This window comes from Sphaerospermopsis sp. LEGE 00249, assembly GCF_014299995.1.
Classification (GTDB): domain Bacteria; phylum Cyanobacteriota; class Cyanobacteriia; order Cyanobacteriales; family Nostocaceae; genus Sphaerospermopsis; species Sphaerospermopsis kisseleviana.
This window is the reverse complement of sequence record NZ_JACJUZ010000001.1, coordinates 1-57,671: the sequence shown is the minus strand read 5'-3', so window position 1 is coordinate 57,671 and position 57,671 is coordinate 1. Positions and strand designations below refer to the sequence as shown.

The 57,671-nt window shown below is 36.3% G+C and carries 51 protein-coding genes and 3 pseudogenes (1 of these 54 running past the window's edge); 19 read left to right on the top strand and 35 right to left on the bottom strand.

Annotation, left to right across the window (positions count from 1 at the left end):
• From argF to H5968_RS25000, 6 genes and pseudogenes are all read left to right on the top strand, one after another.
• Positions 1-264, top strand: partial view of an ornithine carbamoyltransferase gene (argF, locus tag H5968_RS00250; protein WP_096567943.1) — the 3' portion only. Its footprint begins 657 nt before the window's first position; 264 of the gene's 921 nt are visible here — the last part of the coding sequence; its start codon lies beyond the left edge, outside the window; its stop codon occupies positions 262-264.
• 308 nt (positions 265-572) lie between these two features.
• The gene (gene lexA / locus H5968_RS00245) at positions 573-1,184 is read left to right on the top strand and encodes a transcriptional repressor LexA (RefSeq protein WP_187038325.1); all 612 of its coding nucleotides are present in this window, start codon (positions 573-575) and stop codon (positions 1,182-1,184) included.
• Between the two features lie 100 nt (positions 1,185-1,284).
• On the top strand, positions 1,285-2,772 hold the full coding sequence (locus H5968_RS00240; RefSeq protein ID WP_187038324.1) for a DNA phosphorothioation system restriction enzyme: 1,488 nt from the start codon (positions 1,285-1,287) through the stop codon (positions 2,770-2,772).
• A 71-nt stretch (positions 2,773-2,843) separates the two neighbouring features.
• Positions 2,844-3,131: pseudogene (locus H5968_RS25980) on the top strand (hypothetical protein); the annotation flags it as partial.
• Positions 3,073-3,594 (top strand): DUF2887 domain-containing protein, encoded by a 522-nt coding sequence (locus tag H5968_RS25005; protein WP_222620508.1) that lies wholly within the window; start codon positions 3,073-3,075, stop codon positions 3,592-3,594. The pseudogene H5968_RS25980 and the gene H5968_RS25005, both read left to right, overlap by 59 nt.
• A 5-nt stretch (positions 3,595-3,599) precedes the next feature.
• A complete protein-coding gene (locus H5968_RS25000; RefSeq protein ID WP_222620507.1) occupies positions 3,600-4,037 on the top strand; it encodes a DUF2887 domain-containing protein in 438 nt (145 codons plus the stop codon).
• Positions 4,038-4,234: 197 nt separating this feature from the next.
• Here H5968_RS25000 and wecB read toward each other — a convergent pair whose 3' ends face one another.
• The 24 genes and pseudogenes from wecB to H5968_RS00125 form a co-directional block, all read right to left on the bottom strand.
• A complete protein-coding gene (gene wecB, locus H5968_RS00230) occupies positions 4,235-5,299 on the bottom strand; it encodes a non-hydrolyzing UDP-N-acetylglucosamine 2-epimerase (RefSeq protein WP_187038323.1) in 1,065 nt (354 codons plus the stop codon).
• A 107-nt stretch (positions 5,300-5,406) separates the two neighbouring features.
• On the bottom strand, positions 5,407-6,165 hold the full coding sequence (locus H5968_RS00225) for a bifunctional 2-polyprenyl-6-hydroxyphenol methylase/3-demethylubiquinol 3-O-methyltransferase UbiG (RefSeq protein WP_222620506.1): 759 nt from the start codon (positions 6,163-6,165) through the stop codon (positions 5,407-5,409).
• Between the two features lie 108 nt (positions 6,166-6,273).
• Complete coding sequence (locus tag H5968_RS00220) at positions 6,274-7,470, bottom strand: glycosyltransferase (protein ID WP_187038322.1); 1,197 nt, start codon at positions 7,468-7,470, stop codon at positions 6,274-6,276.
• Between the two features lie 27 nt (positions 7,471-7,497).
• Positions 7,498-9,411: an asparagine synthase (glutamine-hydrolyzing) gene (gene asnB / locus H5968_RS00215; protein ID WP_187038321.1), complete on the bottom strand. Its 1,914-nt coding sequence runs from the start codon at positions 9,409-9,411 to the stop codon at positions 7,498-7,500.
• Between the two features lie 19 nt (positions 9,412-9,430).
• Complete coding sequence (locus H5968_RS00210) at positions 9,431-10,693, bottom strand: hypothetical protein (RefSeq protein ID WP_222620505.1); 1,263 nt, start codon at positions 10,691-10,693, stop codon at positions 9,431-9,433.
• 36 nt (positions 10,694-10,729) lie between these two features.
• The gene (locus H5968_RS00205) at positions 10,730-11,770 is read right to left on the bottom strand and encodes an NAD-dependent epimerase/dehydratase family protein (RefSeq protein ID WP_187038319.1); all 1,041 of its coding nucleotides are present in this window, start codon (positions 11,768-11,770) and stop codon (positions 10,730-10,732) included.
• A 103-nt stretch (positions 11,771-11,873) separates the two neighbouring features.
• Entirely contained in the window at positions 11,874-12,818 is a 945-nt protein-coding gene (locus H5968_RS00200) for an NAD-dependent epimerase/dehydratase family protein (protein WP_187038318.1), read from the bottom strand.
• A gap of 12 nt (positions 12,819-12,830) precedes the next feature.
• The gene (asnB, locus tag H5968_RS00195; protein ID WP_187038317.1) at positions 12,831-14,738 is read right to left on the bottom strand and encodes an asparagine synthase (glutamine-hydrolyzing); all 1,908 of its coding nucleotides are present in this window, start codon (positions 14,736-14,738) and stop codon (positions 12,831-12,833) included.
• 52 nt (positions 14,739-14,790) lie between these two features.
• Positions 14,791-16,095, bottom strand: a complete 1,305-nt coding sequence (locus H5968_RS00190; protein WP_187038316.1) for a hypothetical protein — start codon at positions 16,093-16,095, stop codon at positions 14,791-14,793.
• A gap of 132 nt (positions 16,096-16,227) precedes the next feature.
• Positions 16,228-17,055 (bottom strand): class I SAM-dependent methyltransferase, encoded by an 828-nt coding sequence (locus H5968_RS00185; protein ID WP_187038315.1) that lies wholly within the window; start codon positions 17,053-17,055, stop codon positions 16,228-16,230.
• A gap of 49 nt (positions 17,056-17,104) precedes the next feature.
• Entirely contained in the window at positions 17,105-18,067 is a 963-nt protein-coding gene (locus H5968_RS00180) for a bifunctional 2-polyprenyl-6-hydroxyphenol methylase/3-demethylubiquinol 3-O-methyltransferase UbiG (protein WP_187038314.1), read from the bottom strand.
• Positions 18,055-19,806, bottom strand: coding sequence for an ABC transporter ATP-binding protein (locus tag H5968_RS00175; RefSeq protein WP_187038313.1), 1,752 nt, complete (start codon positions 19,804-19,806; stop codon positions 18,055-18,057). The genes H5968_RS00180 and H5968_RS00175 overlap by 13 nt, the downstream gene beginning before the upstream one ends.
• Before the next feature lie 81 nt (positions 19,807-19,887).
• Complete coding sequence (locus H5968_RS00170) at positions 19,888-20,751, bottom strand: ABC transporter permease (protein WP_187038312.1); 864 nt, start codon at positions 20,749-20,751, stop codon at positions 19,888-19,890.
• Between the two features lie 214 nt (positions 20,752-20,965).
• Positions 20,966-22,084, bottom strand: coding sequence for a DegT/DnrJ/EryC1/StrS aminotransferase family protein (locus H5968_RS00165; protein ID WP_187038311.1), 1,119 nt, complete (start codon positions 22,082-22,084; stop codon positions 20,966-20,968).
• The gene (locus H5968_RS00160) at positions 22,081-22,662 is read right to left on the bottom strand and encodes an acyltransferase (protein WP_187038310.1); all 582 of its coding nucleotides are present in this window, start codon (positions 22,660-22,662) and stop codon (positions 22,081-22,083) included. Before H5968_RS00160 ends, H5968_RS00165 begins: the two co-directional genes overlap by 4 nt.
• The gene (locus tag H5968_RS00155; protein WP_187038309.1) at positions 22,655-23,614 is read right to left on the bottom strand and encodes a Gfo/Idh/MocA family protein; all 960 of its coding nucleotides are present in this window, start codon (positions 23,612-23,614) and stop codon (positions 22,655-22,657) included. Before H5968_RS00155 ends, H5968_RS00160 begins: the two co-directional genes overlap by 8 nt.
• Positions 23,615-23,627: 13 nt before the next feature.
• Positions 23,628-24,896 carry a nucleotide sugar dehydrogenase gene (locus H5968_RS00150; RefSeq protein WP_370569736.1) on the bottom strand — a complete coding sequence of 423 codons (1,269 nt, stop codon included), beginning with the start codon at positions 24,894-24,896 and terminating at the stop codon, positions 23,628-23,630.
• Between the two features lie 275 nt (positions 24,897-25,171).
• The gene (locus H5968_RS00145) at positions 25,172-25,984 is read right to left on the bottom strand and encodes a Uma2 family endonuclease (RefSeq protein WP_187038308.1); all 813 of its coding nucleotides are present in this window, start codon (positions 25,982-25,984) and stop codon (positions 25,172-25,174) included.
• Positions 25,985-26,238: 254 nt separating this feature from the next.
• Positions 26,239-26,468: pseudogene (locus H5968_RS25325) on the bottom strand (ABC transporter permease); the annotation flags it as partial.
• Positions 26,469-26,630: 162 nt separating this feature from the next.
• Positions 26,631-27,356, bottom strand: a complete 726-nt coding sequence (locus tag H5968_RS00140; protein ID WP_187038307.1) for a Uma2 family endonuclease — start codon at positions 27,354-27,356, stop codon at positions 26,631-26,633.
• A 163-nt stretch (positions 27,357-27,519) separates the two neighbouring features.
• Positions 27,520-27,615: pseudogene (locus H5968_RS25320) on the bottom strand (Uma2 family endonuclease); the annotation flags it as partial.
• Entirely contained in the window at positions 27,606-28,283 is a 678-nt protein-coding gene (locus H5968_RS00135) for a Uma2 family endonuclease (RefSeq protein ID WP_187038306.1), read from the bottom strand. The gene H5968_RS00135 and the pseudogene H5968_RS25320, both read right to left, overlap by 10 nt.
• A gap of 9 nt (positions 28,284-28,292) precedes the next feature.
• The gene (locus H5968_RS00130; RefSeq protein ID WP_187038305.1) at positions 28,293-29,048 is read right to left on the bottom strand and encodes a Uma2 family endonuclease; all 756 of its coding nucleotides are present in this window, start codon (positions 29,046-29,048) and stop codon (positions 28,293-28,295) included.
• A 75-nt stretch (positions 29,049-29,123) separates the two neighbouring features.
• On the bottom strand, positions 29,124-29,921 hold the full coding sequence (locus H5968_RS00125; protein WP_187038304.1) for an Rpn family recombination-promoting nuclease/putative transposase: 798 nt from the start codon (positions 29,919-29,921) through the stop codon (positions 29,124-29,126).
• Between the two features lie 219 nt (positions 29,922-30,140).
• Between H5968_RS00125 and H5968_RS00120 the strand changes: the two genes are divergently transcribed.
• The 5 genes from H5968_RS00120 (at position 30,141) to H5968_RS00100 (ending at position 33,861) form a co-directional block, all read left to right on the top strand.
• Positions 30,141-30,332, top strand: a complete 192-nt coding sequence (locus tag H5968_RS00120; protein ID WP_096567904.1) for a DUF2862 domain-containing protein — start codon at positions 30,141-30,143, stop codon at positions 30,330-30,332.
• Between the two features lie 69 nt (positions 30,333-30,401).
• Positions 30,402-31,502, top strand: coding sequence for an ArsA family ATPase (locus H5968_RS00115; RefSeq protein WP_187038303.1), 1,101 nt, complete (start codon positions 30,402-30,404; stop codon positions 31,500-31,502).
• 121 nt (positions 31,503-31,623) lie between these two features.
• Entirely contained in the window at positions 31,624-32,658 is a 1,035-nt protein-coding gene (gene chlG, locus H5968_RS00110; protein WP_187038302.1) for a chlorophyll synthase ChlG, read from the top strand.
• A 149-nt stretch (positions 32,659-32,807) separates the two neighbouring features.
• Positions 32,808-33,077, top strand: a complete 270-nt coding sequence (locus H5968_RS00105) for a hypothetical protein (protein ID WP_187038442.1) — start codon at positions 32,808-32,810, stop codon at positions 33,075-33,077.
• Positions 33,078-33,306: 229 nt separating this feature from the next.
• Entirely contained in the window at positions 33,307-33,861 is a 555-nt protein-coding gene (locus tag H5968_RS00100; RefSeq protein WP_187038301.1) for a protoglobin domain-containing protein, read from the top strand.
• A gap of 107 nt (positions 33,862-33,968) precedes the next feature.
• Here H5968_RS00100 and H5968_RS00095 read toward each other — a convergent pair whose 3' ends face one another.
• The 4 genes from H5968_RS00095 to H5968_RS00080 all read right to left on the bottom strand — a co-directional run bounded on the left by H5968_RS00095 (position 33,969) and on the right by H5968_RS00080 (position 38,269).
• Positions 33,969-34,922, bottom strand: a complete 954-nt coding sequence (locus tag H5968_RS00095; protein ID WP_187038300.1) for an alcohol dehydrogenase catalytic domain-containing protein — start codon at positions 34,920-34,922, stop codon at positions 33,969-33,971.
• Between the two features lie 45 nt (positions 34,923-34,967).
• A complete protein-coding gene (locus H5968_RS00090; protein ID WP_187038299.1) occupies positions 34,968-35,585 on the bottom strand; it encodes a hypothetical protein in 618 nt (205 codons plus the stop codon).
• 181 nt (positions 35,586-35,766) lie between these two features.
• On the bottom strand, positions 35,767-36,573 hold the full coding sequence (locus H5968_RS00085; protein WP_096567894.1) for an inositol monophosphatase family protein: 807 nt from the start codon (positions 36,571-36,573) through the stop codon (positions 35,767-35,769).
• A 268-nt stretch (positions 36,574-36,841) separates the two neighbouring features.
• A complete protein-coding gene (locus tag H5968_RS00080; protein ID WP_187038298.1) occupies positions 36,842-38,269 on the bottom strand; it encodes a BCD family MFS transporter in 1,428 nt (475 codons plus the stop codon).
• A 150-nt stretch (positions 38,270-38,419) separates the two neighbouring features.
• On the opposite strand from H5968_RS00080, the gene H5968_RS00075 reads away from it, so the two are divergent.
• Entirely contained in the window at positions 38,420-39,364 is a 945-nt protein-coding gene (locus tag H5968_RS00075; protein ID WP_187038297.1) for an aldo/keto reductase, read from the top strand.
• 370 nt (positions 39,365-39,734) lie between these two features.
• On the opposite strand, the gene H5968_RS00070 is transcribed toward H5968_RS00075, so the two are convergent.
• The gene (locus H5968_RS00070; RefSeq protein WP_187038441.1) at positions 39,735-41,297 is read right to left on the bottom strand and encodes a DEAD/DEAH box helicase; all 1,563 of its coding nucleotides are present in this window, start codon (positions 41,295-41,297) and stop codon (positions 39,735-39,737) included.
• 290 nt (positions 41,298-41,587) lie between these two features.
• A complete protein-coding gene (gene rimO, locus H5968_RS00065) occupies positions 41,588-42,913 on the bottom strand; it encodes a 30S ribosomal protein S12 methylthiotransferase RimO (RefSeq protein ID WP_187038296.1) in 1,326 nt (441 codons plus the stop codon).
• Positions 42,914-43,735: 822 nt separating this feature from the next.
• Between rimO and btpA the strand changes: the two genes are divergently transcribed.
• Positions 43,736-44,584, top strand: a complete 849-nt coding sequence (btpA, locus tag H5968_RS00060) for a photosystem I biogenesis protein BtpA (protein WP_096567886.1) — start codon at positions 43,736-43,738, stop codon at positions 44,582-44,584.
• A 150-nt stretch (positions 44,585-44,734) separates the two neighbouring features.
• Entirely contained in the window at positions 44,735-45,727 is a 993-nt protein-coding gene (locus tag H5968_RS00055; RefSeq protein ID WP_187038440.1) for a vitamin K epoxide reductase family protein, read from the top strand.
• Between the two features lie 248 nt (positions 45,728-45,975).
• On the opposite strand, the gene nadB is transcribed toward H5968_RS00055, so the two are convergent.
• From nadB to H5968_RS00040, 3 genes are all read right to left on the bottom strand, one after another.
• Entirely contained in the window at positions 45,976-47,682 is a 1,707-nt protein-coding gene (nadB, locus tag H5968_RS00050; protein WP_187038439.1) for an L-aspartate oxidase, read from the bottom strand.
• A 117-nt stretch (positions 47,683-47,799) separates the two neighbouring features.
• Positions 47,800-48,228 (bottom strand): photosystem II complex extrinsic protein PsbU, encoded by a 429-nt coding sequence (gene psbU, locus H5968_RS00045; RefSeq protein WP_096572667.1) that lies wholly within the window; start codon positions 48,226-48,228, stop codon positions 47,800-47,802.
• 365 nt (positions 48,229-48,593) lie between these two features.
• Positions 48,594-49,373, bottom strand: coding sequence for a DUF3120 domain-containing protein (locus tag H5968_RS00040; RefSeq protein ID WP_187038294.1), 780 nt, complete (start codon positions 49,371-49,373; stop codon positions 48,594-48,596).
• 263 nt (positions 49,374-49,636) lie between these two features.
• Here H5968_RS00040 and H5968_RS00035 point away from each other — a divergent pair, with 263 nt between their 5' ends.
• From H5968_RS00035 to H5968_RS00015, 5 genes are all read left to right on the top strand, one after another.
• Complete coding sequence (locus tag H5968_RS00035) at positions 49,637-50,557, top strand: undecaprenyl-diphosphate phosphatase (RefSeq protein WP_187038293.1); 921 nt, start codon at positions 49,637-49,639, stop codon at positions 50,555-50,557.
• A 115-nt stretch (positions 50,558-50,672) separates the two neighbouring features.
• A complete protein-coding gene (locus H5968_RS00030) occupies positions 50,673-51,998 on the top strand; it encodes a TIGR03279 family radical SAM protein (protein WP_187038292.1) in 1,326 nt (441 codons plus the stop codon).
• A 123-nt stretch (positions 51,999-52,121) separates the two neighbouring features.
• Positions 52,122-55,013 (top strand): family 10 glycosylhydrolase, encoded by a 2,892-nt coding sequence (locus H5968_RS00025; protein ID WP_370569732.1) that lies wholly within the window; start codon positions 52,122-52,124, stop codon positions 55,011-55,013.
• 360 nt (positions 55,014-55,373) lie between these two features.
• The gene (locus tag H5968_RS00020) at positions 55,374-55,748 is read left to right on the top strand and encodes a phosphomannose isomerase type II C-terminal cupin domain (protein ID WP_187038291.1); all 375 of its coding nucleotides are present in this window, start codon (positions 55,374-55,376) and stop codon (positions 55,746-55,748) included.
• An 86-nt stretch (positions 55,749-55,834) separates the two neighbouring features.
• Positions 55,835-56,500: a uracil-DNA glycosylase gene (locus tag H5968_RS00015; protein ID WP_255426992.1), complete on the top strand. Its 666-nt coding sequence runs from the start codon at positions 55,835-55,837 to the stop codon at positions 56,498-56,500.
• A gap of 43 nt (positions 56,501-56,543) precedes the next feature.
• Here the strand turns inward: H5968_RS00015 and H5968_RS00010 are convergent, their stop codons facing one another.
• Both H5968_RS00010 and H5968_RS00005 read right to left on the bottom strand, forming a co-directional pair.
• Entirely contained in the window at positions 56,544-57,302 is a 759-nt protein-coding gene (locus H5968_RS00010; RefSeq protein WP_187038289.1) for a HEAT repeat domain-containing protein, read from the bottom strand.
• Positions 57,303-57,470: 168 nt separating this feature from the next.
• A partial coding sequence (locus tag H5968_RS00005) for an N-acetyltransferase (RefSeq protein WP_187038288.1) occupies positions 57,471-57,671 on the bottom strand: 201 nt, incomplete at its 5' end.

Sequence of the window (57,671 nt, the reverse complement as noted above, 5' to 3'; positions counted from 1 at the left end):
CTTTATACTGATGTTTGGGCAAGTATGGGACAAGAATCGGAAGCTGATAACCGTCTTCCTATCTTCCAACCTTATCAAATTTCTCAACAATTATTAAGTTTTGCCGATCCCGCAGCAATTGTTTTACACTGTCTACCAGCCCATCGTGGTGAAGAAATTACCGATGAAGTTATCGAAGGTTCTCAATCAAAAGTTTGGGATCAGGCAGAAAATAGATTACACGCCCAAAAAGCTTTACTTGCTAGTATTTTAGGGGCAAAGTGAAAGAATGGTGATTGGTGACAGGTGACAAGTGACAGGTGACAGGTGACAGTTGATAGTTGATAGTTGATAGTTAAGAGTTTTTTACCAATTACCAATTACCAATTACCAATTACCAATTACCAATCACCAATTTAAGGAAAAAATTGATAAATATAACTCTATTTCACTAAAATTACTGGTTAATAGTCGCAAGTGCTGAAGAAAGATATTGATTTATTCTTGAGAAATATTTAAATCAATCTTGTTAAGGGAAGATTTTTGTAGTACAAATGCTCTAGGGACATTTGTAATTACTTCCCGATAAAACAATGGAAAAACTAACAGCAGTCCAACAAGAATTGTATGAATGGTTGGTAGAATATATCCGTATTAATCAGTATTCGCCATCTATTCGCCAAATGATGCAAGCGATGAATCTCAAGTCACCTGCACCTATTCAAAGTCGTTTGGAACATTTACGTAATAAGGGATACATTGACTGGAATGAAGGGAAAGCGCGAACAATTAGAATTTTGCGGACGACTAAGCAAGGTGTACCCATTTTAGGAACTATAGCTGCTGGTGGTTTAATTGAACCTTTTACCGATGCGGTGGAACATGAATATTTAGACTTGGCTAATTTATCTCTACCTCCCCGCAGCTATGCTTTGCGGGTAACGGGTGATAGCATGATTGAAGATTTAATTGCTGATGGTGATGTGGTGTTTTTGCGTCCCGTACTCGAACCCAATCAGTTAAAAAATGGTACGATTGTTGCCGCTAGGGTGGAAGGTTACGGTACAACTTTAAAACGTTTTTATCTGGAAAAAGATACTGTCACTCTCAAACCTGCAAACCCAAAATATCAACCTATCGAAGTACCCGCTATGCAAGTACAGGTACAAGGTTCTTTGGTTGGTGTGTGGAGAAATTATAATTAGGGACTGGTGACTGGTGACTGGTGACTGGGAAAAATATTAATTCTTCTTCCTGAACTCCCAAACTACTGAACTACTGAACTACTGAACTACTGAACTCCTTATGTACCTCACGCGATCGCCAATAAAGAAACAAAAACCTCCTGCTTTCTCTCTGAAGTTGCCTTTTGTTAGGGAAAATCAGGGTAGTTATCATGTTCAGTCATCTTTACCAGGATGTCCAAAAATGCCTGTATCTTTGCAAATGCGGGGATATCAGCGTCAAGCTATTACTAGCTGGTTTGCTAATAATGGCAGAGGGACTTTAAAAATGGCTACTGGTAGTGGGAAAACGATTACTGCTTTGGCGATCGCCTGTGAATTATACCAACAAATAGGTTTACAAGTCTTGTTGGTGGTGTGTCCTTACCGTCATTTGGTTAGTCAATGGGGTAGAGAATGTGAGAAATTTAACTTACAACCGATTTTGGCTTTCGAGAATTTACGCACTTGGCAAAGTCAACTTTCAATGCAATTATATAATCTGCGTTCCGGTTCTCAAAATTTCGTCACAGTGATCACCACTAACTCGACTTTAATTAGTGAGGGGTTGCAATCTCAACTTAAATATTTTACACCTAAAACTTTAATTATTGGTGATGAAGCGCATAATTTAGGCGCACCCAGGTTAGAAGAAAGTTTACCTCGGAATATCGGTTTACGTCTTGCTTTGTCTGCTACCCCAGAAAGATATTTTGATGATGGAGGTACGGAGTCTTTATTTGATTATTTTGGTTCTGTTTTACAACCGGAGTTTAGTTTACAGAATGCCATAAATCAAGGTGCTTTAGTTCATTATCTATATTATCCTCTTCTAGTGGAATTAACGGAAATTGAAAGTATTAATTATTTGAAGTTGACTAAAAGAATAGGGCGATCGCTACAATATAGAGAACGAGAAGAAGGGGGTATCGACGATTTTGAAAATATTGAAGATATTAAATCCTTATTAATAAAACGTTCTAGGTTAGTAGGTGCAGCAGAAAATAAATTAACGGCTTTGAAAGAATTAATGTTAAATCGTCTGGATACCAGCCATACTTTATTTTATTGTAGCGATGGTTCACAGGAAAGCGGACACCGTTCATCTTTGCGTCAGTTGAAGGAAGTAGCGAGAATTTTAGGAGGAGAGTTAGGTTACAAAGTCAGCACCTACACCGCACATACTTCTTTACAAGAACGGGAAATTTTAAGAGAACAATTTGAAAGCGGAGAATTACAAGGTTTAGTTGCTATTCGTTGTTTAGATGAAGGTGTGGATATTCCCGCTATTCAAACTGCGGTGATTTTATCAAGTTCTGGGAATCCTCGTCAATTTATTCAGCGTCGTGGTAGGGTTTTACGTCCCCATCCTGGTAAAGACAGAGCGACGATTTTTGATATGATTGTTTTACCACCCGATTTGGATCGAGAAGCGATAGAGGTGGAACGCAATTTGTTAAGAAAAGAGTTAAGAAGGTTTGTGGAATTTGCGGATTTAGCGGATAATGCAGGAGAAGCAAGGATGAAATTATTAGATTTGCAAAAGCGTTACGGGTTATTGGATATTTAGGTGAATTGAGTTAATCCCAAATAAAGCCAAAAGCCTGATAAATAAAGAGTTTCAGGGTAAGAAAAAAGGAACAAGGTGCATTTAGCCTGGGTAGAGTCATGACTAAATTGCCTCATACTTCTTTAACTTCTATTGCTATTTCCTTTTTGGTTATGAATCTTTCTACCCTGTTATCATGGCTTTTTTGGGGATTTTTTTGTCAATTTTTGATAATTACGTCTTTTTTCCCTTGTCGGAAACGCTATAGAATTTATGATATTTTAATGATATTGATGTTTAGGCGAAAACTATTTGCCATTAATGAAAACAGACTCAATTTTTTATCAAATATTTCAAACTTTACCCACTGTTCTATTTGAATTATTAGGAGAATCTCCAGCAAATGCCAGTGGTTATAAGTTTGATTCAGTGGAGATTAAGGAGTTATCATTTCGTTTTGATGGTTTATTTCTCCCACCTGTTGATGAAGATAAACTGATTTATTTTGTAGAGGTGCAATTTCAGCAACGTGATAATTTTTACTGGGACTTGTTTGGGGAGATATTTCTGTATTTGAAGTTGTATCGTCCTCAACAAAATTGGTGTGCAGTGGCGATATTTCCCAATCGTAGCACTGATACAGCAGAACCGATTCAGTATCAAGAGTTATTTCATCCGGGAAGAATGTCACGGATATACTTAGATGAGTTAGGGGAAAAAACTGGTGATTCTGTTGGTTTAGGAATGCTAGAATTGATAGTAAGCTGTTATGCAGCTAAACTGTATAATCTTAATATTCTTAAGTCTTGTGGAACAGGCATCTTGCCTGTTAACCTTATATAAATTAAATGCACAACAGCTTAGCACAACAAGAACAAATCAGGGATAAAGTAGTTCAACTGAAAGAACAAGTACGGGTATCTTTAGCAGAACCAATGATCCAGGAAAAGGTTTTAGAATTGGTAGATAAGATACTGGTGTACAAGTTTCCCTATTTAAGTAGTCAGGAGTTAGAAGCTATGTTTGGACTAGATGAATTGAAGCAAACACGGTATTTTCAAGATGTGAAGGAAGAGGGTAAAGCGGAAGGTAAGTTAGAAGGTAAGTTAGAAGGTAAGTTAGAAGGTAAGTTAGAAGGTAAGTTAGAGATGATACCTTTGTTGTTACGTTTGGGTTTAAGTGTGGAGGCGATCGCTTCTGAGTTGAGTTTAGATATAGAGTTAATTAAGTCGAGGATAGCTGAGAATAATCAATCAATGGATGTTAAAGAAGTAAAAGATTCATGAGATATTTGATTTTTAGTTTAGGGTATTTAACATAAAATTATATGTGGATAAATACCCGATCTTTTCAAGAAGTCGTGTATCTGGATGTAAAGTTGTTTAATTCAGAAATTGCTTGAGTTGCTATTCAGATCATGGAGCTATAATTTCTAAAGTTGGGAAAATTGATTCGTAAATAAATGGTTAGTCAACAGATTGAATCAAAAAATAGTCAAAAAAGTATTAGCTATTTCTAAAGCAGCATCACCATTACCATAAAGAGATTTCCATTCTAGTGGTTGAATAAAATTAGATATTGCTTGTGTTACTTCTTCTGGTGTTACCAGTTGATTCCATCCTGATTCTACAGTTTCTTTCCATTCAGTTTCATTTCGCAAAGTATAACAAGGACGTTGTAAAATATATGCTTCTTTTTGAATACCACCTGAATCAGTAACTACCCCTTTAGAAGCAGTTTGTAAAACTAACATATCCAAATAACTCACAGGAGGAATTGCTTGAATAGAAGGGTGATTTAAGTAATTATTCAAGCTCATTTTTTCAATACAACTGAGTGTACGCGGATGTACAGGAAAAACTACTGGATAATCTAAATTGATAAAACTCTCCAGAATAGCATGCAACCGTACAAAGTCATCCGTATTGCTGGGACGATGAATTGTTGCTAGGTAAAATTTTCCTTCTTGCAAGTTATATCTACTTAAAATATCAGAGGTTTTTTGGGCTTTTTCCTGATATTTTAAAACAGAATCCATCATCACATCTCCAACCAAGTGTACACCTTGATTAATACCTTCTTGTTGTAAGCAATTAACCGCTAAAGGTGTGGGGGCAAATAATAATTGAGATAGATGATCTGTCACAATACGATTAATTTCTTCTGGCATTTGACGGTTATAACTTCTTAATCCTGCCTCTATATGGGCAATGGGAATATGTAATTTTGCTGCTACTAATGCTCCTGCTATGGTGGAATTTGTATCACCATAAACACATACATAATCTGGTTTTTCTGAAATTAATAGTTCTTCGATTTTTTCCATCATTCTTCCTGTCATTGCCCCATGTTGAAGGCTATGAATATTCAAATGATATTGTGGTGTAGGTAGTTCTAAGTCTTGAAAAAAGACATCAGACATTTTTGGATCAAAATGCTGTCCTGTATGAATAATTATTTCATTAATTCCAGCATTTTTGAAAGCGTCACTGACAACAGATGCTTTAATAAATTGTGGTCTTGCACCGAGAATAGTAGCAATTTTCATATTCAATATGACTCCTTTAAATTTCAAGTTGCAGTAGCACAAGCATCTTGCTTGTACTAATTATTCAAGTTAAAGACACAACAGCTTAGTTGTGTGATTTCTGATTTCTAAAAAGATGAATTATTGTTTTCTCCTGTGAAAAAGTTAGTCTCAAGAGGTGTTTTTATTAACCAATCAATAAACTCCGCTTTATAATCTTCAGTTTTTCTGATGAGGAAGAAAATCGAGAATGCCAATGAAGGTAATACATTTGATAAGGAACGAGCGATTTTTTTAGGAAAAGGATAAAATTGGGAACCTGAGAATTTTTCTATATGTGTAAACCTACCAGCAATATTTTTGTAAAAACTAATTGTATCATTTTTAGAAAATACTCTTACATGAGCAGAAATTAATTTTGCAGAGGTCGGATGAACTCCAAATAATCCCAGAAGACGATTATGAAATGATAGTACATTTGGCACACCCAAATATAAATAACCACCAATTCGTAGAGTTCTAAAAATTTCGTGATTGATCCAAAATATTTCCTTAGTATGCTCTAAAACTTGGTTAGCTATAATAAAATCTATGGATTCATCATTAAAAGGAAGTGATTGATTCTCTATATTCACTGAGATAGGATTAATTCCCATTTGTATTAATTTTTCAAAATTCCAACTCCCATAATCTATACCAATACATTGTGCGTTTGTATGATGCTGTTTAACGATTAACAAATCTTCTCCATCACCACATCCTAAGTCTAGGCATTTTAATATATCTATTTTTTGAATATGTCTTTGTAAAATATGTCTCCCATAGGTTTCATGATGATCAACAATTGTCAGTCTACTTGCAGTACCTGGTGTAATATTTCTTAACATATACGCCCCCTAACTATATTTTTGCTGTGTATAGTGAGAAATTCCTCTACTTACTATACAGATAAGTGGTTAAAAGTAACTAATAATTCCTAAAAAACTATCTGTAAATTACTTTGATTCATTGCTTAATTGCTTCTGCAAATCATAATTCTCAATTGCTTGAATAATTTTGTCTGTGACTAATTGCCATGAAAAATGTTTTTCGGCATATTCACGTGCTATAATACCCATCTGAGATAATTTTTCTCGGTTGGATATCATTTCTATTGCTTTTGCGGCTAAATCTTGAGAATTACCGGGTTGATGTAATACTAAAAACTTACTCGGTTCTAATTCTTTAATTCCTCTAATATCTGAAGCTAATATTGCTCTACCAGCAGCAGCATAAGCGTAAAGTTTAATTGGAGAATAACCAATCTCATCTAAACCTTGTTTTGGCAATAAGGCTATATCAAAACAGTTAATATAATCGTTAGATTCTTGATAGGGAACTGCTCCCATGAATTTAATATATTCTAAATGACCATATGTTTCTTTCAAATAGTTAAGTTGTCTTCCTCCTCCTATTAATAATAAACAAGTTTCTGGATATTTATCATAAATTTTAGACATGGCATTAATGGCAACTTCTACACCTTGCCAAGGTTCAAGATCACCAATAAATCCTAAGTAAAAACATTCTGGATTTAAGTTGAGTTTATTAAGTATTTCTTGTCGGTTTTTAGGCTGAAATAAGTTAATATCTGTGCCATTACCAGCGACAAATATTTTTTGAGTATCTATGCCATTTTCTATCAGTTTTTGTTTAATATTAGGAACTACTGTTCTTACTAATGTTGCTAATTTAGCATCTCTAATCTGTAGATACTTAATAATAATTTGTTGCCAATTAGAAACTCCCATCATGGTAAGTTCATCAACAAACCAACCATTATGTTCGCTGACAATTTTTTTAAATCCTCTCAATTTTAAAGCTAATAATACAAAGAATGATAATAAATTACTTCGCAAATATACCCAATCATAATCATTAGGATTTTGCTGTAATACTGTAAATATTTGTAATAAGCTATTAATACTAGTTTTACTGATGGGTAATAATTTACTTAATTTATTACTAGAGAAAGTGACTTTATCAAAATATTTGGCAGTTATTTGCTGATCAATTGCTTGGTTATTGGTGCTAGGAATAATGGCATCTAAAATATGTCCAGCACGGCGAAATTCTTGATAAATAGATGTAAAATGTACTGTACCACCATTAGAATGAGATAAGTTGAGTGTGGAAATAATAAGAATTTTCATAAATTATGATATGGTATTTGAATGAATTTAGAGAACTTTAACCTTAAAAACTTTTACCCAACGGCTAAAGTTAATTACCCGCCAAATAATAGGATTAAATAACCGTTTACCTGCAATTATATCTACAAATATTTGGTTAATTAATTGGGGATGTAACCAAAGTTCAAGGGTGCTAATAGCTTCTTGAAGTTCTGACTCGAAGGTATTATACAATGTTTCGCGCATCCAATGATATTCGGGGGTAACAAAACCCATTTTGTCTTTTCTGTTTCTGACAGAATCAGGAATTATGCCTGTCATGGCGGATCTCAATACAGTTTTGGTTTCACCATTTTTAATTTTCAGACTGTCATCTAATCCATAGACAAATTCTACTATACGATAGTCTAAAAAAGGTACTCTTGCTTCAATTGAATGCGCCATTGAGTTGCGATCTTCCCAATGTAATAGCATTGGTAAGCTAGTATTTGCGAGTTGTAAAGCAGATAAATTTTGAATGGGTGTATTTGTTTTATCTAATATTTTAAAAGGATCTTGGGGGTTAATGTCTAGCGATCGCATTTTATCTGAATTAATCCAAAAGGGAAAGTTGGTTGCTGATGGATAGCCTAAAATTTGTCTAATTACTTGACGGATGGTTTGAGGTAAAATCGATTCTACACTTTTGAGAAACTTAGTAGAACCTTGATAACGATAAGAAAATAGGACTTCTTTTGATAAATTTATTAACTGCTTTTTCTGTAACAGATATTTAAATAAAGCCCCATAAAATCCATGATAACCTGCAAAATATTCATCTGATCCTTGTCCATCTAACATGACTGTAACCCCTGATTTTTTAGCCTCCTGAAAAAGACACCATTGGGCAAATATACTAGTAGAACAAAATGGTTCATCTTGATGCCAGGTAATTTTATCAAGTAAATTGAATAATTCAAATGGGTCAGGAAATATGTAATGGGGTTGAATATTTCTACTTTCTACAACTGAATTAATATAGGGACGTTCATCGCATTGAGGAATATCAAAACAAGAGGAAAAAGTTTGGAAAGGATAGGATGTATTTTGCTTTCTGCGAATTTGATCAGCTAAACAAACTATAGAGGAAGAGTCTAGTCCACCGGAAAGACATGAACCAATGGTAACGTCTGCTTGTAATCGCAGTTTTACAGAATCATTTAATAGGTTTTGCACTGTATTTGTAGCTTGATCAAGAGTTAATCCTAATGATTGATTTGGCAATTGATACCAAGATTTTACTTGTATTTTCCCAAAATAATCATCATTTTTATCTAAACAAAGTGTGAGATATTCCCCTCCCCTTAGTTGCCAAACTGATTGAAATAATGTTTGTTGGGTATGATCAAATATTCCATAGGCAAGAAAATCGTATGCTGTTTGGGGGTTGATTTCTGCTTGCCATTGGGGTAGGGTGGTAAATTGTTTAATTTCGGAAGCAAAGGCAATTAATTGATTCGGTTTTTGATATATATATAAAGGTTTAATACCAAAGCGATCGCGTACTGCCCAAAGTAATTTTTTCCTGTCATCCCACAGCAAAAAAGCAAACATTCCATTAAACCGATTTAAACAATCAAAACCCCAAGTTTGGTAAGCTGCAATAATGATTTCTGTATCACAGTGACTTTGAAAAGAGAAACCATGATTTGTTAATTCTGCTGCTAGTTCTAGGTAATTATAAATTTCACCATTAAATACTAACCAGATTTTTCTATCTTTACTAGCCATTGGTTGATGTCCAGCTACAGATAAGTCTAAAATGGCAAGACGACGATGGCCTAAACCCAAGCCAACATCATCGGCAAAGTAAAAACCGCTATCGTCTGGTCCGCGATGAGAGATGATATCAGTAAAGGATTTGAGGATATCCCTATTGATGGGTTGAAGATTTTGATTCCAAATGCCTGTAATGCCACACATTGGTTATTTTAAATATTGCTTAATTTCTGATGTAGTTGTAACCTTTTTTTATTAACTCGATTGTTATAAAATAAATAAATCTTTCTAATAAATTATTCATTCTTATTAGAAACAAATATATCTTTAATAAGTACATATTATGAACATTTCTTTTATTAATCTGTTTTACTTGATGACTAAAAATAGCATTGTCAATTAATAGAGAAAAAGTTTTATAACTATATTGTCCACTCAAGTAAATTTCATTATAAGCTAATTCAGTGATTTCAGTTAAATATTCATCATCTTTTATTTTGCTAATGACTTCATCAAGATTTGAAAAATCTTTTTTTATAGGAATATAATGTCGGTTAGGTTCTAAAACATTATTATAATTCCCCTCTACTAGAATCTGACAAGTTTTAGTGATTATTGCCTCAAAATGCCGGGGACTGATCGCAAAAAATTGATAATTATCCCAATCGCTAGGAAGAAAATCAGTAATTTCCTGGAAAGAAATAGTCTTATTATGCTGGAGGATAGCGTCAATTTTTCTTTTTATTTCACCACATCTATCTAATGCACTTGAACCACTTTCACAACCTATAACTGTTTTTCCAGAAGCTAAAAAATCAAACCATTTATCCCCTAATATAGTATCTTTATCTAAAGTTGATATATTGGAATTTAATCCCAATCTCTCTGCACTATCATATACAATTTTTGCGATTTCATGTTTAAGTTGACCATGTTTACCAAATTTATAAGGTAAATGACTTGCACGGTAAACAATATCATATTTTCTATCTTTAACTGGTATTAATTTATGGGCATACTGTTCAGCAAGTGTATCATCTATATATCCTGTCAAGCACTGATAGAATACAGCCTTATTAGACATTTTTGGATAGAGAATTTTTTGTTGATCATGATCAAAATTAGTAAAAATTACTGAAATATTCCACTCATACAGCCAATCATCTAATATTTCTGCATAATCATATTCATCTTGAGGAATAGCCATTTTCAAACAATTTAGATTTTTAATCCATTTCATTCGGGATTTCCAAACCTCAAATAAACGAGAATGGCGTAAGCACAAAAAAGTATTATGCAAAATCAGCACATCAATATCTAAATAGATTAACCAAGAAGGAACACCAAGCAAGGCATTATAATAAATGACATCATGTCTCAAGCCAGAATATTTTAATGCTTTTAAATGGTGTTCAACAGCCGCACGCATCTTACTAAGACCAGGATACCAATATAAAATTAGTATTCTTTGGGGATTTCTTGACATCAGATTCATTTAGTTTGTATAGTCTTCAATGCTTCATTAATTCATATAATTATGATGCTTTTGGATACATTTTTCAATAAAGCTGAAATTATTTTTTGTCCAGTTGATAGTATTTATTAATCCTTTGGGTAAATCAATTTCAGATTCAAAACCTAATTGAGTTCGAGATTTTTCACTACTACCAAAGCGTTTTCCTGAATTATCCCATTCTCGTTTAGGACGAAAATCTAGTGGTGTAGGATTAGATGTTAGTTCATTAATTAAATTTGCGAGTTCTAAAATAGAAGTTTCTACTCCGCTAGCTAAGTTATAAGTTTCTCCTGCAATTCCTTTTGTTGCACATAATATTAATCCCTGGACAATATCATCCACATATATAAAATCTCGTGTAGCAATTCCACCATTTTCTACAGTTAAAGGCATTTGTCTAAGAGCGCGATATATAAATGTAGGTATGACATTGCGCCATACTGTAGCTGGTGTTCCCCGCCATTGTCCAGCCCCTAAAACTTCTCCTGGTCCATAGACGTTTTGAAAACGAGCCTTAACAACAGGTAAATTATGACGTTTGAAATAGTAATTGGAGTAAAATTCTCCAATGATTTTAGAGATTTGATATGGACTATCTAAGTATAATGATACAGGCGCATCTTCTGTAGTTGCTTCTGCTTGTTCAAAAGTTTTTTCAGCAACAGTACAACCAGCAGAAGAATACACGACTTTCTTGATATTAATCAAATCCTTTATTGCTTCATATAACTTTAAGGTTGTCAACGTATTATTTTCGTGATCAGCTAAGGGATCATGAATAGAACTTTGATTACCATGATAAGTAGCTAAATGGAATACATAATCTAAATCAGAATTTAGTTGAGCTAAAATGTTATTATCAGTAATTGAACCCTCTATAAATATAACTCTTGAATCCTTGGGTAAATTTTCCTTTTCTGCTGATAATAAATTATCAACAACAATAATTTCTTGAGGCTCTGACAGTAATAAGGTTTTAACTAAGTTACTACCAACAAAACCAGCACCACCAACGACTAATATTTTTTGATTTGTAAATTCTTGCATGGGACTTTAAAGATAAAATGTGAACAATAACAGACTGTCTATTTACTTAAGAGTCTTGTAGGAACATAGATATGTTCCTACAAATTAACTCAATTTTACATTCTTATTTCTTTTCTTCACCAAGTTTCAAATGAGTATAAGTTTGAGTTATTCCATATTCCTTATACCATTCAATTGCTGCCTTAACTCCTGTTTCTAAAGGAGTAGTAATTTGCCAATTGAAATCTTGATTTGTTTGCGATGGATCTAACAAAATTGTATAAGCATCATCCACATTACGAGGACGAACTTCTACTTCTTCTTTTAGGTTAATATCTAATGCTTTAACTGTAGCATCAAAAAGTTCTTTAATGGAATAATCAGACCCAGAAGAAATATGATAAGCCCCAGCATTTCCTTGACCATCTAAAGCTTTGATAACCACATCAACCAGATCTTGAATATAGATAAAATCTCGTCTTGTATCCATCACAAAACAGGGTTTATCATTAGTTAACCGATGATAAAAAGTAGGTAATGGTCCGCTTAAATTACGTGGACCATAAGCATTAGCTAACCGAAAAGAAATGTAATCTAAACCGCTGAGTTGAATATATTGTTCTCCAGCAGTTTTACTAATAGCATAACTACTACCACCTGATAAAATCGGATGATTCAAAGTGATAGGTTGTTCTAAAGGTTTTAACCCATAACAAAGGGCTGTTTGAAAATAAATTAACTTTTGGACATTTAACCTTTGGGATGCCTGGGTAATGTTGGCTGTTCCTAACACATTAGTTAAACTATCTTCTAACCAGTTATTAGGATCTTTGTAAGAAGCTGCTGCATGAACAACCTGTTCGGGTTGAAAATCATCAAATACTTTATTAACTAATTCCTGATCAGCGATCGTACCTTCAACCACTGTGAGATTAGTATCAGATTTTAAGTTATCTCTTCTTCCTGTAGAATAGTTATCTATGACTAGAACTTGATCGCCTTTTGCTAATAAACGATCAGCTAAATGAGAGCCAATAAACCCCGCACCACCTGTAATTAAGATCTTCACTTTGAATAAACCTCACACTTGAATTAACTTTTGATAGGTACTTTGTTGATCATGAAAAGTTTGTTGCCATAATTCTAGGGATAGTAAGCCCCAAATTTTACGACCGAATTTAGGTTCATTTTCTAGTTGCCTTAAAACCTTTTGATTATTAATCAGTTGGCGATTTAAAGCGTTACTAGAAGATAATATATCATAAATGAACTCTTTTGCTTCACCTTTGATCCATTCTGATAAAGGCACAGGAAACCCCATTTTATTTTGTCTTTCCAGGATAGTAGGAGGTAAAACTGACGACATAGCATTTTTCAAAACCTGTTTCATTGTACCATCTTTAAACTTAATATTAGAGGGAATTGTTGCTGCTAATTCAACTAAAGGATGATCAAGGAAAGGAACACGAGATTCTAATCCATGCGCCATACTAACTCGATCTTCTACTTGTAGTAAAGCTGGAAGTAAGGTTTTAAAGTCAAAATGCGTCATACTATCAAAATAAGATTCTTTCTGGACATTTTTTCCCTTAAAAATACTTCGGAAAGTTTCGTAAGGCGAGTAATCATTTAATTCACCCCAATTAATCTCATCATTGAAACCATCTCTACGATTAATTAACTCAAAATATCTTTTATCTAGGTCTTCAAATAATCCTTGACTCCAGAATTTTTTGAGGAGAGGTTTGTAATTCTTAAGTGCAACTAAATTAGGAATAATTGATTCATAGGTGACAATAAAATTACCTGAGTGCATTGTCCCCTCAATTGCTCCTTTAATACACTGTTCAAAATAAGCGATTAAATAACGAGTATAACCGCCAAAAATTTCATCCCCTCCTTGTCCTCCTAGTACAACTTTACGATATTTACTAGCAAGTTGTGACACCATATACTGAGCAAAAGAACCCGGACCAGCAGTGGGATAATCTAAATGATAAATAACTTTTTGAATATTATGAATAAAATCATTAACATTAATATCAGCTTCATATAGTTGAAAACCTCGCCAATTAGCTACTTCACGGGCATAAGGACTTTCATCGTAATCAGAACTTATCGAAAATTTGCCGATAAAACCAACCAACTCATCAGGTTTTTTTTCGGAAGCAATAGAAGCAACAATACTAGAATCTAAACCCCCACTAACATAAGCACCAACAGGAACATCACTGCGTAAATGAATATTAGCTGATTCTCTAATTAGATATTGAATTTTTTCATGAAAATATTGTTCGGTATGATTAAAATCTAACTTATAGTAAACTTCCCAATAGCGTTTGATTTTCAGAGAACTATTTTGAATAGTTAAATCATGTCCAGCTTGTAATTCATTAATATCTTTAAACAGAGTTTTTCCAGCTAAACAAAACTGAAAAGTCAGATAATCTTGGAAACCTTCTATATCGGTTTCTATGCTATCTATAAAGGGTAAAATAGCTTTGACTTCACTAGCAAAATAAAAAATATTATTAACAATAGTATAATAAAATGGTTTAATACCAAATCTATCTCTGGCACAAAATAATCTTTGATTAGCTTCATCCCATAGAGCAAAAGCGAACATTCCTCGAAAATGATTAACACAATCTGTTCCCCATTTTCTATAAGCTTGTAAAATAACTTCTGTGTCAGAATGGGTGACGAAATTTTGTTCCCCTAATTCTTGGCGTAATTCAATATAGTTATAAATTTCACCATTATATGTTACCCAATTACCCAAATTGTCAGTCATCGGTTGTTTACCGGCTTCAAGGTCAATAATACTTAAGCGGCGATGAGCAAAGCCGACAATTTGTCTCGGATGTTGCCATATTCCCTGACCATCAGGACCACGATGATGCTGTAGTTTAGAAGTTACTTCCAGATTATACTTCAAGTTAGGTAGCTGTTCACCAGCCAGACTAATAATTCCGCCAATACCACACATAAGTTATCTATTTAAACATCAATCTATATTATCACAAAAATACAATGCAGAACTATAATTTTGACAATCCCCAATCCTTAATTTTCTTGACTCGACTCCATATTTTTGGAAAGTGCGTTTTGATCTTTATTTTGAGCTTTTCTTTACTTATTCTGATTAATATTTCTATAATTTCACTCACTGAATATTGAATTTCATCTTCTGGAATATTTTTAATTTCATGAATTATAAAAGATGAGACTCCTGAGGTGGTGGTAACTTTTTCTGATACAAATTTATCAAATTCATTTATAAATTTTCTATAACTATACTTACCAGATTTAATAATATCTTTGTATGCTCTATTTGTTATTTCCGTTATGTAGATATCATCATTTAATTTACTAATAACATCATCTATATTACTAAAGTCTTTTTTGAGGGATAGATAGTGAATGTCTGGTTGAATAACTCCAGAATAATTTCCTTCAAACAGAATCAAAGCTGTTTTTAAAGCAATAGCTTCAAAAACACGAGGTGAAATTTGATTCATGATGATTTTTCCATCATGTTCTGCTATATATTTTCTATGAATTTCTTCATAAGTTATTGATTCCTTAGTTTTCAGGGCAATCTGAATCTTTTTACGAATATTTCCATAATCATCAAACACATTTGATCCACTTTCTGTTCCTAATGTAGCTCGACAATTTTCCATAAATTCATACCATTGTTCTCCATAAATACGTTTTTTCTCTTCCCATTCAATATTATGTTTTATACCTCTTGCTTCACAAATTTGACGCATTTTTTGTGCAATCAATAATTTCTCTCTAGCTAGATTACCATACCAGTAAGCTAATTCCCTACCTCTATATCCAATGGTAATATTTCGATCTGACAGAGGTTTAAAATGCATTCTATTTTCTAGATGAATAGGAACATAACCTGTTATTATTGTCTTGAATTCTGTATTAATAAATCGAGATGATGGATAGACTAAATTCAAGTACTCTTGAGGAACACAACTAAAAACAGCATTAATACCTAAATGCTCAATCCACATTCTAGCTGTTTCAGTATAATCATATTCATCTTGAATAAAAAGTATTTTCAATCCATCAAACTTACTAATCGTGCTTACATAATCTGGTGATAGAATATCATAACATAAACGTACTGAATAATGAATAACAATGACATCAAATAACTTCAAGTCCCATTTAAGTGTAGCAGTATGTGTACCATGAGCATAGTATATGTGATGGAAAGAGAATAAAGAAAAACTTTCTAAATACTCTTTGACCGTGTTAGTAAAAATAGAGTTTTTATCATATAAAACTAGAATATTTAATTTGTTCTTTTCTTGGTAATTCATCGACAATATAACCTGGTTAACTAATGTGAAATATCAACTTTGTGCTTTTACGATCTGTTATGATCTGTTAAGTAAATAACTTATAATTATCATATTGTCATTTTCAACAATATTGAAGTAAATATTTGATAATCATTTTCTGGCTATAATATATAAGTCTAATCCCATGATTCTAGCAAGATTGTCCAATAATTTTTCTCGATAAATAATTATTTTTCCTTTACCTAAAACGTAGGTGTCAAAATTCTGAACATCTATTCCAATCTCAGAAAAATTCTTAAATATTTGATAAACTTGCTTTTTTGAGACATAATCAGTATGAGGTGCTGCTTGACCCTGAGAGTTAAGATCATATAAAGAACGAACAAATTCTGAAAAATTACGATAAGTTTTGTCTGCTTTTGAAAGAGATAACATAGATTTTAAACGAGCAAGTGGAATATATATCATTTGACGAAATGAGTTTTTATTATAAAGCATAATAATAGCTTTACCACCAGGTAACAAAACTCGATGAACTTCTTGGATGCTTTTAGCTAAATCACCTGTATGATGTAAACAACCGATAGAATAGACATAGTGAAAAGTTTCATTTTCATAAGGAATATTAAGAGCAGAACCAACTTTTACGTGATCTGGATTTTTATCCATTAAAGATAGCCTATAACGCATTATTTCCACAGGATTTTCAGCTATGTCTAAGCCAAAGTAATCACAATTACAAGATGCTAGTAATTTTCCTAGCGTTCCGTATCCTAATCCTATTTCTAGGACTTTTTTACCTTTGATGTTTTCGTTATTTATATATTCGCTTAAATAAGGATAAATATTCAAATATGCTTCATCAAAACGAGCAAGACTATCAGGGGTAATTTCTGTTATACTAAGAGACTTAGCTAAACCTGTTCCACAAAGCTCATTCCAAAAATTAGCATTTTGCTGATTAATATTTTTTTCCATTATCTTTCTTGTCCTATGTAAAATTTTGTTGTTCTCCACTATTGTAATTCTACTTGGTTTTCTGGGCGATTGCTACACATTCAATAGGTTCAAAAAAAATACAACCTAAATAATTAGGAAGTTGATTGAAACCAGCATCTATATCAATAATATTTCTACCTTTGATATAAATTTCTCTGTTGACATATTCATCAATCTTTTTGATTGCCCATCTCACTAATGGATTATTAATATTTCTACGTAATCTACTCCAAGCAAAGCCATCATAATGAATCTTGTTGAGTTTTAATCCTGAATTTTGGACTAACTGTGTTAAATTACTTTTATCGAAAGTTCTTAAATGAACAAATTCATATTTACAACCATTTTCAGGTAAGTAGATACTTATGTCTTCTTTATAAGGAACTCGAATAACTGCTATACCTTCATCTTTCAACGCTTTGAAGACTTGTTGTAAAACTTTTTCTGGATTAAATACGTGTTCTAGAATATCATTCAGAACAATCACATCAAAACATTTTTTAAAAGGCAGGCTTTCTGCATTAACTAATGCACATTCAACTCCCTGGTTACGCAAAACTTTTAAATACTCTAATGATATATCTATTCCCAGTTTTTGGTTATGAGATATGCGCTTTAAAAAGAAACCTTTACCAGAACCAATATCTAAAATATTCTGCTGAATTTTTGCTCCACAATATTTAATCAATTTATCTGCCTGAATATTTTTATAAGTTACAGGCATAATATCCTCAACAATATCATCAGAAGCAATTTTAGAATAATTATCAAAGTATTTTTGAAAAATCTCTGAAGTTTCGTCTTTACTAGATAAAAAACAAGGTATTCCGTCAACTTCCCGATAGACTTTTTGGCAGCAACTACACTGATAAGTATAGTCAGAAAATTTTGTACTAGCTACCTCCAGAGGTGAACTACAATCACAGTTGACGCAATAAAATTCAATTTTTTGGCGAAAGCTGATAGTGTTAGACATAATTAAATTATCCAATTTGCAGGATGGTGGAAAATGCTTGAATCTATAGGATCATTACCAATCACTTTAAATTCATAACTCCAAGCAATCAAATCATAATATTCACTCACTCCTACCGCTTGACGATCAAGAGTTTTATAAATTGCTAAAGATAAACAATAGGTGCCATCTCCTAATTTCAGACTAGGAAATGATAAACAAGCATCTATCTTTTGATGAGCTAACATCGGAAATATTTTCTCTTCACTAAGATGACAAGAAACACGTATACCATCACTTCTAAATATTACCACACAAAACGTAATTGGGTACTGCCCATCATATTGACTTTCTACAGTGATATTAATATTTAGGCACTGTCCCACAGAAAATACTGCTAATTCTTTATCATCAGATAACAAAGAAACTTTACTAATGCGTAGTTCACCCGTACCAGGCCATGAATTTTTAAGTTTCTCTATTTCTGCTGCCTCACGTAAAACAGGAATCTTAACTGACAAAGTATTCCAATCTTGTAGGCTGGGAATTATTTCAGCAATTTGGAAATATTCTTGACCATTGAATACTTCTAATAAAGCTGTACTTAAACCTTTATAGGTATAACATAATTCTAATTCATAGTTAGTTTCAGGTTCATAAAGGTAGAGGTGAAAAATTGCTGCCCCATAAACTTCTTTGTAGGAATCATTGGCTACAAGAGATCGAAAATTAACTTGCTCTTCCTGTTGAGGATTAGACCAAGATTGAGAATCCATCATTATGTAAGATGAGTGACCTGTATAATTAGCATCTTGGGGTTCACCTACCAAAATTTCATCAAATAATTCACCATTTTGCCAAAGACGTATAGATTTTACTTTAAATGGATATTGATTATCTTTACATACCAAGCGGATCAGGAAAGAATCAGAATAAGATTCTAGTTCGTGGTTTTTGTACTGAGAGCTTGAGGCTTTAATATTTTTAGCCACCAATCTTCTATTTTCTATTACTCTATTATATCTCTCGTAAGCTTTTACTACTTCCATGCTAGAATCATCTTTAACAATTCTACCTCGATCAATCCAAATAGCCCGATCACAAAATTGCAAAACTTGTCCCATTGAATGAGATACCAGTAGAAGTGTTGTTCCAGATTCAGTAAGTTTTTTCATTCGTTCGGTACACCTATTGATAAAATAGGCATCACCAACCCCTAAAATTTCATCAATAATTAAGATATCTGGATCAATCGCTGTTGCTGTAGAAAATGCCAATCGTGCATACATTCCAGCAGAATAAGTTTTAACTGGCTGATCAATAAAGTTTTCTAATTCCGAAAATTGAATTATATCTTGTTCTAATACAAAAATTTTCTCTTGATTAATTCCTTGATAAGCTAAAGATGCGCGAATATTCTGTCGTCCAGTGAACTCTGGGTGAAAACCTGTTCCTAACTCCATGAGGGCTTGTATTCTTCCTTTTATATTTACTGTTCCTTCAGTTGGCTCTACATTACCTATAATTATTTTTAATAATGTACTTTTACCAGCACCATTACTACCAATAATACCTACTTTCGACCCTTTTGTGATGTTTAAATTAATGGATCTCAAAGCCCAAAATATTTGTTTATTTCTATTTTCAAAAAACAAGATTTTATCTAGCCCAAAAACATTTAATACTTTATGTAGGGGATTTGAGAAAAGCTCATACATTTTACCAACGTTGTTAATTTCTATAGCAGAAATATCATTAAAAGATGTATTATTCATATTTTATTAACTTTGCAAGTTTTCAATTAATTATTTGCGTTTACATATCACTTTATTAGTATTTAAAGATTTTAATGATAATTATAAGTTATCTGTAAATAATTTTTTCATCTTTGAAAAAAACCAAAATCCTATCATAAACAACATAGGAGAAAAAATTGCTAAAGGTATAATAATTTTTAAATTAGGCAAATGACCAAACATAAAAAGTGATTGGTATGAAATAATCAAATAATAAAGAGGATTAATAGACAAAAATAATTTAAAATTTTCAGGAATCATTTGTTCTGTATAAGCTATGGGACTTAACATCATTAAGATTAATGTTAAAATAGGAATGATATTTTGTATATCTCTTAAATAAACATTTAAACTTGATAGTATCCATATTAAACCTATAGAAAATAAAAGTTGCAATATCCACACCAGGAAAACTAATGGAGTATAGATAGTAATTTTTCCTAAAAAAGCTAATACAATTAGGAGTAAAGCCATACCTACACATTGGGTTGCTTGACCTACTAATACAGCTTTAACAGGCACTAGATCAATAGGAAAAAGAGTATTTTTAATCAGATTAGAACTACTCACGATTGAAGATACTCCTAAGGATAAGCCTTCTGAAAATCCCAAAAAAGGAATCAACCCACAAAATATCAAAGTTACATATTCTTTTGAACTTAGTTCAGGAAAACGAATTTTAAAAATAAATATATAAACAATGGCATAACTTCCTAAAAATAGTAAAGGATAAATTACTAACCAAAACAGTCCTAATACTGATCCTGCATGACGGGTTTTAACTTCATGTATACTAGTTTGATACAACATAGAACGATATTTCCAGATTGTTTCAAATGGAGGAGCAATCAGTCCACAATAAAGTAACTTAAAAGATATAAGTAGTTTTTTGAGAAAATTGGGGCGAATTTTGCGAATATTCATTACTTAATGAGTTCTAAAAATACGAAAATATTTTAGAGGGTTTAGGGTGAATTTTAAGACTTGTGTGTACACCGTAGCCTTTGAGTGTTAAGGGTTGCAAGCGATCGCTTTCATGAATGTTAAGAAAGATATGGGTAATGGATAGTTTATAAGGGAGGACTAAGAGGGTAAAAATGTGATGGAAATTACGGGATACGACTTTTAAAACATCCTCTTAAGCAAATTGTTGTAAAAATTGAACAATATGCTCTATGTCCTTTTCCTCTAACTCCGTCCAAATTGGTAAACTTAAAACCTGAGTAGCTAATAGATCACTAACAGAATTAACTGGATATTTACCCTGATAAACTGGTAACTGATCTTGAGGAACTGGATAATAAATCATTGAACCAATACCCTGTTGAGTTAAGTAATTCTGCACTGCATCACGCTTACCATCTAAAACTCGGATGGTATATTGATGAAATACATGACCGTTAGTCATCTCCGGAGTTACTATACCATGAACATCGCCCAATAGCTGATTATAAATTTTAGCTACCCTACGTCTACCTTCATTCCACTGATCAATGTGAGGTAATTTAACTCGTAAAATAGCAGCTTGCAAAGTATCCAACCGAGAATTATAACCTAAAACTTCGTTGTGATATTTTTTCTTAGATCCGTGTACTCTGAGCATTCTCGACAGATCAGCAATTTGGTCATTATCAGTTACAATTAAACCACCATCTCCATAAGCACCTAAGTTTTTAGATGGGAAAAATGAATAAGCTCCCACATCACCAATAGTACCAGTATGTTTACCGTTAGTATTATTCTGGCTGTAGTATTTAGCACCGAAAGACTGAGCGCAATCTTCAATGACTTTTAAATTATGTTTTTGGGCAATTTCCATAATTTCTAGCATTGCTGCCGGGTTGCCATAAAGATGAACTGGCATAATGGCTTTGGTTTGAGGTGTAATTTTTTCTTGTATTTTTTCTGGATCAATATTAAAAGTTTCGGGGTCAATATCTACAAATACGGGGGTAGCACCAACATTACTGATTGATTCTGCGGTGGCAAAAAAAGAGAACGGTGTAGTAATTACTTCATCACCTACACTAATACCCAAAGCCCTTAACCCAATTACTAGAGCATCTGTACCAGAATTGACAGCGATCGCGTGTTTAACTCCTAAATATTCAGATACTTCCTGCTCAAATAATTTTACATCTGATCCCATAATAAACTGACCAGATTCGAGAACACGATTAATAGCGGCTTGAATCTCCGTTTTCAAAGATTCATATTGTGGGTTTAAATCAAGAACAGGAATTTTATTTTGGCTCATGAGATTCTAATTACTTCTGTATCTGATATTTGTTGATATTTACTACCTGTGGAATCAATGGCATACCCATCAGTATCAAACTCTAACACATCACCGTAAGCACTCATCCAACCAATTATTTTTGCCGGTACTCCTGCTACCATAGCATAAGGTGGGACATCTTTTGTTACTACTGCTCCAGCAGCAACAAAAGCACATTCATGTAAGGTTACTCCACAAACAATAGTAGCATTTGCACCAATGCTTGCACCACGTTTGACTAATGTTCTGTGATAATCATTACTTGTATTACGGAGAAACTCGCAACGGGGTGTTTTCACATTGGTAAATACCATACTCGGTCCACAAAAAACGTAGTCTTCTAATATCACTCCTTCATATAAAGAGACGTTGTTTTGAATTTTGCAGTTGTTACCAATAACAACGTTATTAGCCACTAAAACATTTTGTCCAAATACACAGTTTTCTCCTATTTTCGCTTTACCGAAAATATGACAAAAGTGCCAAATTTTTGTGCCTTGACCAATTTCTGCACCTTCATCAACATAGCTAGATTCATGTACAAAGTAGTTACTCATGTAAGTGTTTTTCAGCCTCTTCTAAAATCTCTATAACTGCTACCCCATTTGCACCATCAGAACGAGGTTTTTGCCTACTTTTTAGACAATCTAAAAAGTGCTGACATTCCAGTTTTAATGGTTCTGAAGCAGCTACTTCAACTATTTCCGTTCCTTCGTCGTAATGTTGTAAGTTGGGATCAATATGTTTGTTGTGAATAGTAACAGTTTGTTGTACCTCTTCATAAACGATCATTTGCTTTTCAGCAATTACTACTGTACTACGCTCAATTAAAGGCCAATACCAAGAACAAGTAATTTGGGCAGACTGCCCTGTTTGAAAACTCAAATCAACTTGGACAAAATCAGCTATCTTTGGTTGTAGAATAGCCCTACCTTGCGCTTTAACTTGTTTTAATTTAGGGTTACCCAATAAGTCTAAAACTACGGATACATCATGGGGTGCAAAAGACCACCAAACATTTTCTTCTCTACGTACTTTACCTAACTTTAACCTTTGGGTAGCTACGTGCCTAACTTGACCAGCTTTACCAGTGGCTAAATAATCTCGCATCCAAGCGATCGCAGGTTGATACAATAACAGATGTCCAACCATCAACACTCTACCTTGTTGATCTGCATATTCACTTAATTTTCTTGCCTCATTCGTTTGTAGAGTCATTGGCTTTTCTACAAACACATCTTTACCAGCAATTAAAGCTGACATAGCCAGTTGATAATGGGTGGGTGCTGGAGTGGCTAGAACAATTGCTGATACATCTGTTTTTAAAGCATCTGAAAAATCAGTATATATTTGAATATCATGGTAATTTTTAGCCACTGCTTCTCTCAGTTGAGGGTCAGTTTCCGCTACACCATACAAAGCTCCCAAACAGTGAAAATTACGTATTAGGTTTTTACCCCAGTTTCCAGCACCAACTACAATTACTGATTTTTCCTTCACACCTGTCATCTTTAGTCGATCCTCACAACAGAGTTACTTTATCATGGAGACAATCAAGATGACGAGTTATACCCCGTGTATCTAATACTGCTTTGGATTTGGCTACTAAATTCCTGTAATCTATGTGACTGTGATCCGTTGTGATAATCACTAAATCAGCCCCACTAATTGTTTCTTCTGTTAACTCTACATGAGAGTATATTCTATCTTGCACCTCAATCTGTGATACATAAGGATCATGGTAGCTGATTGTAATTTTATCTTGTAAAAGGTAATCAATAACCATCAAAGCCGGAGATTCCCGCCAGTCACCTAAATCTTTTTTATAGGCTACACCAATAATTAGCACTTTTGATTTAGCTGGGGCAATGCCTAAATCATTTAACACCCTCCGGGCTTTTTCTCTGACAAATAGGGGCATAGAACGGTTAATTTCCCCAGCCAAAGCTATAAAATGGGTATTAAAATTAACTTCCTTGGCTTTCCATTCTAAATAATGGGGGTCAATGGGAATACAGTGACCACCAACCCCAGGACCCGGATAAAAAGGCATAATTCCAAAGGGTTTAGTATTGGCTGCATCTAACACTTCCCAAACATTGAGGTTAAGGCGATCGCACAACAAAGCCAATTCATTTACCAATGCAATATTTACTGCTCGAAAAGTATTTTCAAACACCTTCACCAGTTCCGCAGCTTTTGCACTGCTCACAGGCACTACATGATCAATGGTTTGTTCATAAAACAATTGAGCTACTTCCAGAGAATTTTGATCTGACGCTCCTACTACCTTACTGGTATTTTTTGTAGTGTAACGTTGATTACCCGGGTCTACTCTTTCTGGGGAATGCGCTAAAAAGAAATCTTCTCCTTGCTTTAAACCACTAACTTGTTCTAAAACAGGGCGCATCACTTCATCCGTTGTGCCTGGGTAAGTTGTTGATTCTAATGTTACTAACTGTCCAGAACGCAATCGTTTAGATATCTCATGAGTAACATTTTCAACATAACTGAGATTGGGAGTCAAATTTTTAGTGAGGGGAGTGGGAACACAGATAACGATAACATCACTTTCTAAAACTTTTTCAAAATCTGTCACTGCCAGTAGTTTACCGCTACTGACAACTTTTTTTAAATCCTCATCTTTAACATCTGTAATGTAATTATCTGCCATGTTGATCCGTTCAACCCTCACTGGGTTTTGTTCTATACCCAGAACTTGATAGCCAACTTTAGCTTTTTCCACAGCAAATGGTAAGCCTACATATCCTAGACCTACTACCCCAACAATGGCTTGATGGTCAATAATTTTTTGTGGCGTTGCTGAATCATGGGATGATTTCGCCCAATTTAGAACGAATTTTCAACGGTTTCAAACGCCAATTCATCCCGCATTTATGCAACGCGTTTTTTGTTTTAGTTTATTCAAGTTTTCAAGGGCATTATTCATTTTGCTATGATTTCTTTTTTAAGCAGGTTTAGTTGTGATTTGACAACACAGCATGATACTGTCAAAGCGTAATCCGCTGAGTAATTCCGAGATTATACCCTATTTTTAGCATTAGTTTAACTTAAACTATCAGGTTCAATACCTAATTCTCGCAATTTTTGAGCTAAAATAGCGGCTTTATTCTCTGCTTCATCAGCACGTTGCCGTTCAGTTTCAGCCTTTTGCCGTTCAGACTCAGCCTTTTGCCGTTCAGACTCAGCCTTTTGGCGTTCAGCTTCAGCTTTTCGTTCTTCAATTTCTACTCTTTGGAGGGCAATTTCAGCTTTTCTAATTTCTTCTAAAATAGCTTCTTCTGGTGTAGGTACTAACTTTCCTTCAACTGTAAAATATCTTAACTTCTCTTTCCAAACGCCTAAGTATAAACCTAACTCCTGACTCCAATACCAGTCCTTTTCTGATGGTGTAATAGCTTTATATTCACTGTCTGTTAGTCGCCATCCTATTAATTCTAAGGTATTTGGGGAAAACCAAAAATACTCAGGAGTGCGGAATTGATTTTGATACAATTGTTTTTTCAATCCCTTATCTACTTTCGCTGTAGAATCAGAAAGTAATTCAATGATCACATTGGGATATTTACCATCCTCTTCCCATATTACCCAAGACAGGCGCGGACGTTTTTCCGTATCTTTGACTAGAAAAAAGTCTGGACCTCTGAAGTCTCGGTTTTTTAATTGTTGACGACTATAGTAAATACTAAGATTTGCACCAATGAAAAAATCCTCTCTATCACGCCATAACCATTCTAAACAAGTTACTAATATTAATAATTGTGTATAATGTAATGAGCTTTCCATTTCTGGCTCGTCGCTTAGTAGTTGAGTGCAATCTGGCATTAATGCTTCTATTTCTTGTGCGGTTAAAGCCATAGATTTTCTTAGGATAAATTACTATGTTTAAGTTAATTATAAACTATCCGTATCTAATGGTCTGCAATTATAGCATATTCCATCTACACGATGTAGATTATGAACAGGCAAGACTTGTACTGAGCGGTTAGTGAGCGCAGTCGAACTATGTCGAAGTATGCCTGTGCTACAAGGGTTTTATCATTAATATTTGTGCCTGATAATCATGGAAACTGCTGTATCAAATAATAGTTATATCAACAAAACAAGTCTATTTACAATAAATCCATAAACTGATGTCGCCACAGATGAAAACAAGTCCATCCTAAGGACAAAATAATTATGCCACTCAGTAACGCCCCCATATTAAACCTAAATCTGGTGCAGAACCTGATAATGTAATCTGCCGCAGACTCTCAATTATAGGCGATAGGGGATTGAAACTCAGAAAAGGCTTGACTTGAGGTGGTACGATCGCTGCTGGATAAAAGATAGGGTTTTGAACGTTAAAATAGATCAAGACTTACGCAAAAGGGAACGAAAGTAGGGGTAATTCATGAATTACCCCTAGGCAAGAATAAGGTTTTCAGTCACATCTTGCGTAAGTCCTATAGATCCCTAACTTCTCTCAAAAGAAAAAGTCGGGATCTATTGAATGACAAATTATTTACAAACTATCAAGATTAATACCTAAATCTCTTAACCTCTGAGCTAAAATAGCTGCTTTAGCTTCTGCGTCTTCAGCCCTTTGCTTTTCTGCTTCTGCTTTTTTATAAGCAATTTCAGCTTTTCTGATTTCTTCTAAATTTGCTTCTTCAGGTGTGGGTATTAATCGCCCCTCAACACTGAAATACCTTAATCTACTTTCAAACACTCCTAAATACAACCCTAATTCCTGACTCCAATACCAGCCATTTTCCGAAGGAGTAATACTTTTATATTCACTGTCTGTTAATCGCCACCCTACCAATTCTAAGGTATTAGGCGAAAACCAAAAATATTCAGGAGTTCTAAATCGGTTTTGGTACAACTCTTTTTTTAATCCCCGATCTACTTTAGCAGTAGAATCGGAAAGTAATTCAATAATTAAATTGGGATATCTACCGTCTTCTTCCCATACTACCCAAGAAGCACGAGGGCGTTTTTCTGTGTCTTTGACTAGGAAAAAGTCAGGTCCTCTAAAGTCTCGATTTTTTAACTGTTGCCGGCTATAGTAGATGCTAAGATTTGCGCCGATAAAGAAATCTTCTCTATCTCTCCACAACCATTCCAAACAAGTTACTAATATTAATAGTTGTGTATAATGTAAAGAGCTTTCCATTTCTGGTTCGTCGCTAAGTAGTTCGGTGCAATCTGGCATTAATGCTTCTATTTCTTGTGCGGTTAAAGCCATAGATTTTACTTGGATAAGTTACAATCTTTGATCCATGATAAACTAATATGATTCTTGTTAAGAATTTTCTCATTATTTCCGTAATGCCAAGCAAGACCAGCACTCCAAGCCACACGCACACCTTTAAAAGCTTGTTTGATATATTGCCATAAAATCCCATTTCAGAAAGTAATTCAATGATTAAATTGGGATATTTGCCGTTTTCTTCCCATATTACCCAGGAAGCACGAGGATGTTTTTCAGTATTTTTTACAAGAAAAAGGTATCAGGCTCTATTCCCAAAGAGCGCAATTTTTCTGCTAATTTATCTGCCCGTTGGCGTTCACTTTCTGCCCGTTTACGTTCATTTTCTGCCTGTTCAGCAAGTTCTGTTGGTATCAGTAATTTATCCCCTGTATCTAAACGGTAAAATCTTAAAAGTTTCCCTTCTACTTCTAAACGCAAACCCAAAGGTTGACATAAATTATCTGTAATGGGTTGATAAATCTCATCCTGTAAACGATAACCTTGTAATTTTTGATTTATCCATTCTCCTTTGGGATCAAATAACCAATATTCTAAAATTCCTAATTGTTCATACAATAATTTCTTGTATTCTTGATCTTGTTTTTGAGTTCCTGCACTTGTCATTTCAAAAACTACTTGAGGAACTTGTCCTTCTTCCCAAATTTTATAGTTATCTCTACCACCAGAAGGCACATCAAAAATAACCATGACATCTGGTGCTATTCTTAATTTGGGAAAACCTTGGGCATAATATAAAAATTGATTTGCCAGTACCGTTGCTTGTCTACCTGTAAGGTATTGTTTGAGAACTTCTAAGGTTGTTAAAATTGCATAGAGATGTATATAAGTTTCTGCCACTGGTTCACCATCACTACTAGGATATTCAATCTTGAAATCAGTTAATTTTACAGTTGTAGTCATAGTTTTTTCCTAATTTACTAAACTATCAGGATCTATTCCTAAATCACGCAATTTTGCTGCTAGTTTATCTGCCCTTAAACGTTCACTTTCTGCCCGTTGACGTTCGTTTTCTGCTTTTTCTGCTAATGTTGGCAACCAACCATTATTGTTATACCAACGTAACCATAAACCCTCTGTGTTTTGATAATTTCCTCGCCATAAACCTAAACCCATTTTTATTTCTTCTAACCAAAAACGGTTATCTGATAAATCGACAGGTTCATATCGAGTACCATTGAGTTTAAAACTACGGAAATTATTTTCATACCTGTCATAAATCACATAGTAAGGGATACGCAAAATTTGCTGATATACTTCCCATTTTGTGGGCGGTTTATTCACTTCTCTGAGAGTTTGTCCTAAGTCTTCTTGTTCTGTTCCTGGTGAGAGTAATTCTACTACCAAAAACGGATCAATTCCTTCTTGCCAAACTACATAACTTAAACGTAAATCTTCCTGTTGGTTAGTATTGGTAACTCCCAGTACCATATACCAATCAGGGCGTTTATACCAACTAGGATGACGTGGATCATAATATAGATTTAAGTCACTAGCTAGTAAAATTTCTGAGGTTTGATAATTGGTCGGTTGACAAGTTTCTGTCAGTAAATCCGCTTGTATACAATGAAATTCGTCCGGCAACCCTGATTCTCCTATTAATTCACCAGGTAAATCATACATTGTGGGCATGGTTTCTTTGGGTGAAGGTGGATGATTTTGATACATTTTTTATTACCTCATCAGGGCGTATTCATTGAATACACCCTCAGAAAATTAATTATTTAGTAAGCAGTAAAACTCTTAAAGTTCTCGTTGTAAATCTTGAACTTGTGCCAAAGATAATTCTGTAACTTCAGCAATTTGCTCTAAACTCATACCAATTCTTAATAACTTTAAAGCTAATTTTTTGGTTGCTTCCGTTATCCCTTCTTGTTTACCTTCCTGTCTTCCCTCTGCTAATGCTTCTTGATAAACTCTGGTTTGTTTTAAATCACTTAACCCTAACATGGCTTCTATCTCCTCGCGGCTTTTTTGGGGTAATTTATAGACGATAATTGTCTCAATTAGTTTGATCAGATCCCGTTTACTGGTGGTATCATTAATTTGTTGGTTGGCTTGGGCAATTAACTGTTTTGCTAATTCTGGTGCTGTCTGTTCTGTTTCTATTACTAGTTTAACAACTCCTACCCCTAAAGAAGTTTCTCCTAACTCATCTAAGTAAATGCGTTTGACTCGCTCCAATAGCAAGATTTCACCAAATTGTACAGGCTGTTCTCTTTCTATGGTACGACTAGGATAGATAATGACAACCTGCCAAGGATGGGGCGGTTTGTATTGTTTTAAGTAGAGGCAAAGTTCTGCAAATAGCCGATAATATAAATCATCGTCTGGTTGAAATTGTACTTCCACTACATAAAATGGTTTTTTGGCATCTTTGGTAGTTGGTAAAAATAATCCATCCAAGCGAAAAGCTAGTTGTTTGACTTCACGGGATGTAAATTCATAAGCAACTGCTTCTGTGGGAGATTTGTTAATTAATTCAAAGAAAATGCTCGGAAATTCTTGAAATAAGCTATAGAAAATGGTATCTGTTTTCACGGTAATTGGGTAATTTTATTGTCACTCATTTTAGGATTTATCTAGAATTTATAACATGATTATATATATATGGTTGAAGTATAAAATAAATAAATATATTTAAACATACACAAATGTTAAATCAGATAACTATCAAAGTAACATTTCTGAAAGCTTAACTGCCAACTAAGTCGCAGATTCCGGTACACTGAGATTTGGATTATTGGATTCTAACTAGACATGGAAATCGGACAAAAGGTTAAAGTAGTTCGTTTGCGCGATCGCGTATCTGCTCCTATCGCTCAAAAACTAGGTAAAGTAGGTGTGATAGAAGGTTACAAAGTTACAGATGGTGCTGGTATTGGTGTTGTAGTCAAATTTGATGACAATACCTCCACTTGGTTCTTTGAGGATGAAATTAAAGCCATATAGGTAGATTAGCTGTTTTATTTAAGTGCTAAGTTGGAGTTGAACAAATAGGCGGTAATTGGAAATCACGTAATGGCCTTGATACTGACATTTTTAGGCAAAAACGGCATCGCTCGCAGTAAAATTGCGATCGCCGCAGCCAAGCTATTGGCAAGCCAAGGCAAACGGGTACTTTTAGCAGGATTAGCAGAACCAACGTTGCCAATTTTACTGGAAACTACTCTCTCTCCTGACCCCCAAGAAATCGCTCCCAACTTGCAAGCAGTACAGATGCTTGAAACTGTACTGCTAGAACGCAACTGGGAAGAAGTAAAAAAATTAGGAGCACAATATCTCCGTACACCGATTTTAAAAGAGGTCTATGGACAAGAACTGGTAGTGTTACCAGGCATGGATAACGCCCTTGCTCTCAATGCGATTCGTGAATATGATGCCAGTGGCAAATATGACGCGATTATCTATGATGGTGCTGGAGACGCTGCCACCTTGCGGATGTTGGGAATGCCCGAATCTCTTAGCTGGTACGTGCGAAGATTTAGACAATTGTTTGCCAACTCCGATCTAGATAAAGCAATTTCTGAATCACCCCTCATTCAACCCCTGATTACCAGTTTATTTAATGTTAACTGGACGGCTGATAACTTCTCCCTACCCACTAACCAAGTTAATAATTTTCTTGATCAAGGTAAAGCAGCTTTAGCTGATCCTAATCGTGTCGCAGCATTTTTAGTCACAACCCCAGATCCCATAGATGTGGTCATTTCCCGTTATCTTTGGGGTACTGCCCAACAAGTTGGTTTAACTATTGGTGGCGCAATTTTAGTATCTGCTGATCAAAGCACCAATCTATCAGCAGAATTTTCACCCCTACCTATCAGCATAGTTCCTGATGTATCCAACAGTGAATGGCAACCTTTGATAGATGCTTTACCTAACTTTGTCGAGCAAGCATTAAAAGCACCCAAACCAATTGAAATAGACGTACATAATCGCCAAGTACGGCTATTTTTACCAGGTTTTGACAAAAAACAAGTCAAACTCACTCAATCGGGTCCAGAAGTCACAATAGAAGCCGGAGATCATCGCCGTAATATCTTCTTACCCCCTGCCCTCAGTGGTAAACCTGTTACCGGGGCAAAGTTTCAAAATAGTTATTTGATAATTTCTTTTTAGGTAATGGGTAATGGGTAATGGGTAATGGGTAATGGGTAAAAGTTTTTCCAATTACCAATTACCAATTACCAATTACCAATCACCAATGCCCAGTTTCCCATAGAGAGATGAAATAAATATTATGTCTGAATCAACTCCCATAAATCAAAATCCTCAACCAACTGAGATTGTAGAAACAAAAATTCAGGAAGTAACAAACTCAGAAGATCGCAGTGCGAAAACTCGCCAACTTCTGGGAATGAAAGGTGCAGCACCAGGTGAAACATCAATTTGGAAAATTCGTTTACAGTTGATGAAACCTATTACCTGGATTCCCTTAATTTGGGGTGTTGTTTGTGGTGCAGCGTCTTCCGGTAACTATACTTGGACTTTGGAAAATGTCTTAAAAGCAGCCCTTTGTATGTTGCTTTCTGGTCCATTATTAACTGGTTATACCCAAACCATTAATGATTATTATGATCGGGAAATAGACGCTATTAATGAACCTTACCGCCCTATTCCATCGGGGGCAATTTCCGAAAAACAAGTAGTTACCCAATTTGTGCTTTTACTATTATTAGGATATGGTGTAGCCTATACTTTAGATTTATGGGCTGGTCATTCATTTCCTAATATTTTAGGACTGTCTGTTTTTGGTTCTTTTATTGCCTACATTTATTCAGCACCACCATTAAAATTAAAACAAAATGGTTGGTTAGGAAATTATGCTTTAGGTGCAAGTTATATTGCATTACCTTGGTGGGCGGGTCATGCTTTATTTGGTGAGTTAAATTGGAAAATTGTAGTTCTCACCTTATTTTATAGTTTGGCAGGTTTGGGAATTGCTGTTGTTAATGATTTCAAGAGTGTAGAAGGCGATCGCCAACTTGGTTTAAAATCATTACCAGTCATGTTTGGTGTACAAACTGCCGCGTTAATTTGTGTAATCATGATTGACTTATTCCAAGGTTTAGTTGCAGGTTATCTTGTCAGCATCCATGAGAACTTGTACGCCGCAATTTTGGTATTATTAATCATTCCCCAAATCACCTTCCAGGATATGTATTTCTTACGTGATCCTATAGCAAATGATGTCAAATACCAAGCCAGCGCCCAACCTTTCCTAGTATTCGGAATGCTAGTAACAGGTTTAGCATTAGGACACGCGGGAATTTAACGGTTAGCAGGGAACAGAAGGCAAAAAAAGGCAAGAGTTAATATTATGCCCAGTCCCCAGTCACTTTAATATATCTTCAGAAAGAAGTGATCAATGAGGAGTTAGGAGTTATATTAGTTCCTAACTCCTCACTTGTATTGACTATTGCCATGTTAAATTTTGTATCTTTTCTCATTCATGGGATACAGCCATTTTTAATTCCCATTTGTTTTGTCGTCGCTTGGACAACCATAATTATAGTGTTTCTCAATTTATGGACAGCGACAAAAGACACCGTGAAAACTGCTAAAAAAATGCACCAAATTCCCTGTCATAATTGCCAATTTTTTACTAATAATTATCGTCTTAAATGTACAGTAAATCCTTATATTGCGAATACAGAAGAAGCAATAGATTGTAAGGATTATCAAGCACATTAAAATTTTGATTCTGAAAAATATTAGACAATCAGCAGGTTATTTTCCCCAGATACACTACAAATATTTGTAACAATTTTTGCCATTTTCAGAACTTCCTCAACTTTGTCAGTTAAATTACAACCAGATAAATTACAACCAGACAGTAAAGGCTACTTAAAAACCTATCTGTTTGTAAAGTACGTATTTGTGCGTATTTATTGGATAACTTGATAAAGTTGAAAGGATGAATATGAGTATAGAACCTTCTGCTTTCATGAAAACCTTAGTCAAAAGGTTTGATTTCCATGAAAATGATCAATCAACCTTAAAAGCAAACGCAGACTGGGGATTAGAAATTGCCGCAGAAATGGCAGATCATTTCTATGCTTACTTAGGTCGTGATGAAGAAATGAATGCAGTTTTAAACGAAACTGAAGGAAGAGTTCATAGATTAAAACAAACCTTCGTTACATGGTTTCATGAAATGTTCACAGGAATTGATCATTGGGGTGATGATTATGCTGAAAGAAGGTGGAAAATTGGTCTAGTTCATGTCAAAGTCGGGATTCAACCCCAACATATAGTACCCGCAATGGCCACAGTAGTCAACGAAGTAGGAAAAAAACTCAAAGCACAAGAAAAATCCGAGGAATTAAAAGATGCTTTAGGTAAAATTTGCATGATTGACCTAGCATTTATTGAACAATCATATATAGATGTTGCAACAACTGCTGTATTAAGAGAAACTGGTTGGTCAGCAGCTTTATTTAAACGTTTAGTTACCAAAGGTGCAGAATCAATGTGAGATTTTCCTTCAACAATTGAAAATTAACATTGGATAATTGACGATTTAAAACTAGAATAAAATAATTATCAATTGTCAATTATCAATTATCAATTGTCAATTATCAACTAATTCATCTCTAACAACACCTTTAAAACTCCCTTAGTTTGTGCTTTTGCAAAAGCAGCTAAACCTTCACTCAATGGATAATTTGCTTGAATCAAATATGTAACATCTATCTGATTTTTTGCTAATAATTCCAATGCTGGAGAAAAGGGACCACAACGAGAACCGATCAGGGTGATTTCATCTACCACTAATGAAGACATATCCACACTTAAATCACCAGCGTAGGTACTTTTTAAAACTAGCGTACCTCTAGGACGTAAAGCGCGACGTGCAGTAGCAAAACCTTCAGGATTTCCTGTACAATCTACAGAAATATCAAAACTTCTATCTTTTATATCATCAACTAAACCTGTTTTTATTCCTCTATTTTCCAAGTTTGCTAATTTATCTTTGTGTCTTCCTACTACTAATACATCACAACCAGTTAACGCTAAAGTTTGCGCTATTAATTGTCCTAATTTTCCATCTCCTACAACTAAAACTCTATCATCTGGAATGATTTTTACCTGTTCTTGAATTTCTAAAGCTGCTGCAATAGGTTCAGTAAAAGTTGCTGCATCTGTAGAAACATTTTCTGGGACAAGATGCAGGTTTTTTTCAGGTAAACACAGATATTCAGCAAAAGCACCATTACGATTAACAATACCTAAAACCGTGCGATTTTCACAGTGGGTAGGTTCTCCCCGCAGACAAAACCGACAATAACCACAAGCAGCGTTTATTTCACCAACAACTCTTTTATTTATTAAATGTTCTGAACCTTTTTCTACAATTCCTACAAATTCATGACCTAAAATACCTGTATAGGGATAATAACCTTTGAGTAATTCTAAATCAGTATTACAAATACCTGCACGTAAAACCTTTACTACAGCTTCTCCCTTTGGGGGTTGGGGAATGGGAATATCCGTTTTTAATTGTAATTCTTTATTTTCTAACCAAAGTGCTTTCATAATTTGGTAATAGGTAATTGGTAATGGGTGATTGGTAAATGGTGATTAGTTATTTATTTCTTGTAAAATACCGATAATTGAACTAACCAAAATATCTACATCTCCAGGAACTTTAAACAAATTAATATCTTGGGTTATTTGTTGTTGACTACTATCAATCTTACCAAATTGCCAAACATTACCAATAGTAACAGCACCATACAAAATACTCTTTTCCTGAATTTGAGATAATGCAATTAATTCTACAGCTAATTGTGTAAAACCTCTAGTCAAATCATCATTTTTAGCTTCGATAACCAAGAAATTATTATTTAACCGTAAAAGATAATCAAGATTACCCTTGAGTTGATTATTAATAGCAAGAGGGTATTCAATTCGCATTTGACAATGACAATAACGAATTACCTCCAACAAAATTGGAGATACTAAAGTTTCCCTTCTTGCAGTTTCATTACTCAAACTAACAAAAGGTAAAATATCCTCTATTCTTTGTTTGAGTGCTGGTAATTCTTGAAATTCCTGCTTGGTTTGTGGTAAAGATAGGTGCGTTTTAATTAGAGAGTAATTAAATTCAGCTAAAATATCATCTGCTTCATAAGGTAACTCAAAATAAGACCGAAAAGTATAAGATTGATCTTCTTGCAGAATTTTCATTTTAGCCATAGCACCTACCTTTTTTATTTTATTATTTCAAATCTTCATTTCTCTGTGTTGTCTGTGTCTCTGTGGTTCGTTATTTCTGATTAGAACTTAGGTAAAATTTAACTAAAAATCTGATTCTTATGTAGGGGTAATTCATGAATTACCCCTACTTTCGTTTTGTGTTGCGTAAGTCCTGCTAATACTACAATTTAACACCTTTAAGAAATGGTGTAAACACAGATTCCACCCTTGGATCACTGACAACCATTGTCGGAAAAGAAATATTACTATAATCAACACCTGCTATTAATGGAAAAGGTTGATCTTTTAAAGATATCCAACAACCACCAGCAGCTTGTAAAATTACCCAAGCACCTGCAATATCCCAAACTTTTGGAGTCGCTTCCACACCTCCCAAAACCGCACCAGTCGCAACAGTTAAAAAGTTATAACTTGCAACTCCTAACATCCGCAACTTACAAGGAAAACCCGGTTGAATAATTCCCGTACTGCGAGAACAAAGATTAAAAAAATGATTTCCACTCGGATCATCCTTACTGGTGTGGATAGGATGGTTATTTAAAAATGCTCCTGTTGGCGTTTGCAAGCCTGATGAACCAGCCCAAAAACCATGAAAGGTTTGATTTAATGGTGGTACATGAACATAACCGAAAATGGGCGTACCTTGATAAAGTAAACCTAAAGAAATTGCCCAGATAGGAATACCCCTGGTAAAATTTGTTGTCCCATCCAAAGGATCAATTACCCAACACCATTCTGTATCAGGAAAAGTTTTATCACTTTCTTCACTTAAAATTCCATAACCTGAAAAAGTAGAAGCTATAGCATCTCTAATTTCTTGATCCGCCCATTTATCAGCTTGAGTAACTAAAGTTCCATCAGCTTTTTGAGATGCTTGAACTTTACCAAAATCCTGCATTAATTGTTTTCCCACTCTGCTTGTAATAGTTTGGGAAAAATCTAAAATCGTATTCCAAAAATCATTCATGTTTAATTCGTAATTCGTAATTCGTAATTATTTATTGGTCATTAGTCATTGGCTAATTATACCTCATCACCAGTCACTAGTCACCAGTCACCGGGAGCATCCCAATTTTGACAAAATAAACGCAGCAACACTAAAAAATCTCTCACAATCTCTTACCTTTGTGTCCTTTGCGTCCTTTGCGGTTCAATCATATCAAGTCTTGGAGCATTTTATTTCCCTAGATAAAAATAAATTTACACATTTGGGATGCTCCCCAGTCACCAGTCACCTAATCTAAATCACTTTCTAAAACCGAAGCTAAAGCTTGCTTAGTATTGGTTTGAAATTCTGTCACATTTACCCTGTTTAAAAACCACAGAGAAATGATCATTCCCAAAGCTTCTAAAACAAAAACCATACCATAAGCTAATACTAAATTATTGGTAAACAAATTGCGACCAATATCTAAAACAGTACCACCAATGACTACAGCTATTCCTCTAGATATAGATTGTGCTAATCCCCATGCACCGATAAAAGTACCTGCGGCTTCTGCTACTGTTAAATCTAACATTAAACTGACTGCGCCAGTGGTGACAAAACCGGTAGATAAACCAAATATTACTAAACCAAATTTTAAAAAGTTGGCATTACCAGAAAAACCGGAAAATCCTAATAATAAGGCGGAAAAAGCTACTAAAATACAGCCTAGTTTAATTGTTTTGCGTTTACCTATACGTGGCACAATGAAAAAGCCAGTTACACCATAAGCTATTAAAATTCCCGTACCATAAAAAACATTAAGTTTGGTACTTTCAGCCAAAGGCATTTTAAACACTTCACCCGCATAAGGTTCTAAAATTGGATCTTGCATGAATAAACTAATTGTCATTACCAATAAAAAGGTAAAAAACAAACCTGTTTGCGGACTAGCTGTTAATATTGACCAAGCTGCACCTAAACTAATGCTATCTTCTCGGTTTCCTGGTGTGGAACGTTGATAAAAGCGAGAATATTTTTTTTCTACACCTACAGTAGAAATAATAGAGAAAAGAAATACTACACTAGGAACAATTAGAAATAATCTATTAATGGCAGATTGTAAAGTCTCTAAAGGTGCATTTCCATCCAATTGTTTTAATAAACTAGAACTAACAATTGCTCCTACAATAATACCAACCATTAGCATTGACCAGACAATACCAACGACTTGGGAACGGTTATCTTCTTCGGAAATATCTACTAATAATGCGGCAAATGCAGTACCACTAACACAAATTGCTAAACCATAAATAGCAAAAACTAAACCTAAAACTCCTGTCCAAGCGATCGCTTGAGTTGTCCATACCCAACTATCACCACTGATAGCGTTTAACTGCCAAATTACTTGTACTGCTAAAAAAGCAGCGATCGCAAATATTGCCGCCCCGATCCACACATAAGCTGTACGATGATAACCCAACAACGGTTTAGCATCAGATATCTGTCCAAATAAAATTCGCGTCGGAGAGACAAAAGCAGGTATAGCTAACACTATAGCTACTATTGTCGCCGGAATGGCGATTTCTTGAATCATGACTCGGTTGAGTACCCCCAGAGTCAAAATAGACATCATACTCAACCCCATCTGAAAAAATCCTAACCTAAACATAGTCGGTATGTTGACCTTGGGTACGGTTAGGGAGTCTTTTGGGGTATCGAAAATATCACCTGCCATAACTACTGTTTTGTATTGTTTACAGAATTTCATCTTCCATTAACCAAGATAAACCGAAATGTTCAACCACTTTCGACTAACCTGAACAAGATGATAAAAGACGATAAACTAAATATTTAAAGAAATGTAAATAAAATCCATTTTAGCAAAATGAAAACCATCACATTAGGTCAAAGTGGCGTAACCGTTCCCCCTATGTTTTTGGGAACATGGGCTTGGGGCGATAAAATCTTTTGGAATTATGGCGATAGTTACGGTGAAGAACAGTTAGAAGCAGCTTTTAGCGCCGCTGTAAACGCTGGTGTCACTTTTTTCGACACTGCGGAAGTGTACGGGTTCGGACTTTCTGAAGAGTTGTTAGGAAAGTTCATGAAGCAAACATCGCAACACGTACAAATTGCGACTAAATTTGGACCATCTCCCTGGCGTTGGAATAGTAAATCCGTATTGGAAGCTTTAACAAACAGTCTTAACCGTCTGCAACTTGAAAGAATAGAATTATACCAAGTTCATTGGCCGTTTACATTTTTTCTCAGTCAAAAAACTTTGTTGAATACCTTAGCCAACGAAGTGCATAAGGGTAGAATTGGTGCAATAGGTGTTAGTAATTATTCTGCATCACAAATGCGAAAGGCGCACAAAATATTAGCCGCAAGAGGAATACCTTTAGCAGTAAACCAAACTCGTTATTCTCTGCTAACACGGAAAATTGAAACCAATGGTATTTTACAAACAGCCCGTGATTTAGATGTAACAATATTAGCTTATAGCCCCTTAGCTCAGGGATTATTAACAGGTAAATATACACCTGCTTATAAACCCACAGGAGCGAGAACCATAGACCCGCGATTTAGTCAAGATGGTTTAAATAAAATTGTCCCAGTCTTATCTTTATTGCGGAAAATTGGTGAAAAATATGATCGTACCCCTGCCCAAGTAGCCCTTAACTGGTTAATTGCCCAGGGGAACGTAATTCCCATTGCCGGAGTCAAAAACGCCGAACAGGTAAATCAGAATGTTGGCGCTTTAGGTTGGAACATGACCAAGGATGAGTTACAAGAGATAGATCAAATTACCCAACCTTGGAAAAATTGACGAGAAGTCGGAAGTTGGGAGGCAGGGGAGCTTACAAGGGTAGGTTTTTTACATTGTCGTGAGGGCAAGACTTGGGGGACAAGGAAGGACAGTGGACAAGGGAGGAAAACAGTACAAAATCATCTTCTCTTGGTAACAAAAAGACCATTGTGCTGAGAAAATCTTCCTTGTCTACTTTCCACCCTTGTCTTCCTAGTCCTGCCTTCACAGTTAATATTAAAAACCTACCCTTGTGAGGGAGGCAGGGGAGGGGAAGCAGGGGAAGCAGGGGAAGAATATTTATCTTTTGCCTCTTGCCTCTTGCCTTTTGCCTTCTATTCCCTATTCCCTATTCCCTATTCCCTATTCTCTATTCCCTATTCCCTATTCCCTATATCTGTTTTTGATTACCTGGTAAAACAGGAGACTCATGACGGTCATAGCGTTCTTGGCGTTCCTTCCGTAGTTTGGGTTTGGGTGTAGGCCTTCCTTCATCGCCATTTCTGTCAGACTTAGACCAGGAACGTCCACGATTACCTCCAGAACGCTCGTTGTAGTCACCGCCAAAATTGCGTTCTGAGCGATCGCCATCACGACGTTTGTTGAGTTTGGGTTTGGGAGTAGGTTCTTCATCAGGAACATCTACACCATTTTGCAACCAAGCGGGACGGGTTTGATCGTAAGCCAGTTGTAAAGCTGCTGCTGCGATCGCCTGAGCATCATATTTTTCAGTCAATTCGCTAATAATGGGCAAGAATGAAGCCAACCGTTCACCTGCTAAAGCTTCAGAAACCTGATCTTTCAATTTCTGAATGTGTCGAGCTTCAATTTGCGCTCTGGTAGGAATTGTTAACACCTGCCAGCTTTGACGGTTATGGCGTTCAAATGCCTGTTGCTTACGACGTTCAAATGGTTGTACCAAAGAAATCGCAGTACCTTCTTTACCAGCGCGACCAGTTCGTCCGATCCGGTGCAGGTAGGTTTCTACACTATCAGGCAAGTCAAAGTTAATCACGTGGGAAAGCAGATCCACATCTAAACCCCGTGCCGCAATATCAGTAGCTACCACCCAGCGTACTTGGGCATTACGGAAACGAGTTAATAATCTTTCCCGTGCTTGTTGGGATAAATCACCATGATATTCATCTACACTGTGACCAGCAGCTTGCAATTGATTGGTCAATTCTGCGGCTGTGCGTCTGGTGCGGACAAAGATTAAAGCTGTGTCTGGATCTTCCATTTCCAAAATAGGTTGCAAAGCTTTAGCCTTTGTCCAGTGTCGAGGAATTAGATAAGCTACTTGGTTGATTTTATTGGGTGCAGCTTTTGGTTGCTCAACTGTAACAGTCACCGGAGAGTTTAAAAACTTATTCACCAACTGGCGAATAGATGGGGGCATAGTTGCCGAGAATAAAGCCGTTTGCCGATCTTCGGGAGCTTGGGACAAAATTTTGATCACATCATCAATAAAACCCATGCTCAACATTTCATCGGCTTCATCTAAAACAAACCATTTCACTTGGTCGAGCTTTAAACTACCACGTTCCAACAAGTCTATTACCCGTCCTGGTGTACCGACAACTACATGAACACCACGTTTTAGCTGCATCATTTGTCGGTCAATAGACTGACCACCATAGATAGCCAAAACACGCAAACCATCATCACCCATAAACTGGGAAATGGCATCATGAACCTGCATCGCCAATTCACGAGTCGGTGTTAAAACTAACGCTTGTACTGCTCTTTTACTTACATCCAATTTTTCCAACATGGGCAAAGAAAAAGCAGCCGTTTTCCCTGTACCTGTTTGGGATTGACCCACTACATCACGACCCGCCAAAAGTTGGGGAATCGCTTGCATTTGAATGTTGGTAGGTGCGGTGAAGCCGATTTTTTCTAATTGTTCAACACGCTCTTGGGAAATGCCTAGTTCTTGAAAGGTAAGATTCATTAATTCTCCTAGATTTTCTTTATTGTGAATTTTGGACTTGTAAGCCGAATACTTAATACCAATTCGTAATATTTCCTTCGGTCCGGTTAGGGATACGTAATTCATAATTTATAATTATGGCAGTCCGACCGAATCTGGGTTTGAGGACTTTAATCAGTCGCCGAATTTTAGAGAATTGGTATATTTTGTAAGTTAGGTAATGGGTAATGGGTAATTGGTGATTGGTGATTGGTGATTGGGAAAAATACAAATAATTTTCCTCTGCTTCTTACCCAGTCCCCAGTTCCTAGTCACCGATCACCATTCACCACCTCACCATAGAGGTCGTAGGCATCAGCACTGGTGATTTTGACTGGTACGATTGTTCCTAGTCTGGCTTCGCCTGTAACATAGACTTGACCATCAACTTCTGGGGAAAATCTGGCGGAACGGCCAATTAACTCTCCACTTCCGGGGTTTTCTTGCTCAATCAGGACATCAACTATTTTCCCGACTTCCTCCTGATTTTTACGGAGAGAAATAGGTTGTTGTAATGCCATGATTTGATCGCGTCGTTCTACCATCAATTCTTGTGGTAATTGATTGGGTAGGTTATAAGCTGGTGTTCCTTCTTCTGGAGAAAAGGTGAACACACCAACATGATCAAATTCATGTCGTTCTGTAAACTCTAGTAAATGCTGAAAATGTTCCTCTGTCTCTCCAGGAAAACCAACTATCAATGTCGTTCGCAGCACTGCTGATGGTAAGGCGGTTTTGATGCGCTCAATAATTCCGTCATTGACTCTACCCTGCCAAGGACGATTCATGGCGCGAAGTATCTCTGGATGAGAATGCTGTAACGGCAAATCTAGATAAGGTAGGAAATTAGATGTTTCTTGAATTGCCGCAATTACATCTGGGCTTAGTCCCGTAGGATAAGCATAGTGCATCCTCACCCAGGGTATATCTACTTTCCCCAAGGCACGAATGAGTTCCGCTAACTTTGGTTTACCGTAAATATCTAATCCATAGTTAGTGGTGATTTGGGAAATGAGAATTATCTCTTGTACCCCTTGCGCTGCCAGCTGCTCTGCTTCGGCTACTATTGATTCAATTGTACGCGATCGCTGGTTTCCTCTCAAATGAGGAATTATACAAAATGCACAACGATAATCACATCCTTCGGCAACTCTCAGGTATGCTACTCCTTCGGTTGTTGTCCTGTAGCGTGGTGTGGTTTCATCAGCTATGTAGGTGGGTTCGGAGCTAATTTGTTTAACTCGCTCTCCCTGTTCTACTCGCTCAATCACATTGACTATTTTGTGATAATCTCCTGTGCCAACTACCGCTACTGCTTCTGGCAACTCTTCCAATAATTGTTCTTGAAAGTGTTGCGCCATGCAACCAGTAATTACTACTTTTTTATTGGCTTCTGCCAGTTCTACTAAGGTTCTTACCGATTCTTCCCTGGCAGCTTCGATAAAACTACAGGTATTTACTATTACATAATCTGCTAACTCTTCATTTGAATCTACACCATAACCTGCTTCTACCAACAGCCCTAACATATGTTCTGTATCTATTCGGTTTTTCTCGCAGCCCAGGTGTGAAATCGCAATCGTTGGCTTGTCACCCATATTTTGAAAAAATCTTCAATTTTTTTCTCTTTTCTTCAAACATTACAAACATTAAACTAGGTGCTTTTTCCCGCACCATAACTAGGATTTTACAGTGACTATTCGCCACTGTCAGCAAATGCCCATTGAAATATAACCCTATTCATGGTTCATGATAGTGGTTATGCTATGATGTCTTTGTTATTTTGTTTCCCAGGGTAAATTTAGGTGTCTTTGGGTAGTTTAGACACTGTTAATATTTTTTAACGATTCGCTTAATGGTATTTGACATTACCCCAGCGTGTGCGTTGTTAATTTACCCATCGGGAAGCCGCCCAAAGGGCTGTTGGTGAGAAGTCGCTACCCTCCGGGAAATCGCTAACGCGACTAAGCCCATAAAGCAGTATTGCTGCCCTACCTTCAGGCTAGTGCTGTAATGTGCTGACAGCTATCAACCTAAACAACGGGAAGCGGCCTTGCGTCTTGTGAGTGGCAAACTCCTCTTGTAGCCATATTTTATCTTAACATATCTTATGAAAGGTTTAACGACAATTTACATCTTCAGCATGAGGAGATTTATTAAATCCTGAATAACACGCCAAAGCATATCAGTATAGCAATCAGCTATCAGCCTTCAGCTATCAGCTTTTAGCTTTCAGTCTGGAGATGAAATACAGAGAATGACAGGACTTGAGCAATAGTTGGCTTTTTTGTATTGGCGTAATTTGTAGCCAATTCAAAATTTTGAATCTTTGTTATTGGTATCATTTAGCTGATTACTGATTACTGATAGCTAAATACTAATTTTTCAACTCTGAACAATGCCATCTTCAAATTAAAGACGTGGACTTATATCAACTATTCAAAACTTGCAAACCGATTATTGGCGTAGTTCATCTGCTACCCTTACCTACCTCAGCCCGTTGGGGAGGTAGCCTGAAAGCGGTAATTGACCGTGCTGAACAAGAAGCTACAGCCCTTGCCAGTGGAGGGGTAGACGGCTTAATTGTAGAAAATTTTTTTGATGCTCCTTTTACTAAAAATCAAGTTGATCCCGCTGTTGTCAGTGCTATGACGGTGGTAGTACAGCGGATACAGAATTTAGTAACTTTACCTGTGGGTTTAAATGTTTTAAGAAATGATGGCAAAAGTGCAATGGCGATCGCCAGTTGTGTAAAAGCCCAATTTATCCGGGTTAATGTCCTCACAGGGGTAATGGCTACTGACCAAGGATTAATTGAAGGGGAGGCACATGAATTACTACGCTATCGTAGAGAATTAGGTTCTGATGTCAAAATTTTGGCTGATGTGCTGGTTAAACACGCCCGTCCTTTAAGTTCTCCTAACCTGACTGTGGCTGTGAAAGACACAATAGAAAGAGGTTTAGCAGATGGGGTAATTTTATCAGGTTGGGCAACTGGTAGCCCTCCCAATTTAGAGGATCTAGAATTAGCTAGTGGTGCGGCTGCTGGTACACCAGTTTTTATCGGTAGCGGTGCTGATTGGGAAAATGTGGGTACGCTAATGCAAGCTGCTGATGGTGTGATTGTTTCCAGTTCTTTAAAACGTCACGGGCAAATTTCCCAACCCATTGATCCAATTCGCGTCAGTCAATTTGTGGAAGCTGCTCATCGCACTTGGAATTCTAAAGGTGAAACTAAATCAAGTTCCTCAGTCAAGTTACATTCTTAGAGACTGGGGACTGGGGACTGGGGACTGGGGACCGGGAAGAAGCAGGTGAGCAGGGAGCATGGAGCAGGGGGAAATTATTTGTATTTTCCCAATCACCAATCACCAATCACCAATCACCAATTACCAATTACCAATTACCAATCACCAATTATGATTCGTCGTCGTTCTACTCCTTGGATTCATAAATGGTCGCGTCCGTTAATTGGGGCGATCGCCGGATTTGGTATTCTGAATACAGGTTATCTCACCTTTGAAAAGCTCACCGGAGGTAGTCCTCTTTGTAATACTCCTGAAGCTGTAAAAGGTTGTGCTGATGTACTTTCTAGCCCTTGGGGGACTGTTTTTGGTCAACCTTTAGCTTTGTTTGGCTTGCTGGCATACGTGGGTATGTTCGTATTGGCTTTAGCTCCCTTAGCATTAAAATCAGGGGAAAAAGACAAGATCAAAAACGCTAAACAAATAGAATTGCTGACTTGGTGGTTGCTGTTGGTGGGAGCGATCGCCATGACTGTATTTAGTGCATATTTAATGTATGTCCTGGCATTTGAACTCAAAGCTTTATGTTGGTACTGCATCGCTTCGGCTTTGTTTGCTTTGAGTATGCTTACCCTCACGATTTTAGGACGTGATTGGGAAGATATCGGACAAATCTTCTTTACCGCTATTATTGTCGGGATGGTGACGCTAATTGCCACCTTGGGTGTTTATTCTGGTATTAATGCCGATGGCACTGTAGGAGATGCGGATGGTCCTCAGCGAATTTCGTCCTTTGCTCCCAAGGAAAATCCTAACCCTGCATTTGGTTGGGAAATTACTACAACTTCGGGAGAGTCAGAAATTGCTTTAGCAGAACATTTAGTCAAAGTAGGCGCTAAGGAATATGTAGCTTATTGGTGTCCTCATTGCCACGAACAAAAGCTGCTCTTTGGTAAAGAAGCTTATAAGATTATCGACGATAATATAGCTGTGGAGTGTGCAGCAGACAGTCCTAAAGGTAAGCCAGCATTGTGTCAAGCTGCAAAAATTCAAGGTTTCCCTTCTTGGGTGATTAATGGTCAAATCTATAGTGGTGTACAAAATTTAAACGAACTTGCCAAAATTACTGGTTATACAGGACCGCAAAACTTTAAGTATTTTCGGTAAACTAGCGCAATAATTCGTCTGAAATTTTTCCCTAACTCTAGCGTTAAGCTTAGTTAGGGTTTGCTGAAAAAGTCTTGTCGTGGAGACAGGGAACAGTTTCAAGAGTTCGATGAAAGCGATTTTTCCTTAGCATTCGGGCAATAAATTATCAATTTTGATCACAGGTTATTTTCCGAATGCTTCGCCCCTACGACTCCTGACTCCTATGCCCTCACGGAAAGACTTTCTCAGCAACCCCTAATTAGATTTTAGATTTTGGACTGTGGATAAGCTGCTGATATGGATTGAGATTTCCACCAGTGATGATTTTGGATCATCGTGTGTACTTGCCAATCAGGGTTTGGTTGGGGATAATCTAAGCGGTAGTGTCCGCCCCGGCTTTCAGTTCTAAAAGCAGCACTTTTAAGAATTAAATAAGCTACATCTAATAAATTACGAGTTTCTGCCCAAAGTCGCAATTGTTGGTCAATATTTGCTAGGTTAAAACTGGCTGTTGCTGTAGGCTGTAAACTTTGCAAGAATTGACTTAAAGGCAAACTCGTAAAATCCTGCTGCCAAGATTCAATGGTAGTGATCGCATTTTCTAAACTTGATTGTTCTCGACAAATACCAGCACTTTGCCAGACTAAACGCGGTAATTTCTTCCTGATATTTTCTAACTGTGCCTGTTGATTTTCCCACTCACTGACAGATAAATTACAAAACAAAGGACTAGGGTGCAAATCTTTAACCTTGGCTTTAACCTCTGCTGGCGGTACTTCCATCTGTAAATCAGCCATCTGCGCTCCAAATACAATACATTCCAACAGAGAATTACTAGCTAAACGATTAGCACCATGAACTCCCGTACTAGCAGTTTCTCCCACAGCATATAAACCAGGAATATTAGTGCGATTTTGTAAATCTGCGACAATACCACCCATCCAGTAATGAGCAGCAGGAGCTACAGGAATCGGTTGATGAAAAACATCAATCCCCCAATGCTGACAAACTTTAATAATATTAGGAAACCGTTGCCGAATTTTCTCAGCAGGGATAGGGCGCATATCTAACCAAACATGGGCAGTAGCAAGATCCTCTGCGGTACGTTGGAGATGACTAAAAATAGCTCTACTTACCACATCTCGCGGAGCAAGTTCACCTGCTGGATCATAATCACAAGCAAAACGTCGTCCTTCGTTATCCACTAGGTGCGCTCCTTCACCCCGTACCGCTTCACTAATGAGAAAACGTCCTGGTTTTGTTAAAGCTGTAGGATGAAATTGGACAAATTCTGGATCACGAATGATAGCGCCCGCCCGCCATGCTATAGCTACACCATCACCTGTACTCACAGCGGGGTTAGTAGTTTGGGCAAATACTTGACCGCCTCCACCAGTGGCTAAAACTACAGCACCAGCTTTTACCCATGTCACCTGACCTTGATAAAATAAGCTGATTCCCTGACAGCGACCTGTTTCTGGTTCTATCCACAAGGATAAAGCTAAAGCTTGCTGAATCACTTGGATATTTGGACGACGCAATACTTGGTCTGTGAGGGTAGTGGTTACTTCCCTACCTGTGGTGTCGGCGGCGTGGAGAACCCGATGACGGGAGTGGGCAGCTTCTAAGGTTAAAGCTAGGGTGTTTCCATGACGGTCAAAAGCTACACCCAAGTTAACTAAGGATTGAATACAACTAGGAGCTTTTTCGGCTAAAAATTCTACTGCTTTGATATCACACAAACCAGCACCGGCTTTTAAGGTGTCTTCAATATGCAATTGTGGTGAATCTTCTGGGGATACGGCAGCAGCAATACCACCTTGCGCCCAATCACTGGCGGATAAGGTAACAGTTTCTTTAGTAATTAAGCCAACTTTTAAGGATTTTGGTAGACACAGTGCTGTATATAGTCCAGCAGCACCAGCGCCGACTACTAATACATCAAATTGGTTAGGTATATCTATTCGAGACAAGGTTAGGGAAGGTGGGTAATGGGTAACAGGTAATGGGTAATGGGTAACAGGTAATGGGTAATGGGTAATGAACTTTTTACCAATCACCAATCACCAATCACCAATCACCAATCAGGGTTATCTGTAGATACCGTTGTTAATACGATCATCACCTTCGTTAAACTCAGGCTCGTATTTTGTGACGGTAAAGTTGCCTAAGTTAGCTTGTAGGGTATTTTTTTGGCGATCGCTCAATCCTTCCAGATTCAATACATCCTCTACACTCTTGTAAGGCGCATTCTTGATGATTTTTTTAGCCAAGGTGGGATAAAGCCCTGGATATTTTTGAAAAGCGGCAATATTGGTATTATTCAAATCAATTTTTTTACCAAATTCTGTTGCCAGCTTCTGATCTGCCTTGTTTTGGCGTGCAATTGCCAAAACTTGGACTTGAGGCAAAGCCAGGTTGCTAAAACTCGCAGCTTGGGCTATCTGGGTTGTTCCCAGTAATCCCCAGCAGCCTAGCAACAAACTAAAAACTGTTAATAAACGTACTAATCCTTTCACGATTTTTCTACCTCTTTCCATCCAACAGAAATAAAAGCTTTCAACTACAAGCTGTTAACTAGGGGCATAAGTGCGAGTTATGAGGTAATTATTTCACCCTACTGAAGTTCAGGCTGATTGATTACCGATTGCCTCTGACTTCATGCTCTGGTTAATAGCTAATAGCTGAATTAACACACAGCAGTCATCAAAAACTAATATACAGCTTAGTGAACTACCCAACTTAGCTGTAATTGAAGTTGAAAATTTGGGTATTACTCGCTATTACCACATTAGTGTTTTTTCTGGGATTTGACTTTGTAAAAATTTGTTACAAACTTATTACCAACTTGTTACTAATTTTTGCTCTCAGGTGGTTAAGAATTTCAGGACAGAATCGCAGCTAGTAAAAACAGACTGTCTACTAAAATTGTACTCAAAACTGCTCCACCAAAGGCGTACCAATGCCGTTGCTTGTTACCCAAAGATACTAGCCCCACTGTTAACAATGCTAAGGCTAACATAATTGCCCAGCCTTCTCCCCAAGGTGTTTGTACTTGTGCCAGAGCATTTTTTAAGATTTGTGAAGCTCCCGTGGCATCTGTTCTCATAATCTGCCGCCAAAAAGGCATTAAATCTACTAGGTAAAAATATATATCTGTTAAAACTGTGCCGAATAAAGAACCCAGATAGAACCAGTTACCGACTTTACCCCAGTTTTTTTGCAAACACCATATCGCAAAGGGTAGGCCGATTGATTCTATGGGTAAGTGCCACAGGGGTTCCCAACGTAACCAACCCCAGTAAATCGCTCCTGTTAACCAACTGAGGCTAAATCCTAAGAGTAAATCGCCCCACAGATAGGTTTGCTGTCGGGACATTAATTTTAAACTCAGCCAAATCCAAAATCCTGTGATGACTAAACTCAGACTAGGTAGCGATCGCACTAGCGGAGCTTCTATAAATACTGGTACAGATACCAAAAACACCGCCGCTGCAAATACTAACCAAATTTGGTTAATTGCGATCGCCGTTGGTAGAGAAGGCGACAAGGAAAGGGTAGACTCTAATTCTTGGATACCTCTGGGCTTAGTGTCAGCGGTATACAAATCAGTCTCAATCGAGGAAGTCGCAGTAGTGTAAGATGACAACGTATTATTAATCAAAGTTTTTAATATTTGTTACTAAACTTTACTTTTCTACAATATCACACTCTAAAATCCCCCCCAGGGGCATTTTTATTATACAGGAAATTTCAGGAAATAGGGAATTGGGAATATATAGTAAGAATTTAGTTTTTACCCAGTCACCAGTCCCCAGTCACCAGTAACCAGTCACCAAAAAAATCTTGCCCGGAAAAACTGATGACAATAGCGGATCAGGTTGGATAATTTGTTAAAATTACGCATCCATTTTGGGAGTCTGGTTAATGACAACAATTTTAGAAGCAAGTAGTATATATTTACTATCATCCCAACTATCATCCCATTTGCTGGCCGTAGCAGAAAATACAAAACAGGTTACCCCGGAATGGTTGCAAGCTTTTATTTTAGGTATTGTGCAAGGTATTACAGAATTTTTACCGATTAGTAGTACAGCACATTTGTTAATAGTCACCAAAGTATTTGCTTGGAAAGAACTAGGTGCTAAAGATTTTGTAGATGCGATTCAATTTGGTAGTGTGATAGCGATATTATTATATTTTTGGTCACAAATTTCTAGTATTGTTACAGGTGCAATTGTCGCATTTCAAGATCAAGATTGGCAACGAGAAGAATGGAAAATATTGGTGGGTATTGCTGTAGGAACAATGCCGGCATTAATTTTTGGTTTTCTGTTAAAAGATGTTTTACCTGAAAGTGCATTAGTCATTGCTATAATGTCAGTGATCATGGCGATTTTATTGGGTTTGGCAGAAAAGGTTGGAACTCGCAAGCGTGGTTTTGATTCCTTACAAATTCGGGATGGTATTTTGGTAGGATTAGGACAAACTCTAGCTTTAATTCCTGGGGTTTCCCGTTCTGGTGCAACCTTAACTACAGCCTTATTTTTAGGATTAGAACGTGATACAGCAGCAAAGTTTTCATTTTTATTAGGGTTTCCTACTTTGACGATAGCTACCTTATATAAAAGTTTGAAAATTTTTCAGTTGTTTCAGGAAGGGCAATTACCAGATAATATAGTTTTATTATTAGTTATAGGGATTGTTTCCACCTTTATTTTTTCTTATTTATCAATTGCATTTTTGATTAGGTACTTACAAACAAAAAATACATTTGTGTTTGTTTGGTATAGATTAGCTTTTGGTTGTGCTATTTTATTAGCGATCGCCAACGGTTGGCAAGGATAAAATAAGCAGGGGGAAATTATTTGTATTTTCCCAATCACCAATCACCAATTACCAATCACCAATCACCAATTACCAATTACCAATTACCAATTACCAATTACCAATTACCTAATATATGTCTACCATTCAACCTGCAAAAATTACCAAGGTGCTACCTGAATCAATCGCCGCTGAAATTGGTTTTGAAGTTGGTGATGCGATAGTTGCCATTAATGGTACAAAACCACGTGATTTAATTGATTATCAGTTTTTGTGTGCAGATGAATTTTTAGAACTTGAAGTATTAGATGCTCACGGTAAAACTCATCAAATTGAAATTGAAAAAGATTATGATGAAGACTTAGGTTTAGAATTTGCAACGGCTTTATTTGATAATTTAATTCAATGTAATAACCGTTGTCCATTTTGCTTTATTGATCAACAACCACCTGGTAAACGTTCCAGCTTATATTTAAAAGATGACGATTATCGGTTGAGTTTTTTATATGGTTCTTATTTAACCTTAACGAATTTACCAGAAAAAGAATGGCAACGAATTGAACAAATGCGATTATCTCCCTTATATGTTTCTGTTCATGCGACAGAACCAGAAGTGAGAACTAGACTATTAAAAAATCCCCGTGCAGGACAAATTTTACAACAACTCAAATGGTTTCAAGAAAGACGGTTACAAATTCATGCTCAAGTAGTAGTTTGTCCAGGAATAAATGATGGTGAACATCTAGAAAAAACATTAAGAGATTTGACATCATTTCATACAGGAGAAATACCAGCAGTAGCATCAGTAGCAGTTGTTCCTGTTGGTTTAACGCGATTTCGTCCTCAAGAAGATGAACTCGTACCTGTAACAAGAGAAAAAGCCAAAGAAGTAATTTCTCAAGTGAAATTACTGTGCCAAGAATTTAAACAAAAATATGGTTCTAATGTAGCTTGGTTAGCGGATGAATGGTTTTTAATTGCTGGTGCAGAATTACCAAGTGAAGCGGAATATGAAGAATATCCACAACTAGATAATGGTGTGGGTTCTATTCGCTTATTTATTAAACAATTTGCCCATGCAGCTAACGAATTATTACCAGCAAAAATCTTTCCTGCAAAAAAATTAACTTGGGTGGTAGGTAATGCAGTAGAAACGGCATTTAAACCACTGGTTAAACAGTTAAATAATGTAGAAGGTTTGGATGTAAAAATGCGTGCTTTATATAGTGATTATTGGGGGCAAAATATCAGTGTTACCGGATTATTAACCGGACATGATTTACTGTATCATTTAAAAGGGCAAGATTTAGGAGATGGTATTTTATTACCTAGTGTCATGCTCAAACATGGTGAGTTAATATTTTTAGATGATATGACAGTAGAAGAAGTATCGCGTCAGTTGAATATCAGCATATTCCCAGTTGCGGGAGTTGAGGAATTAATCAATACTTGTTGTCAGTAGACAGTTATCAGTTATCAGTTGTCAGTAGTACATCACCAATTATTAGCAATGAATAAGAGCCACAAAAATCTTAAATTCCCATTTCCCATCATGGGATTATTTTGTTTAAAGTTGAATTTTTTAATGTTTAGCATTGGAGGTATTCTACCTGTAAATGCTTCTACACAAACAGGGGTATTCAACATAATTCAAAGCGAGGAAAATAGCGAAGAATGGACAGGGATTAATAAACGCTTACAGGCTGTAGGTGTAAAATATTGTGTAATTCCTCTAGCTAATATTAACAATCTAGAAGATGTAGGTAAACAACAGGTTTTGTTTTTGCCAAATGTAGAGAAATTAACGCCAGTACAAGCAATGGTTTTCAAGAAATGGATGAACCAAGGAGGGCGTTTAATTGCTAGTGGTCCTGTGGGTAATTTATCAACTCCAGGAGTGCGCCAAGCATTAAGAAATATGCTAGGTGGTTATTGGGGATTTAACCTCAATGATGCTCAAGAATTGCGACCAGCAAAAGACAATATTCAGGAATGGAAAAACCAAAAAGAACTCTTTAGTCAAGTATGGGGTGCGGTGATGATTCCTGAAAATTCGCAAACTCAAATTGCTGCGGTTTGGAATTATCAAAATCAGCCAGCAGCAGTATTAACAACTGAAAATTCGACTTTTTTAGGTTGGCGATGGGGAAAAGATCAAGATTCTAACGCACAGTTAGATACTGCTTGGTTAAAAACTTTAGTCAATAGTTATTTAAAATTATCTACTCAACAAGGGGTAAATCATGCTGCAAATTGTCCGCAATCTTCAGTCAATACAACAACCATAAAGAAACCGGACATTAGTAGCACAAATATCAGCCAAACTGAAAATAAACCAACACAGATAAATGTTAGCAGAGTTAGCATAAAACCCAATCAAAAACCCAATCAAAAACCTACTCAAAAGAAACCAACCAAGCAACCAAGAACGGTAAATGCTAAGAAAAGACCTATTCAAAAACCTACTCAAAAACCTACTCAAAAGAAACCAACCAAGCAACCAAGAACGGTAAATGCTAAGAAAAAACCTACTCAAAAACCCAATGTAAGTAAACCGACAAAGCAACCAAGAACAGTAACAGTACAGCAGAATAAACCCCAAAGCAAACCTATTCTCAGAGTTACACCCCAAAATTTTCAAGAAGAGATTGATCAACTGCAAGAAGCGGTGCGCTTGGATATAATACCTAATTCTAATCAGCCAATTGGTAGTAAAGATGCGATCGCTCTCCGAAAAGAGTTAGAAAATTTAATTGGTCGTGTAGAAAGCGCCCATTTATCTGTTTTAGCTCGCAGTGGTAATACAAAAAATTCCCCAGCTTTGAAGAGAGAAAATACAAAAGCATCGAGAGAAACAACAAACTCTAATTTAGAAGAAACCTTAGCCCAAGCAAGGGAAGTTGCCAAAAATATTCCCGTGTTAATTTCCCAAAAAAACTATGCCTTAGCACGTCAACAGTGGTTAAATGCTAAGAGAAATTTATGGCAGCAGTTTCCGATTAATCAATATTTAGCTCAACCAGAAGTTCGCGCAGTTTGGTTAGATAGAGGAACTATTGTTAATGCAGGGAATGAAGAAGGACTAAAAAAGATTTTTGATCGCTTGGCAAAAGCAGGAATTAACACCGTATTTTTTGAAACCGTCAACGCTAGTTATACTATTTATCCGAGTGAAGTTGCACCACAACAAAATCCGCTAATTAAAGATTGGGACCCCCTGGCATCAGCCGTAAAATTAGCCCATGCCAGAGGAATGGAATTACACGCTTGGGTGTGGACTTTTGCCGCTGGAAATAGTCGTCATAATCAAATTATTGGTGTTAGTTCTGATTATCCAGGTCCTGTTTTAGCAACTAATCCTGATTGGGCAAATTATGATCAACGTGGGCGGATGATTCCTGTTGGACAAACAAAGCCTTTTTTAGATCCAGCTAATCCTGAAGTGAGAGAATATTTATTAAAGTTGTACGCAGAAATTGTTACTAAATATCAAGTAGATGGCATACAATTAGATTATATTCGCTATCCATTTCAAGATCCTTTTTCTGGGAGAACTTATGGTTATGGTAAAGCCGCCAGGGAGAAATTTAAACAACAAACTGGTGTAGATCCTGTAAATATTAGTCCTCGACAGCGGGATCTGTGGCAAAAATGGACAGCATTCCGTACTGAACAAGTTAATAGTTTTGTGGCTGAAGTTTCTCAGATGTTGCGACAAAAACGCTCTAGTTTAATTTTGTCAGTCGCTGTGTTTCCTTTGGCAGAATATGAACGAGTTCAAAAAATTCAACAACATTGGGAAGTTTGGGCGAGAAGAGGCGATATAGATTTAATTGTACCGATGACTTATGCTTTAGATACTCCTCGTTTTCAACGACTAGCCCAACCTTGGATTAGTTCTCAGAAATTAGGTTCTACTTTATTAGTTCCAGGTATTCGTTTGCTTTCTTTGCCAACGGTGGGAGCGTTTGATCAAATCCAACTCTTGAGGGATTTACCTGTTAGTGGTTATGCTTTGTTTGCAGCGGAGAATTTTAACAATGAGTTAGATGAATTATTTAGTAATACTCAAGGTAAGATGAAACTTTCATATACTGAACCTATTCCTCAGCGTCAACCATTTCGGACTGCGGCTTTTCGCTTTGCTGCTTTACAACAAGAATGGCAGTTTGTAGGAGAAAAAGATGAAAAATTGTCTAATTCAGTGACGACAATGGCTAATTTTCAGCAACATTCCAAAAGTTTACAAAATGCTCTCAATCAACTGGCAGCTTTTCCTTCTGCTAGTAATTTAATCAGTGCTAGAGGAGAACTCGTTCGTTTTCAAACTCAATTTAAAATTTGGATGGGTGCAACAGCAAAGGAAAATCCCTATCGAGTTAAAGTATGGGAAAATCAGTTGTTAACTATAGAAAGGTTATTGCGGTACGGTGAGAGGAAAGTAATCAATGCCAACTCAGGGTTAACAGTTCGTTAGGTTATTTATGTTAATCCTGCGGATATTATCAGTAATTGAATTTAATCAATCAGATTTAAGCTCTACAATTATTAACTTGATATAAATTAATAATTTAGAGCCAGTTTGTCTAGAGATTGAAGTTACTGAAAGTATGATTATGCAAAATGTAAATTGTGCGATCGCCATTATAAATCCATTACTTGTCAGCACTATAATTTGCACAATTTGTGTTCTATAATAAAACTTTATCTATCTAGAAAATATCGATATTTAATATAAATTTAATGGTGATTTTTAGGTAAATGAACTACATTCTCATAAGCTGTTACACAGCTAAATTGTATAGGTATAACAATTAAACCAGGTAGTAAATCAGTTATGAGTCAGCATGAGAATGAGATGAAGTCCAATATTAAAAAATGTTTTTCCCATTCAGGGGAACGTTACTGGGGTCATGTAGAAGTCATAGAAGAGGGGGAAAATTATCGAATTAGTCGGGTGGAAATTAAACCTAGACACGGTATTAAACCACAAATCCATTATCATCGTCATGAACATTGGGTTGTAGTTTCTGGTGTGGCCAAAGTAACTTGTGGTGTTGAGGAAATATTGTTAAATAGTAACCAGTCAACTTATGTACCTGCTGCAACTTTGCATAAGGTAGAAAATCCTGGTTCTATTCCTTTAGTAATTCTAGAAATTCAAAATGGTGAATATTTAGGGGAAGATGATATAGAACGTCCTGAAGAATAAATGATTGGTGATTGTTGACTGGAAAGAGTTTTTATCATTATGTATGAATTATGAGGTGAGGATAATTGATAGAGAAAAATGTTAAATTGCCTAATTCTTGGCAATCAATTTTAGCAGAGGAATTAGAGAAACCTTATTTTAATAAACTGCAAGAGTTTTTAAGTGAGGAAAGACAATCTTATAATATTTATCCACCAGAAGAAGATGTTTTTTCAGCTTTTGAATTAACTTCTTATGAAGAGGTAAATATTTTGTTATTGGGACAAGATCCTTACCATGATGAAAACCAAGCTCATGGTTTATGTTTTTCTGTGAAACCGGGGATTAAACCACCACCATCACTGATGAATATTTATAAAGAATTGAAAGCGGATGTGGGGTGTGATATTCCCAATCATGGTTATTTGGTGAATTGGGCTAAACAGGGTATATTGATGTTAAATGCGGTGTTAACTGTGAGGGCGCACACACCAAATTCCCATAAAAATCAAGGGTGGGAAATTTTCACTGATGCAGTGATTCAAAAGGTTAATGAAAAATCCGATCCGGTGGTGTTTGTGTTGTGGGGTGGTTATGCACAAAAGAAGCTGAAATTAATTGATACTAGCCGACATTTAGTAATTAAATCTGCTCATCCTTCACCCCTTTCTGCACGTAATGGTTTTTTTGGTAGTAAACCTTTTTCAGCTATTAATTCAGCTTTAAGTGGTTGGGGTAAACCTGAGATTGATTGGGAATTGGGTGATTGGTGATTGGCTAGTAATTGTCAATTATCAATTGTCAATTATCAATTACCTAAAACCATCCTTCTTGTTCTAGGGTTTCGATTAATTGCAAACCACGGGGATCACCAACTCCCAGCAGTGAAGCTTTGGCATCTTCTCTGACACCCAAATCTTTATCTTCAGCAAAGGCTTGAATTAATGCGTCTATAGCTGTAGCATAGACTACATTAGAAGGTAATTCTTTACACAGTTGACCGATTGCCCAAGCGCAGTTACTACGGATGGCGGGTATGGGGTCTTGAACAAGGGCTTCAATTAAGGGAGGTATTGCACCAATAACTACTTCATAACCCAGAGTTGCCATTTGGGCAAGGGCGCTGGCAGACCAGAGACGGACGGCGGAAATGTCGGTTTTGAGGGCATCTATGAGGGGGTTTAAGGAACGGCGATCGCGGCAGTTACCTAAAGCCCAAACCACACCTTTTCGCACGTAACCGTTAAAGTCGCGGTTAAGTTGATTAATTAAGGGTTCAACAGCATCAGGACTGGGATTGCGTCCCAAGGCATAGGAGGCGCTGACTCTGACCAAAGGACAAGAATCGGTTAATAAGCGAATTAAATGGGGTATAGCTCGTTCATCTTGAATATCACAAAATGCACGGGCGGCTAACATTCGTTGCTGGGATTGAGGATCTTCCAAGAGTGCTAACATTGCCTCTGGATCAGGTTTAACTATTTCTGATTCAGGGGTAATAGGTTCTATTTTGTCTAGGGGGCTTTCTAAATCAGCTTCGTTATCAAGTAGGTTTATATCGTCTTCGTCGTACATAATATTTTTTTTAAAAGTAATTATATAGGAGGCAGGAGGCAGAAGGCAGGAGGCAGGAGGCAGGAGGTAAATATTTCTTCCCAGTCCCCAGTCCCCAGTCACCAGTCACCAGTCACCAGTCCCCAGTCCCCAGTCACCAGTCCCCAGTCCCCAATCACCAATCACCAATCACCTAATGAATTTTATCATCCAGAGGGATTGAGTTTGATAACCAAGATTTTGATAAAGGTTGAGGGCGGGGGTGTTAGAGGTAAATACTTGGAGTCCGATTTGGCGATCGCCCCTTTGTTTTGCCCAGTTTTCTATATGCTGCATTAATGCCTTAGCTATCCCCCGACGACGATGGGAAGGGACAACATAAAGCAAGAA

What these genes read in the sequence shown, in the direction of transcription:
- lexA (WP_187038325.1), top strand. Translation starts at nt 573, where the DNA reads ATGGAAAAACTAACAGCAGTCCAACAAGAATTGTATGAATGGTTGGTA.
- H5968_RS00155 (WP_187038309.1), bottom strand. Translation starts at nt 23,614, where the DNA reads ATGACAGGTGTGAAGGAAAAATCAGTAATTGTAGTTGGTGCTGGAAAC.
- H5968_RS00220 (WP_187038322.1), bottom strand. Translation starts at nt 7,470, where the DNA reads ATGAAAATTCTTATTATTTCCACACTCAACTTATCTCATTCTAATGGT.
- H5968_RS00100 (WP_187038301.1), top strand. Translation starts at nt 33,307, where the DNA reads ATGAGTATAGAACCTTCTGCTTTCATGAAAACCTTAGTCAAAAGGTTT.
- H5968_RS00145 (WP_187038308.1), bottom strand. Translation starts at nt 25,984, where the DNA reads ATGGCTTTAACCGCACAAGAAATAGAAGCATTAATGCCAGATTGCACT.
- H5968_RS00185 (WP_187038315.1), bottom strand. Translation starts at nt 17,055, where the DNA reads ATGGAAAAAAATATTAATCAGCAAAATGCTAATTTTTGGAATGAGCTT.
- asnB (WP_187038317.1), bottom strand. Translation starts at nt 14,738, where the DNA reads ATGTGTGGTATTGGCGGAATTATTAGTCTGGCTGGTGAACAGCTACCT.
- H5968_RS00240 (WP_187038324.1), top strand. Translation starts at nt 1,285, where the DNA reads ATGTACCTCACGCGATCGCCAATAAAGAAACAAAAACCTCCTGCTTTC.
- H5968_RS00055 (WP_187038440.1), top strand. Translation starts at nt 44,735, where the DNA reads ATGATTCGTCGTCGTTCTACTCCTTGGATTCATAAATGGTCGCGTCCG.
- rimO (WP_187038296.1), bottom strand. Translation starts at nt 42,913, where the DNA reads ATGGGTGACAAGCCAACGATTGCGATTTCACACCTGGGCTGCGAGAAA.
- H5968_RS25000 (WP_222620507.1), top strand. Translation starts at nt 3,600, where the DNA reads ATGCACAACAGCTTAGCACAACAAGAACAAATCAGGGATAAAGTAGTT.
- H5968_RS00225 (WP_222620506.1), bottom strand. Translation starts at nt 6,165, where the DNA reads ATGTTAAGAAATATTACACCAGGTACTGCAAGTAGACTGACAATTGTT.
- asnB (WP_187038321.1), bottom strand. Translation starts at nt 9,411, where the DNA reads ATGTGTGGCATTACAGGCATTTGGAATCAAAATCTTCAACCCATCAAT.
- H5968_RS00080 (WP_187038298.1), bottom strand. Translation starts at nt 38,269, where the DNA reads ATGGCAGGTGATATTTTCGATACCCCAAAAGACTCCCTAACCGTACCC.
- H5968_RS25005 (WP_222620508.1), top strand. Translation starts at nt 3,073, where the DNA reads ATGAAAACAGACTCAATTTTTTATCAAATATTTCAAACTTTACCCACT.
- H5968_RS00010 (WP_187038289.1), bottom strand. Translation starts at nt 57,302, where the DNA reads ATGTACGACGAAGACGATATAAACCTACTTGATAACGAAGCTGATTTA.
- wecB (WP_187038323.1), bottom strand. Translation starts at nt 5,299, where the DNA reads ATGAAAATTGCTACTATTCTCGGTGCAAGACCACAATTTATTAAAGCA.
- H5968_RS00140 (WP_187038307.1), bottom strand. Translation starts at nt 27,356, where the DNA reads ATGGCTTTAACCGCACAAGAAATAGAAGCATTAATGCCAGATTGCACC.
- H5968_RS00105 (WP_187038442.1), top strand. Translation starts at nt 32,808, where the DNA reads ATGTTAAATTTTGTATCTTTTCTCATTCATGGGATACAGCCATTTTTA.
- H5968_RS00190 (WP_187038316.1), bottom strand. Translation starts at nt 16,095, where the DNA reads ATGAATTACCAAGAAAAGAACAAATTAAATATTCTAGTTTTATATGAT.
- H5968_RS00095 (WP_187038300.1), bottom strand. Translation starts at nt 34,922, where the DNA reads ATGAAAGCACTTTGGTTAGAAAATAAAGAATTACAATTAAAAACGGAT.
- H5968_RS00085 (WP_096567894.1), bottom strand. Translation starts at nt 36,573, where the DNA reads ATGAATGATTTTTGGAATACGATTTTAGATTTTTCCCAAACTATTACA.
- H5968_RS00160 (WP_187038310.1), bottom strand. Translation starts at nt 22,662, where the DNA reads ATGAGTAACTACTTTGTACATGAATCTAGCTATGTTGATGAAGGTGCA.
- H5968_RS00165 (WP_187038311.1), bottom strand. Translation starts at nt 22,084, where the DNA reads ATGAGCCAAAATAAAATTCCTGTTCTTGATTTAAACCCACAATATGAA.
- H5968_RS00205 (WP_187038319.1), bottom strand. Translation starts at nt 11,770, where the DNA reads ATGCAAGAATTTACAAATCAAAAAATATTAGTCGTTGGTGGTGCTGGT.
- H5968_RS00025 (WP_370569732.1), top strand. Translation starts at nt 52,122, where the DNA reads ATGTTTAGCATTGGAGGTATTCTACCTGTAAATGCTTCTACACAAACA.
- H5968_RS00120 (WP_096567904.1), top strand. Translation starts at nt 30,141, where the DNA reads ATGGAAATCGGACAAAAGGTTAAAGTAGTTCGTTTGCGCGATCGCGTA.
- H5968_RS00135 (WP_187038306.1), bottom strand. Translation starts at nt 28,283, where the DNA reads ATGACTACAACTGTAAAATTAACTGATTTCAAGATTGAATATCCTAGT.
- H5968_RS00170 (WP_187038312.1), bottom strand. Translation starts at nt 20,751, where the DNA reads ATGAATATTCGCAAAATTCGCCCCAATTTTCTCAAAAAACTACTTATA.
- H5968_RS00075 (WP_187038297.1), top strand. Translation starts at nt 38,420, where the DNA reads ATGAAAACCATCACATTAGGTCAAAGTGGCGTAACCGTTCCCCCTATG.
- chlG (WP_187038302.1), top strand. Translation starts at nt 31,624, where the DNA reads ATGTCTGAATCAACTCCCATAAATCAAAATCCTCAACCAACTGAGATT.
- H5968_RS00070 (WP_187038441.1), bottom strand. Translation starts at nt 41,297, where the DNA reads ATGAATCTTACCTTTCAAGAACTAGGCATTTCCCAAGAGCGTGTTGAA.
- H5968_RS00130 (WP_187038305.1), bottom strand. Translation starts at nt 29,048, where the DNA reads ATGTATCAAAATCATCCACCTTCACCCAAAGAAACCATGCCCACAATG.
- H5968_RS00020 (WP_187038291.1), top strand. Translation starts at nt 55,374, where the DNA reads ATGAGTCAGCATGAGAATGAGATGAAGTCCAATATTAAAAAATGTTTT.
- H5968_RS00035 (WP_187038293.1), top strand. Translation starts at nt 49,637, where the DNA reads ATGACAACAATTTTAGAAGCAAGTAGTATATATTTACTATCATCCCAA.
- H5968_RS00115 (WP_187038303.1), top strand. Translation starts at nt 30,402, where the DNA reads ATGGCCTTGATACTGACATTTTTAGGCAAAAACGGCATCGCTCGCAGT.
- H5968_RS00090 (WP_187038299.1), bottom strand. Translation starts at nt 35,585, where the DNA reads ATGGCTAAAATGAAAATTCTGCAAGAAGATCAATCTTATACTTTTCGG.
- H5968_RS00210 (WP_222620505.1), bottom strand. Translation starts at nt 10,693, where the DNA reads ATGTCAAGAAATCCCCAAAGAATACTAATTTTATATTGGTATCCTGGT.
- H5968_RS00175 (WP_187038313.1), bottom strand. Translation starts at nt 19,806, where the DNA reads ATGAATAATACATCTTTTAATGATATTTCTGCTATAGAAATTAACAAC.
- H5968_RS00030 (WP_187038292.1), top strand. Translation starts at nt 50,673, where the DNA reads ATGTCTACCATTCAACCTGCAAAAATTACCAAGGTGCTACCTGAATCA.